This is a genomic window from Shewanella decolorationis (genome assembly GCF_004354305.1).
Taxonomy (GTDB): Bacteria; Pseudomonadota; Gammaproteobacteria; order Enterobacterales; family Shewanellaceae; genus Shewanella; species Shewanella decolorationis.
On sequence record NZ_CP037898.1, the window covers coordinates 4,331,833 to 4,389,503 of the forward strand.

Here is a 57,671-nt window from a genome sequence, read left to right on the forward strand (position 1 = left end):
ATACGACGAGCGAGCAACGGAGCAAGTCACCAAGCGCCACGATGATGCACTTAAACTGCTAGATAAAATCAGCAATGGCTCAGTGACCTTGGGCTTACCTGTGACAGACACGCCAGAAGGTAGCAATACCTCCGAGGTGCAATCGGCAGGCTCTGTTTGGTCACGCCAGTCAAGCAAGGGGTTTGTATGATCTCTATACCTGATTTGATCATCGCCCGCCTTAAGACTCAGTTCGTTGATGTTGAAGGCTTAATCGCGCTCAGTGACTTGCAGGATAAAAACGTACCACGGCAAAAACTGTTTGTGCTCGATTTACAAGAGCGTGTAGGCCCGTTAGTTGAAGGCATGGGGCTTTATCGCCAAAACATCGCCACAACAATTGGTGTGCTGCTGGTCGTGCCTGCCCGCAATAATGCCCAGCCTGATGTGATTGCAGAGCGAAACCAGATCCGCCAGCTGCTCTATGGCTGGGAACCCCATGAAGATTACACGCCGCTGTACTTAAGCGGTGGCCAGTTACAACCATCGCGCCCAGGCACAGTTGCTTGGCTCGATAAATTTACGACTGAATACACGGAGGACGCCATCGGCGTTTAACACTATGGCACGTAAAACACGTAAAAAAGCATTACTGTTTGCCCTTGAAGCCAGCTATGGCGTGGATGCGATAGCCGCAGGCGTCCCCGTGGCTGTGCTCGGGCGAGATGTCAAAATCGTCCCTATGGCTGGGGACAATACCGAGCTGAAGTATGACGACGGCAAACTCGGCAATAGCCCAGAACTGGCAACCGAGGTCTATGCCACGGTTGAATTTAGCGTGGACTTGGCCGGAAGCGGCACCGCGAACTTAGCCCCAGCATGGGCACCACTGGTGCAAGCCTGCTCACGGGATATTACCCCTGGTGCATCCAGTGTGGTGATGGCCATTAATGAAGACAGCACCGCCTCGCTGACAATGTACATGAACTACCACGGCGTACTGCATGCGCTATTAGGTGCCCGTGGCACCTTTAAAATCTCAGCGAAAGCCAAAGAACTGCCGAGCATTATGTTTACCTTTACGGGGTTATTTGTGCCCGTAACGGCCGCTGCTATGCCCGCCACCAACTTTGCCGCATGGAAAAAACCACAGCCAGTGGGCGTTAAACACAGCGCATTTTCGCTAGCGGGAGCTGCGGCCAAACTGATTAGCTTTGAGTATGACCAAGCCAACACGGTTGCTTATACCGAATATGTGGGCTTTGAAGAAGTGCTGATCACCGACTTTAAACCCAGCGGTAAGATCATTATCGAAGCGGCTAGTCTGGCCGAGTTTGACCCCTTTACCTTAGCCGCCAACAACACCGAAGTGGCGATGGAGTTTAGCCACGGTAGCGCCCTTAACCAAGTGGTTTGGAGCAGCTCACGGATTTCGTTAGGCCGTCCAGAGTATGGCGATCAGGATGGCACACTGACCTATGAAATCCCGTTTAAACCCATTTCAACCATCGATCAATTAACCACTAAATAGCACCAGGAGAACTTATGTTTGTCTTTACCAAAAAGCGGATTGTTAAAGAATGGCCCGCCACCCTCAAGGTATCGGGCGATAAAGGCCAAGTGACTGAGCACGAGATTACTGTCGATCTAGAGCTTATCCCTGAAGATGAATGGATTGCGCTGTTTCGTCAAAGCCCTAAAGCCGCATTTGATCGCGTGCTACTCGGGTGGAATGGCATTAGTGATGCGAATGGTGAACCTATGGAAGCCACCTTGGACAATCGCGCCGCGCTTTATCAATGGCAGCCATTTAGTTTGGCCGTCACCAATGCTTACCTTAGAGCCTCAACGGGCGAAGCCGCAAGAAAAAACTAACCGATGGGTTACGGGCGTTATATGCCCGTAACCCATTAACCGATAAAGAACAGCGCGAACTCGATGATGATTTAAAAGCCCTTGGGATTGAGGCTGACATCGAGGATGACGACCCAGAAGTACTCTTTTGGGATGAGCACCAAAGCGCCCTGGTATGGTGGTGTCAAGTCGCGGAGTTAATGCGCTGGCAAGGCCGCGTGTGTGAAGGGCTTGATATTGTGGCAGTGAAAGCCGATGCCGAGATGGCCGAGCGCCAGTACAGCAAGGATGATTATCTAAAACTGCGCCTTATCGCCACCACAGTAACTCACATTTTTAATGAGCAATTAGATGAATGATTTAAAACTTGCACTGACATTAACCGCCGACGGCCGCCAGCTGGTGACCGTGGTGGGTGGTGCGAAAAAAGAACTCATCGGCTTAACGGGTGAGTTACAGGCCACGGGCACAGCGGGTAAAACGGCTGCGGTAGGATTGGATAAAACGGCCACCTCGGCGGATGATGCACGGCAAAGCTTTGGTGGTTTATATCAATCCGCCCTTGCGCTTGCAGGTGGATTAACCGCCATGGATCTTATTGATCGCGCCGATGAGTGGGGGCAAATGGCGTCACGGATGAAGATGGCCACCACCAGTGCGGCAGAGTATGAATATGCTCAATCGCGCATGGTGGCCAGCGCCAACCAAACCTATCGCAGCCTGACNGAAACCCGTGAAAACTTTACTCGTATGTCGCCGATTTTGCGCGACCTTGGTTATAACCTAAACCAGTCCATTGATATTGTGGACAGCTACAGCGCCTTGCTAGTGACTAACGCCGCCAGCGCGGATAAAGCACAGCAGGCACAGGATGCCCTGTCCCAGTCGATTCAGAAAGGCAAGGTTGAGGCCGATGCCTGGCAATCTATCTTTGGGGTAATGCCGAGTATCCTCAATAACCTTACCGCCGCCACAGGTAAAACTGGCGCGGAGATCCGTTTATTGGGTACCTCGGGTAAGTTGTCGATTACCGACCTGACCAATGCATTGTTGCAATCGCACCAACAAAACCTTAAAGCCGTAGAAGATATGCCTACAGCGGTGCGAGATGCGCTGACGGCCCTGAATAATGTCTATAGCGATTGGATTGGTAAAAGCAACGAAACCTATGGTGTTACAGCCCACCTTGCGAGCGGTATTGTGAGCTTAAGTGAAAACTTTGGCACCTTATTAGATGTAGTTGGGACAGGGGCGGCCGTTGCTTTAGGGCGCGGAACAGCCGCACTAGGCACCCATACTTATAGTTTGATTGCCAATGAGGTGGCAAGCGCAAAAAATCGCGCCATGACGTTGGCCGCGGCTAAGGCAGAAGAAACTCGCCCTTAGCACTGAGAGCGTCGTCTATCTCAGCAGGTCAAGCCGTTGTTGCGGAGGCAAGGCTTACCGCAGCCCGTCAAGCAGTGACTGCTGCAACTACTTCAGCGACCTTAGCTGCCAGAACATACAACGCGACGATGGCATTATTTGGTGGTCCCGTTGGTATCGCCGCGATGGCGGGATTAGGGCTTCTTTATTGGGCTAGCGGCGCACGCGATGCAATTAACTCAACCAATGAGCTGAGCGACTCAATGGAAACATTGGTCGGGAAGTATCAGCAATTATCAGAGCTTGAGCGTCAATCCAAAGTGCGTGTACTTGGTACTGAAATGAAGTCATTGCGGGATGAGCTGATTGCAACCTCCGCAGAGATCGATAGGCTCAATCGAGAACCAGCATTTGATGCATGGGGAGGAATGACGGGAAATTATGACCAAATAGAACGGCTAAAAGCTCGGGCAGAAGAATTAAATAAACAGCTAGATCTTGCCAGTAAAAAGCAGCAAGCCTTATTTACTGTAGGTATGCCCGAGATCAATGCATCACCTGGTCCAATTATTGACCCCAATCTCACTAAGACAGCGGCTGAAATGCTGATCAATTTGCAAAAGCAGTTAACGCTTTATGGTCAAACCTCGGAAGCAGCTAAGCTGCGTTATGAACTGGAAATGGGGGCGCTTAAAGGGCTTGATCCACTAATGGCCGACAAGCTTTCAAAAGTTGCAGCTGATTTGGATGCAGCCAAGGCTTCAGAAGAACAAACCAAGAAAAATAAAGACGCTGAGAAGCAGCGCGAAGATCAACTTAAAACCTTACTAGGCGCGATTGACCCCGTTACCGCTGCGGCCAAGGAATATGCAAAGCACGAAGCCTTATTAAAATATCATTTTGAATTGACTAACATGCCAATTGCCGAACGTACTCGCTTGCTGGCCCAACTTAAGAACCAGTATGAAGCGGCTACGCCATATAGTCAGTTACAAAATCAACTTAATCCTAAATATGCCGAGCAACAGACACATAGCAATAACCTAGATGTGCTCAATACCGAGTTGAACAATACCCCTGAATCAGAGGTGGCCAAGCGTGCACAGATTAATGCCCTGATAGAAGCCGAACAGCGGCGACATGCTGAGGCCATGATGAGTATTAATGGCGGGATGACATCACAGTTTGATGCTATGTGGTCAGAAACTTTTGATCGATTTGCCGCAGGAATGGGCACGGCTACTGCCGATGCTTTATTTGAATCAAAGGATTTTAGTGAAGGATTACAGCAGCTCACTAAAGGAGCCATTAAGCAAGTCGTAGCGGGCCTAGTAGAGATTGGCGTAAAAAAGGTTGCGATGGCTGCTTTAGATAAAGGGCTTATGGCAACGTCTGCCGCAACAGCTAAAACGACAGCCTCAACAACAGGGACATCGATAGCAACATCAATGGCACCTGCCGCAGCGACATCCGCAATGGCATCATGGGGTAGTAGTGCAGTTGTTGGTATGGCTGCCATGACGGCTGCATTGGCATTATTGCCAAGCATCATCGGCAAGTTTCATGGCGGAGGTACGATCCCACGTGAAGGCACCTATTTACTTGATGGTGGAGAAACCATATACACCCGCAAACAGCAACAAACCTTGATGAATGCTATGCAGGCGACAGCGAATGGAGGTGGTAATGGCCGAAGTGTGATGGTACAACAAAGTAACACTATAGTTGTGCAAAACGAGGCTCAAGCCAATTCGTTGCAAGAAGTGTTACCCATGTTAGTGAGAATGACCAAAGCCGCCGTGGTTGATGATATTAATATGCGTGGAGATACGTGGACTTCTATTCGTGGGTAAATTGGTCATTTAGATCAAGGGGGGATGATTATCGCGTTATCCCTTCCTTTTTATAGCCTTCCATCATTGATATTAGTTTCAAATTGAGAGTTTTGATTGGCTATATGTGGAACAGTCAGAAATTGAATTATCGTGAAAAATCGCCGCAATTATCGCGCTACAGATCACGGTAGCAACTAATCCGGTTAAGGTCGATATCAGCGATAAGGACATAAAGTTGAGGAAAGAACTGCCTTGTGACAAAGGCAAGTATTGGCTGAACATTTGGCCAAGTGCGTTTCCTAGCCCTGATTGATTGACTAAGGCGCCTAGTCCGAGTGCAGCGGCAACAAAGATAACCGTTGAGAAATCAACCGATTGATTAAAACGCTTCGGCTCAATAATGCCCCATTTGGGCAGCAAGAGGATAATGGCAGTCGTTAGTCCTACCCAAGCCGGATTAATCCCATGCCATGAGTCTGTTACCCAAAATAACAGGGTGATGATGAGTAACACGCTGAGTTTAACCTGCTTGGCCACATCATACGCTTCGATATCCGTCGCTGCTTTAATCTGGCTTTTATCAATCTTGGCCGGAAACAAATACACCACGAGCGCTACTATGATGGCTGATTTGAGTAGACCTAAAATCGGAAAGTGCATAAACAGATATTCAGCATAGCCAAAATGAACGTTAAACAGATTTTCACTCGCACCGGACAAAATCATGTTGGGAATATTAGCTGGCAGCACCGCAAAGCTTGGCATATTACAGGCCAGTGCTAGGGCGGTTGCTATGCCTATCCGGCCATTACTGCCACGGCTAAACCCGATCTGCTCGGCCAAAGCCATGCCGATGGGGAGCATCACTACCGCGCGTCCAACCGAGGATGGCATTACAAATCCCAGTAACATCGCGCTGATGACGAGTCCCGCTACCAAGCGCGGATAACTCATGGTTAACACTGGAGCGATAAGGGCGGCAAGGCGGCGACTCAGTCCCGACTCTGAAATGGCGCTACCAATCACAAAGCCAGAAATAATTAACCACACCGCCGCCGAACTAAATCCCGAAAACAACGCACTGGGGTCGATCAGTTTAAAGATAGTCGCTAGGGCAAAAAAGATCAGTCCCGCCATAAAGGGCGGAATAAAGCCTGTGCTCCAAAATAGCAAAGTAATCAGAACGACCGATGCGCTATAGGAAAAATCTGCAGGGTGTTGCTGTAGTGGAAACATGGCCAACAAGCCTGCGACGAGCATGGCGCTAAAGACTAGCCATTTTTTAATACTTAACTTACCCATAGGGGATCACCTTTATATTGCAGGTATTGATATTGCGACCTAAGATAGCCCAGTTGATATGGCGTTTTAAGGTGGTAATATGCCAGATGTTATTTCTAAAGCGGCAATGTTGGCGCCAAGCCAATTTGCGTTCACGTTAGACGCTAATCGTCCCGTCTTGAGTAATGCGCGCAATCTCGAGGCCGAAATGGGCGTCGAACCCCATTCTCACCCTCGGGGGCAGTTACTTTGGGCGGCAAAAGGGATTTTACGGGTACAGAGCGACAATGCGGTTTGGGTGGTACCTTCGACCCATGCTGTATGGATCCCAAGTGATTGTCGTCATCAAATTAACTGTGAAACCCATGCCCATCTTCGCAACTTGTATATCGACCCCAGTTATCGCGTTAGAGAGCAGGATACGCAGATAGTGATGGTCACCATGACACCGCTAATGCGTGAAATGGTGCTGAAACTATGCCAAGACACCTTGATGGCGTCTGCTAAGTATTTTCGCTTGGGCTTAAGTGCCATAGACGAATTAGATGCACTCGACAGTGTGAATACCTACTTGAATGCGGGCTCGGATCCGCGTCTTGGCCGAGTGATCCAACTGTTGATCAACAAACCGCAGGCGGAGTGTAGCTTGGCCGAATTAGCCCAAAGCGCAGGGGCGAGTATTCGAACCATAGAACGACTCTTTAAAGCCGAAACCGGGCAGACCTATAGACAATGGCGCCAAAGATATCGATTACTCAACTCCCTTGAGCGGTTAACCCAAGGAGAGAGCACGACGGGTGTGGCCCATAGTCTGGGGTATTTAAGTGTCAGTAGCTTTAGCGCAGCATTTAAAGTCTTATTTGGTTGCACGCCTCAGGAATACGCCCAGAAAAGCGTGCAAGCCACGCGGTAGTAAATCAAATAGCTACAAAGAAAGCCGCTTTGGATTGCTGAAAGCTAGTTCTTTAAGATAGTTCCTTTAGATTGCTCTTAAGGTTAGATCGTAGAGATAGACCTTAGAAATAATCCCTTAAGAGCGTTCTTAAACAGAATCCCTTAGCGCTAACCAGCAGCTAAGGGATGCATTTAGATTTTATCGAGTAGGATTTATTTCAACGCCTCTGGGACGATAGGGTAGTTATCCCATACTCGACCGTCGCTCATTGAACGAACCAGCTTGATATATTCAGCGTGGGTCCAGGCGAGCGGGGTGGCGGAGTTAGTGCCTTGGCCGAGTTGATATTGGTAACGAGTGGCGTTACCCACACCGTCCCATGCTTGCTCGGGGAGCATTAGCCCCGCGTTGGCGAAGGTTTCCATTCCTTGTACATAGGTATTGATAAGTTGCTGTTTGGTTTGCTGTGCGTTTGCACCGCTTAGCTCTCCCTTGGCGCTGGCGAGGGCCAGCTCAAAATGCCCACGTTCACCGGTGAAGAAGGGCCATACGCGGCCGCGTTGGTTGTCGCTATTACTGCCCGATTCGGCGTAGTTTGCGCCAGTGAGGGTATCTTCACCGTAGCCGTCGTTACCGTAACGTCTAAAGCCCGGCACACTACTGCCATCTTTTGCAGTAAAGCTGTATTTGAGGCGTAAATTGTCCTCAAGCTCGGTGTTATCCACCAGCGCAAGACTTTGATTAATCAGCTTATCGGTTGCGCCACGTACGCCATAGCGCACCAGCTCTAAAAAGCCGCCATCGAGGATCTGGCGTTGATCTAATCCCACTCGACCATTATTGGCGGCGAGTGTCTCTGCGGTGTTTGGCTCACCATTCGGGCTTAAGCGCAGATAATAAGGCGCCTTAATGCCTTGGCTATCTGTAAGCAAACCTTGGGTCGTCACTAAGTGTTTTTCAAGTTGTTGATTAAGCGTTTTGGCGGTCGCTAAATAACGTTGAGCTGCATCGCTGTCGTTTACTGCCTTGGCAATATCACTCGCAGCCGCTAAGCCTGCGATCACGGCGGCGGTGGTGGAAGGCGAATAACCTGCTTGTTCTTCCCAACGTTCTTGCTGAGTTTTTGGCGGTGTAATTTGGGTGTGATTCCAGTCGAGATTGACCTCACCGCCGCTAACTAAAAAGTCCGCCGCAGCTTTTAACATCTCTTGATACCAGTGGCTCAGTTCAGCTTGACTCAGCACGCCTGCTTGCCAAAGTTTCCAGCCGAGCATGATCGGCATCGCCGTTTGGTCGAGCTGTACGCCCACCCATTCAATTTGGCCGTCCACATGGGTCTTTTGTAAAAACCAACCGGGCGTGCCGCTAAAGCCTGGGGTTTTATCACTCACTTGCACCTTTTTAAGGTACTCAAAGGCGACTTTAGGCGTTTGGGTATCACCCATGGCGAGAAATGCCATGGCGCACTGGTAAAAGTCACGGGGCCAAACGGCCTTGTAACCCGTGCTGGGTGTGACAGCAGGGACGGTATCGCCCCAAGGATTAGAAAGCGATGCGATAAGGGCGCCCGCGTAGGTTTTATCTTCCTGCGCCTTGAGTACCATGGCACTGGTATACAGCAGCTTGCCATTATCTGTGGTGCTTTGCGCCATAGCAAGCATCGCGGGCAGCGATTGTAAATAACTGTGCCAACCGGCGTTGTATTGGCTCAGCACCGCATCATACCCCGCCGTTAAGCTGGCGTTGGCATTGGCTAAACTGCTGGTTTCATCATGGCCAAAACCGATGGCCAAATTCACATTAAGAGGTTGATTCGCTTGGAGTACGGGATAACTGGCGGTAAAGGCAATGTTGCCTTGAGTCGGATTTTCGGCGCTGCTGGTGGCCTGATACAAGGTATCAAGCTTGCCATTATCGGCTAAATCGGCCAGACCGTCGGATACACCGACAAAACCGGTGGTCGCCTGCGCAAAATCGATATCCGATTTAACCGTCATCACGCTGCTGTGTGGGTCAGCGGTGCGAGCGATAAGGGCTTGATGATCGATTCTGCCAATATCATTCGCGCCCGCATTATCGATATGGGGGTTAACGTATAAATGCGGTGTGATGCCCGCTTCAAAGGCGGTAAACGTCACGCGCATCATCAGCGTATCGCGGTCTGGGTCGGTAAAGATATGTTTTTCTATCTGATACTTACCTTCAACGTCGCGGTTGATAATCTTATAAGCCAAGGATTGTGGGCGGCCATTGGCGTCGGTATCTAAGTATTCAATGCTGCTGATAGTGTTGTCTTTCTCGGTATCGACAAAGCCATTGCCAGTGAACACAAATTGCAACTCTTTGAGCTGAGCATTGTGAATAAGGCCGTACATGGTCTCGGTTAAAATCCCCTGCGCGACGGAGAACCACACGCGGCTAATGGGATTTTGAGCACTATCTTGATATTGCCCTTGAGTATAAGGCTCATAGGAGGTGCCAATCCCGGTTTTGCCGGAGAACGCCCAAGTAGGCGCTTTGCCGGGGGCTCCGGGGGCTATTTGTGCATTTGCGTCTGTGGGGTTGGCGACGGTCGGTGTTGATGAGTCAGCATTGGGGGCCGAGGGTGAACAGCCCGTTAAACTGGCAACGCCGATAAGACTTGCGGCGATTGCAAGCGCAATCGGCTTACGGCTTAAGTTGCGGCGGTCTGAAAAGCTGCGAGCTTGCTGCGAAGGTACTGTTGTCGATGCCATATTCATCAAAATCTCCCCAATCAATAGATGGTGCTAATTGCGATTTATTCTTGTTGTAAGCTATGTGGCTATGCGTCTTGGCGTTTAGTTGCCCAAACGCCTAAACGCTAAGTTTGCCGAGTTGTAGGATTTACACTTGAGTGTGCTGAGTATTCGGTTGCTCAACAAAGAGCACGGCAATTCCGGCGCAGAGCATCAGAACGCCGCCGGTGATCAGGGCATAGATGGGTTGACCATCAAATAATCCATTAAGAATTAAGCCTAAAACACTGGCCGCGAGCAGCTGTGGGATCACAATAAAGAAGTTAAAGATCCCCATGTACACGCCCATCTTTTTCGGCGGCAAGGCACCGGATAACATGGCGTAGGGCACGGAGAGAATCGAAGCCCAGGCGATACCCACGCCAATCATCGGCAGCCATAATAGACTGGGATCTTTGATAAAGTAGAAACTGATCAAGCCAAAACCGCCGCAGAACATATTAAAGGTGTGGGTCAGTTTGATGCCGATACGTTTAGCCAGTAGCGGGATAAACAGGGCCGCAATGGCCGAAAATCCATTGTAGGAGGCAAAGAGTACACCCACCCAATCGGCGCCATCGTTATAGGCTTTAGACAACACATCGCTGCTGCCAAAATGGTAGGACGTCACCGCCGAGGTGGTGTATATCCACATCGCAAAAAGCGCGAACCAAGAGAAAAACTGCACTATGGCTAATTGATGCATGGCCTTAGGCATATGGAATAAATCATCGACCACATTAAAGACAATGCCCAGTTGCGAACGTTGTGAGGGCGTTGATTTACCTAAGCGCAGGGCGCAGTAAAGTTGCAATGGGCCAAAGGCAAAAATCCCTAAGGTTAAAATATACAGCTGCTTATCTAAATCCTGTGCCCACACCGCAAGCGTCAGCAGTGCGCCTACCGCCATCCAAACGATAGCGGCAAATTGGTAATTCTTATGGGTACGAGTGCGATGTTGTTGCTCATCTGCGCCTGCGTCAGCATTGCCATGGAAGGCGGCGAGTTCATCGGGGGAATATTCTTTGGTGGAGATAACAGTCCAAGCCACACTGAGAAACAGTACGGCGCCACCAAAATAGAAAGCATAACGCACAGAATCGGCTATTTCACCCGCGGGCGCGGTATTGGCGACATCAAAGTAGTTGCTGAGAACATAGGGCAGAGCCGAGGCCACCACCGCGCCGATGCCGATAAAAAAGCTTTGCATAGCATAGCCTTGAGTGCGCTGCTTGGGAGGCAAATTATCCCCCACAAAGGCACGGAAGGGTTCCATGGCGATATTGATTGAGGCATCCATAATCCACAGCATGCCTGCGGCAATCCATAACGTCGGGGAATGCGGCATCACAAAAATCGCGAGCGTCGTACAAATGGCGCCGATTAAAAAATATGGCCGGCGGCGACCTAAACGCCCCCAAGTGTTATCGCTCAGATAACCAATAATAGGTTGAACCAGCAGTCCCGTTAACGGCGCGGCAATCCACAGGATCGGAATATCATCGATAGAGGCGCCAAGGGTTTGGAAAATGCGGCTGACGTTGGCATTTTGCAGTGCAAAGCCGAATTGGATCCCCAAAAAGCCAAAGCACATATTGAAGATTTGCCAGAAATTCAGCTCGGGTTGCACCTTATGCACGGTGCGCTGCGCCACCTTGGGCGAGAAACTTTCTAATGGGGTAACCGTTTGTTGATCCGCGGACATGCAACTTCCCTTCAGTAGCGGGCAGCGGGGCTGCCTTGAGTCATTTATCGTTATAATGTGTGGCCTATTCAATGGCCTTTGCTCAGTTTTACGCGTTATTGTGCTAGTTCCCTGCGGTCGAGAAACAGACGTCCTGCGAGGCTGAAAAAATGGCGAATACACCTCTCCCTCAGAAGCATATTCGCCAATAAATTCATTTCATACTGTTAAGCTAGAAGCTGATGTAAAAGCTAATGAGTAGAAAAGAACCTAAGTCTGACAGCTATCCTCATAGGCAACTACCAGAAACGACCTCACATTGTTCAACCCCACAAGCAGAGGGTGAAACTAGCGAATTTATAGTAGCCGCAGCGCCGATTGACGCACAACCGCTTACATACGTATTCATCATTCCTTGATAACCCTGTTGAAACAGCTCTGTAACTAATGGTGTGTGGATTTTACGTGAGGCGTGGATGGGTTTAAACCCTAGATATACCCAGTTATCACATCGGTGGGGATAAGTTCAGCGTCTTAGAATGGGGTCACTCGCGCTGCGATAAGGGGAAATGTGTTGATATCTGCTAATTGGTGGGTAAGTACATGGATCATTTTCAATTTAATCAACAGACTCATTTTTATAGGCTATTGATAGCGAAAGCATAATGCATCACTATGTCGCCAGACTTTACTGACAGTTAGCGACTTGCCGCCATTGATGTTTGGCAAGAGCAATTGAGTATTCATTCTGGCTTGTTATTACGCCCTTAAGGAACCCTATGTTTGTTATCACCTTAACCTACAAAAAACCGCTGGCCGATGTAGAACAGCATTTGGCGGCCCATATTGCCTATCTCGATGAATATTATGCCAAGGGTACCTTTATCGCCTCTGGCCGTAAGGTGCCCCGCACTGGCGGAGTGATCCTTGCCAAAGCGGATAATCGCGCCGAGCTTGAAGCTATTGTCAAACTCGACCCCTTCTATATCGAAGAGGTGGCCGAATTTGAGGTGGTGGAGTTTGTACCTACTCGGGCCGCAGCAGGTTTAGAAGCTTTAGTTGAGCAGATTTAAAGGGGAGGGATACGAGCTAAAAACATAATGGAATATACCCAAGATTTAATGCAGCCTGTGGATCTTGAATGGGTGCCTGCGCAACAAGTCCCTATGGCCTTGCTGTTAGAGGCCGATCCTTCCACTGCCAGTATCGAAGCGTATTTGGATAATGCTTGGTGTTTTGCCGCCAAGTATAAGGATGAGATTGTGGCCGTGTGTGTGGCTAAGCTAATTCGCGATAAGGTTGCGGAAATCTTCAATATGGCGGTGTGGCCTGACTATCAGCGGCAGGGAATTGGTTCTGTGTTACTGTCATTTGTTTTAACTGAATTGGCGAGAAAGTCGGTGGTTCGTGTGGAATTGGGTACGGGTAGCTTTGGGTATCAACTTACTTATTATCAGCGACTAGGGTTTAGAGTCGAGGCTGTGATAAAAGATCACTTCTTAACCCATTACGACGAACCTCTGTTTGAACAGGGATTACAACATAAGGATATGCTTCGATTAGCGCTGGAATTATAAACCGTGCTGACGATTATAGACGTAATGACAAATCGAAAGGCTCTCGAATGAAACGTTATTTCACGGCAGTCTTATTTGCACTGTTCTCTCAAGTCGCACTGTTTTCAGAAGTCACAGTTGCTGAGCCACTTAAGTGGCAGACAAATTTTGCTGATCATGAAGCGGTAATTTTTGCCTCAAGCACGGGTGTAAATAGCTTGAAAGATGCGATAGCCGCAGTTCCCAAGTCGGTGTGGATTCGCTCGGTACAAGTGTCACCCCTTGCACAGTTCGATGGTCTTCAGCACGAGTTGCACACTTATCTGCAGCAACATTATCCGCAGATGTTAGCCGATGCCTTGGCTTCGGCGGGCAATATACATAACCCAAAGGTGGTGGCCCTACGGGAGGGATTTAAGGAAGCCACTCTCGCCTCAGGTTTTGTTAAGCAGATGAATAGTGATTTTAGTGGGCGCTGCGAAAGTATCACTTCCGTGGATATCGAGAAGTTTTTTATCACGACACAATCCTCAACGCTCCAATTTGAGGCCATGGTTTGGTTAAAGACCGAACAGTGCCACTAGGCTACAAAAATCCCTTATCTAGCCTGTGTAGCTATCAACATTTCCCTGACCAAACTGCTATCCCTCTTTACTGAGTCAGCCAATCAATGCTGTTAGATATTGGATACTCGCCAAAACATGACTGATGCGAGTACAGGTCTTGAGGGCACCAGAGTAGGTGCCCTTGCTGGTTTTGAAGAACAGGCTTGCGATAATTTTAGTGCCGCTAGATGGGTTGTAAATGGAAGGCGATCGCGATGCGGTTCCAGCCATTTATGGCGATAATTAGGCTGGTCAGATCGACAATCTCCTTCTCTGAATAATGCTCGGCGAGCGCGGCATATTCACTGTCGTGCACTGGCGATAGGGCGACGCGGGTTAAGGTTTCCGTCCAGCGCAGCGCTGCTTGCTCCCGTGCATCAAAGAGTCCATCGACTTCGTGCCAAGCAGCCAGTAAATCTAAACGGCGCTGGTTTTCTCCGTCGTGGCGCGCTTCTTCGGCGTGCATTCGCTGACAAAACGCGCAGCCATTGAGCTGTGATGCCCTAAGTTTGACTAAATGCACCAATAATGGCGAAAACGCCGAGTCAGCGGCCGCTTTATCTAGGCTAATGAGTGCGTTGGCGAGCTCGGGTTGGAGTTGGTAAATCTGTTGGCGTGGAATTCGTTCTGACATAAAGCCTCCTGTAAGTTGAGGCTTGAATCTAAGGTATTAATCGGCCGTTATATTGGAGATTTGCGACATCTTGCGTTTTTTATATTGCCCCGGTGTTTGCAGCATCACCCGTAAAAAGTGCTGATGTAGATGGGCTTGATCGTAAAATCCACAATCGAAGGCGACCTGCGCGAGACTAAGCGACGGCGATTGACTCAATAGGTTGCGGGCAATTTTTACTCGATTCAGCTGCAATAACTGCGCGGGCGATAAACCCGTTTCCTGTTTAAATTTGCGTTCAAATTGCCTTCGACTCATGGGGAGTTGCCCGTAAAAGGTCTCCAAATTGGCTTGGGTTTGGATGAGTCGAGGCAAGGTTGCCGGCACTAGGCTCATGCGCGTCGATAAGCTTAAGTCTAATTGCTGCGCTCGTTGCAATAGCCAGTGTTCCACGAGGGCGATACGCTGGCTTGGCTTGGGCGTATCAACGAGTTGGTATAAGAGCGTTGTTAAACCAACGATGGGCCACTGGGTCACATCGATAACGCTTGCTGTCGTATCGGCCTGCATGGCGGCAAGCTCAACCCCTAGTAAATGGAAGGCGCCACCGGGCTGAAAACGCACCGTAATTTGCTCGGTACCCGGTGCGAAGCTATGGCTATGGCGCTGCTGGCCCGAGTAAAAATACACCGAAGGCGCGTCGCCAATGCCGGGCGATGGCAAATAAAAATGCAGGCTTGTGCCACCATCGGGATAGAAGGTTTGGTCGATTGGCTCGAGTAAATCCGCCGCGATACGCAAATGAAAATAGCGCTGCACCCAAGGGCGCAGTGGGGCAATGGCTTGAAAATGATTAAAGCCTAAGTGGGCAAATAGGGTCTCGAAACGCTTAAAACTGCGCATTTCGAGTTCATCAGCCGTGTATCGCAAGGTCGTCACCATTAAGAATTGGGGAGTTTAGCTTAAGCTAACTTAATACAATTTGCATCCGTGTCGAGTGTGACTCAGTCGTGGAGGGCAGTGGTACTGCTCAAATGAAATCCGCCAACGGTTGCCAAACGCTGTAACTAAAACTAAGCAACTCAATAATAAAAAATAGTCACCAAGAAGGGCTTCTTGGTGACTATTGTAATGGCCACTGTCGCTACGATTGCTGTGGCAATAGTCACTGTCGCAATAGTGAATGTTGCTCGGGGCTTTTAGCGTCGATTTAGCGCTTGTCGTTACAGCGCTTTAAAGCGGATCGCAGTGCCGCCACTGCTGGCAAGTTGTAATGTCAGGCTATCCTTGGCGCTAACCTCTTTAGTTTCAATCACATAATCATAGGGATTGGTTTTCCAATCGGCTTTAGCGCCATCACGGTAGATCTGTGCTTGATAGCGTTTATTTGGGTCGAGGAAATCCAGTTTGACTTTAACCTGACGGGCATTTTCATCGGTCAGCGCGCCTAAGTACCAATCCTGTTGATCCTTGGCCTGACGGGCAAACACCACATAATCACCCACTTCGCCAGCCAGTGCGATACTTTGATACCAGTCTGTTGGCACATCGCGGATAAATTGGAAAGCATCCAAATGTTTCTGATAATTACGCGGTAAGTCGGCAGCCATTTGGATTGGGCTATAGAGCACCACATACAGGGCGAGCTGCTTCATCAAGGTGGTTTGCACGCGGTTTTCAGCATCTAAGCCCTTGGGAGCTAAGTCAAAAATCCCTGGGGTAAAGTCCATTGGCCCTGCCAGCATACGGGTAAAAGGCAACATGGCAGTGTGTTCTGGGCTATTTGGTGGGCTGCCCCAGGCATTGTACTCTTGGCCGCGGGCACCTTCGCGGGCGAGCCAGTTAGGATAAGTGCGGCGCAGCCCAGTATCTTTAATCGGCTCGTGGGTATTAATGCTGATATGGTGCTTGGCTGCTTCGGTAACGCTGTGAAGATATTCGCCCACCATAAACTGACCGTCGTGCCATTCGTGACGGGTGATGCCGTTTTCATCGATGCGTTTGATTTGTCCACCGTCAGCCACATAACCGGTTTTGACTTGGGTCACGCCATGTTTTTCATACAGGGCGAAGGCATCATCCATTTGATTACGGTAATGGGTCACTGAGCCTGCGGTCTCATGGTGACCAATCAGGCGCACGCCTTTTTTGGCGCCGTAGGCGGTAATGGCGGGTAAATCGAAATCATCGTAGGCCTTGGTAAAACTGAATTGATCGCCATTATGGAACCAATCGCCATCCCAACCTTGGTTCCAGCCCTCGACCAAAACGCCATCAAATTGGTACTTGGCGGCAAAATCCATATAGCGCTCAGTTTCGCTAGTGGTTGCGCCGTGTGTTGGACCCGAGCCCCAAGTGTTTTCATTGAGGTGCATCCCCCACCAAATGCCGACATATTTGCCCGGTTTAACCCAAGAGACATCTCCCAGTTTATTGGGTTCGTTCAGGTTGAGGATAAGGTGCGAATTAAGCAGTCCCGTGGCCTTGTCGGCGATTTGAATGGTGCGCCATGGGGTATAAAAGCCCGCTTGGGTTTTAACACGAGTACCATCTGACCAAGGGGTGAGATCGGCCTTGAGCTTGCCATCGCGCTGTTGATCGAGGGTCATCGAGGCAAAATCAACTAACGCCGCCTCGTGAATGCTCAAATGGGTGCCATCGACCAGTTTAAAGGTAAAAGGGGTGTGGGCTCGGTCGACCTGATTGAGTGGGCTGGTGCGATACAGATATTCGTAGCGGTTCCATCCCCGAGAAGGGATCCACCAGGCGGTGGCCTTATCACTCTGACCAATATTAAATTCGGTGAGTTCATCGGTGATGGCAAGCGGTGTATTCGCTGGCAGGGCGTTTTGGGCGGCTAAGTGATAACGAAAGCCAATGCCATCGTCAAAGGCTTTAAACTCGAGGTTTAAGTCGATTTTACCGTCGGTTAATACCACGCTCAGTTGATTGTGTTGATCCCTTATCCACTCTTGCTCACCCCAAGGTTGCTGCCATTTGCCATCGGCGCTGGCGGTGTGGCTCGATTTGATTCGTAGACCTTGGCCTAATTCGCCCAGTGAGGCAAAGACTAACCCTAAGCGGCTCGGTTCGATAATCGATTTGCCATGAAAATGGATTTGGTATTCTGGGCGGCCCGTATCATCACTCAGACTCAAGACGATTTGCTTGTCGGGTGAGCTTAGTTTGAGGGTCTGCGCTGTGGCACTGTTGCAGAGCAGGCTGCCAATGCTGAGTGCTAGCAAGCTGGGCGTAAATAGGCTGGCGGCCCAATGGCGGTGATGTCGTTTTGGCGAGTTGATGTGGCGTGCGTGGGTAAGAGGATTGCTGAACATTCCCTGATCCTTGTTTTTATAGTGAATATGGGTCAATGCATACTAGTGGCGATGACTTTTTGCTCGCAATGCTTTGCATACGTATTCACCATAGTGAGCGGTTAGGCGGCAGGCCGAACGCAAAGTGTAAAGAGATGGGTTTTAACCGCTGACTCGGGTAGAATGCGCGGCTTTATGGCGCTCAAGCATGTATGGGCGCGATTTTTGAGGCGTCAGCGGTGAAAATCAGTCAGCGATTACAGCAGATCAATCGAATGGTGGGCCCTAGTTACGATCATATTTGGGACTGCTGCTGCGATCATGGTTTACTCGGCATGCTGTTACTGCAAAGAAATGCTGCACCTAAGGTGCATTTTGTCGATTGTGTCGCGCCCTTGATGCAGCAACTCAGCCTTGAGTTAGCAAGGTTTTTCCCTCTGCAGCCTATCTCAAACCCTCAAAACGCAATTGAGCAAACCGCCAATCCCCAGAGTGAATGGCAAGTGCATTGTATGGATGTAGCGGCCTTGCCACTGGCGCAATACGGAAAGCAAGCCAAACACTTAGTAATTATTGCGGGTGTGGGCGGTGAGTTATTGGTTGAATTGGTTCGCAGTATTGTGGCGAATCAGCAAAGACAAAGTGATGCCCGGAGTGGAACTGATTCGGGCAACCATGACCTTAGTCAAGACACTTGCCAGCTCGAATTTATTTTGTGTCCCGTGCATCATAATTACCATGTGCGCAGCGCGTTGGCGGAATTGGGCTTAAAACTTAAAGATGAATATTTACTCGAAGAAAACCAACGTTTCTACGAGATCCTGCATTTAACTCAGGCCAATGCCTGCTCAAAAACGAATACCAGTTCAAAAACAACTGAAGCAGTGCCCTTAAGTGCGGCGGGCTCAATCATGTGGCAAGGGTTAGATGCGGATAAAACCAACCAAGCCAAGCGGTATCTTGACCAAACCATAGGCCACTATCAGCGTATTCCTGAGCATCGCATGCCCAACAAGTCGCAAATTGTGGCGGCCTATCAGTACATTTTGCAGCAACTGAATTGTTAACCTCATAGGTCAACATGCGGCCATTGAGCGCTTAGCCGTGGCGTTGAAACGGTTTTACTCTGTAAATCCATCGAGTTGATTTATGCTATTAGGCCGTTAATCTTGAGTTTTATTATGCGTTTATTGAAGTCCACCCAAGCTGCCAATCTCAATCTTAAACAGGCGAAGATTTTTTATCGCCAAGCCGCCCGTGCCATTGTGCTGTCAGGGGAAGATATTTTGCTGCTCTACACCCAAAAATATCGGGATTACGGTTTGCCTGGCGGTGGGGTGGATAAGGGCGAGAGCCTTGAAGTCGGACTTATCCGCGAGTTGCAGGAAGAAACCGGCGCCATTGCCGCCAAAGTGTTAGCGCCCTTTGGTCGTTATGAGGAATATCGTTCTTGGTTTCGTGAGGGCGCAAATGTTGTACACATGGACTCTTACTGTTACCTGTGCGAAATCGATATGAACCTTGGCGAGCGCGGCCTAGGTGAGCCAAGACTCGAAGCCCACGAGATAAAAAATGGGATGCGCCCTGAGTGGATCAATATCCATCAAGCGATTGCCCATAATGAAGAGATCCAACGAACGTTCGCCAATAAAGGGCAATCCATCGACAGGGAAACCTTTCTGCTCAAACGAATCGTTGAAGAGTTGCTGTAGATAAAGTCAGCTTGATGGGGTTAATGCACTGTGGTTTAAAGCGCCGCCATAAAAAAAGCCATCCTGAGGATGGCTTATGAGGATTTCTGTGAAGGCTGCCTTAACCGTTAGATCACGGTTAAATAAATACAAAAGAAATGGCTCATTGCGCCCGCCAATACAAATAAATGCCAAATCGCGTGATTGTATGGGATGCGTTTACCGACATAGAAGATCACCCCTAAGGTGTAAAACAACCCGCCCAATAGTAGAAGCTTAAATCCTAGCGGTGACATCGCCGCCGTTAAATCGCCCATCACAGTCACACACAGCCAACCCATTACTAAATAGAGCACTAGGCTCATTTTTTTAAAGCGATGAATAAACAAAGTCTTAAATAAAATCCCACCAATAGCCAAGGACCAAATCGCCGTCAGGATAATGGTGGATAGTTGTCCTTGCAGGCTGATTAACATCAGCGGGGTATAGGTGCCTGCAATTAAGCAGTAGATAGCACAATGATCGGCAATCTTAAGTTTATGTTTCCAGCCTACATGCGTTACGCTGTGATACAGGGTAGAACTTAAAAACAACAGGATAAGGCTTGCACCATAAATAATAACACCTGTGAGCTGAATATTTGTGAGGTGGTCTGCGCCCTTGAGGATCATAAACACTAAGCCGACCACACCCGCGATCACCCCTAGGCCATGGCTGATGCTATTGGCAATCTCTTCACTAAGGCTATAGCCACTGATATTCAATGGTTTTTCATGACTCATTTGCGGCTCTATCAAACTCTGGCTTGGCATGCTGTTGATCCACTCGATGGCGATAATGACTGAGTCTATCAGTTGATAAATTGGAAAGCCATAATTAGCTTACACGTGTAAGCTAATTTATTTTGAGATTTACATCATCAACTGAGACTGAGGCGAGCTCTTATCTAGTTGTACAACATTATGGTGACTGTTTACGACTGATTAATGTCAACGCCTTGGAACTTTGTGCGTTGCACTTTCTCTAATCTCCCGTAGATGTCATGGATTTGTTAAGTACTTTGTCCATTAAGTACTAAGGGATGGATTTTGCCTGTTCGTTCGAATATTACCCTAGAAGATGATCTTAGTTTTGATGCGTACGGCCGCGTGACAAACGAAGAGACCGTACCATTTTCCGCTATGCCTTTTTGTGCAACGTCTTTCAGTGCTACAGATTTGAATGCTAAGCCTTTTAGCGCTCATGCTGAGCCTTTGAGGAGCGATATAAGCCTTAATTTGCATGAGGCTAACCAAAAAGACATCGATAGCACATTTCAAACATCTTCAAAACTAAGCGGGGGAGAGTGGTCGCAGTATTTCAATCTTAAGCCATTGCTTTGGGTTATCTTGGGTCATGGCTTACTGCTGTTGTTATTGATTTTCCTATGGCGAACCCAGTCGGAACACTTAGGGCTGTCGTTTACCGAATCATCTGCGAATGCACGAACTGCAACCAAGGCGTTAAAGGCATATTTTATTTATGCGCCGCCAACGCAAACCGATCCAGCGGATCCTCCTAAAAATTCCTCTGTGGAAGAACCTACAGTTTCTAGTGAGCCGATCACTTCGCCGCCTAACACTACGCAGCTGACAGTGAATGTTGAACCGGCAGCGAAAGTGATACCAAAACCCGCGGAAAAGCTTGCGCCAAAAACTACAGAGCAGATTGCAAAACCTCCTGAAGTCAGCGCCCAAGCGTCAAATAGAGCAGTTTCAAAGACTCCAACACAGGGCCAAACCCAGCAGAGTGCAAAAGAAGCTATTAAGCCTCAAAAGGCAGAAGTCCAATCAAGCTCGGCTCAAGTGGCAAGTACTCAGCAGTCAGATACTGGTGAGCAAAGCAGCGGTGCGGCTGGTAGCGTGGGGTTATTTACCCAGCGTTATTTTGAACGTCAGCGTGAGCAAGCCTTAGATGATTTAGTGTTAGAGCAGGCAAATCATTACGGCAAACGGTCGACTATGTCTGAAATGAGCCCCGAGATGGAGGTGTTGATTGTTCCCAATGCCGACGATTTTAGCGGCCCCACCAGTTTAGATTTAGAACTGGATCCTAATCGAATTGTCCGTAAAGGGGATACCTGCTATCGGGTCGTTAAAGTCGGCACCCAAATTAATCCCTATGCTGAGAATTTAGGGTTCCCCTTCAATTGCAGTGGCAAGAAAATGAATCAAGAAATTGACGATGCCATTAAGGCGCAGCTGGATAAAATGATGGTAAAGCGGCCAAAAGGTTAAAAAGTAGTTGTGATAAATTTTCACTAAAAATTGTTTTAACTATGATCTCTAAAACCAATTTAGGTTAAAGTCGTTTAAATACATTGCGTTATGCGTTCTTTAATTTTGATTGATAATTTGGTTTTTATCCTAAAATTAGGCTTGTTTGTTCGCTGCGCTTCTGCCTATACTTTTGCCCATCTTGTCGGAGTGCCTCTTGGCTGAGACCGTTTATTCGGGATCCGTTGAACCTGATCAGGTTAAAACCTGCGAAGGAAACAAGCATAATAACATCCATTAAATCGTGACAGCGGCCACCTTTTGCCCTGCATTAACCCATCGATTTAGTCGTTATTGAGTCCGCAAATCCGCTTAGGGTTTGCAGCGCTCAGCTTAAACACTCAAGTCTCCAGACAAGCAACCCCATTTTTATTTGTTAAAGTGAGATTGCTTATGTCCAGTTTAGAATTGTCCTCAGAATCTATTGCCGTGAACACCCAAGGGCAAACGAGCCGCCGTGCAGCGCGCGCCCAGGCCCAAGCCTTTATCGATACCCTTAAACCATTACAACATCCTAATTCGCAAAAGCTCTATTTGCAGGGGAGCCGTGAGGATCTCCGTGTAGGGATGCGGCAAATTCTGCAAACCGATACGCGGATTGGCGGCACTGCGACTGCGCCCATAGTTGAGAAAAATCCTCCCATTCCGGTGTACGACTGCGCAGGGCCTTATTCCGATCCGGCTGCGCAAATTAACGTGCGCCAAGGACTAGCCAAACTCAGATTACCTTGGATTATCGAGCGCCAAGATACCGAAGTGCTCGATTGTGCGACCTCAGATTTCACCCAGCAACGCCTGAAGGATGATGGGCTCGATCATCTGCGCTTCGAGGCCGGCTCAAGTGCGATTGTTCGTCCTCGCCGTGCCTTACCGGGTAAGCGCGTGAGCCAATTACACTATGCCCGCCAAGGGATCATTACCCCCGAAATGGAGTATGTGGCGATTCGGGAAAATATGGCGCTCGCCGAGGTGCAGGATGAAATCTTAAACCGCCGCGGCCAAGGTGAATCCTTTGGCGCCGTAATCGGTAAATCGATTACCCCAGAATTTGTCCGCGACGAAATTGCCCGTGGGCGCGCCATTATTCCGTTAAATATCAATCACCCTGAAGCCGAGCCTATGATTATTGGCCGTAATTTTTTGGTGAAAGTGAATGCCAATATCGGCAACTCGGCGGTTACGTCCTCCATCGAGGAGGAAGTCGAAAAGTTAGTCTGGTCAACCCGTTGGGGCGCGGACACTGTGATGGACTTGTCCACTGGGCGGTATATCCATGAAACCCGCGAATGGATTATCCGTAACTCGCCAGTGCCGATTGGCACAGTGCCGATTTATCAAGCATTGGAAAAAGTAAACGGCGTGGCTGAGCACCTGACCTGGGAAGTGTTTCGCGATACCTTGATTGAGCAAGCGGAGCAGGGCGTCGATTACTTTACCATCCATGCGGGCGTGTTATTGCGCTATGTGCCCATGACCGCCAAACGGGTGACTGGGATTGTGTCCCGCGGCGGCTCGATTATGGCCAAATGGTGCTTGAGCCATCATCAAGAAAACTTCCTCTATACCCATTTCCGCGAGATTTGCGAGCTGTGCGTTGCCTACGATGTGTCGCTGTCATTAGGCGATGGTATGCGTCCAGGCTCGATTGCCGATGCCAATGATGAGGCGCAGTTTGCCGAGCTTGAGACCTTAGGCGAGCTGGTCAAAATCGCCTGGGAATACGATGTGCAGACCATTATCGAAGGGCCTGGACATATCCCGATGCAACTTATCAAAGAGAATATGGATAAGCAGCTTATCCACTGCGTCGAGGCGCCGTTTTATACCCTAGGGCCGCAAATTACCGATATTGCGCCGGGTTACGATCATTTCACCTCCGGAATTGGGGCTGCGATGATCGCATGGTATGGCTGCGCCATGCTTTGCTATGTGACGCCGAAGGAGCACTTAGGTTTACCCAATAAGCAGGATGTCAAACAAGGGCTGATTGCCTACAAGATTGCTGCCCATGCGGCCGATATTGCTAAAGGCCACCCGGGCGCGCAGATCCGCGACAATGCGTTGTCTAAGGCGCGCTTTGAATTCCGTTGGGAAGACCAATATAACTTAGGGCTTGACCCTGATACCGCGCGTGCCTATCACGATGAATCCTTGCCACAGGAGTCGGCCAAGGTTGCGCACTTTTGCTCTATGTGTGGCCCTAAGTTCTGTTCGATGAAGATCACCCAAGATGTACGTGACTATGCGGCAAGTTTAGCGGCGGGTGCGTTAGCAGGGGCTTCGTCAAGCCAAAATGTTGAGAGCGCTGAAGCGCTTGCATCGATAAACTCTGCTCCACAAGGGCAAGCTAGCAAAGAAGCAATCCAGCAGATCAAAGTCAAAACCCAAGATGAATTAGCGGCGGCCATGGCGCAAAAATCGGCCGAGTTTGCGGCTTCGGGCGCCAAGCTGTATCTACCGCTAGGCGATGCAAATACTGCCAATGAATCGGCCAAGCATCAGGATGGGACAGAACTCCAATCCATAGTACAGGTTGCGGAGGTTTGATAATGACCCCTGCTAAACATATTAGCCAAGTGGCGCCTAAACCTATCGTCTGGACCATTGCGGGTTCCGACAGCGGTGGCGGCGCGGGGATCCAAGCCGACTTAGCCACCATCAAAGATTTGGGCGGCCATGGATGCAGCGTGATCACCACGTTAACGGCTCAAAGTTCGGTGGCGGTGGATTTAGTTGAGCCTGTGAGTGAGGTAATGCTACTCACACAGCTCTCGACCCTGTTAGCCGATCTACCGCCTCATGCGATTAAAATTGGCTTACTCGCGAATCAGCAGCAACTGCATTTAGTTGCCGATTGGTTGGCTGGTTTTAAAACCCAATTTCCACTCGTCCCCGTTATTCTCGACCCTGTGATGGTTGCAAGCTGTGGGGATGAACTTGGGGATAAGAGCACGGCGAGCAAACCTCTGGATTTTACTCCCTTTAAGGGCTTGATTAGCCTGATAACGCCGAATGTGCAGGAGCTGGCAAGGCTTACTGTCGCCAAAGACAAACAAGCGTCAGCAATACACACAAAAGCTGAATTCGCCGCTGCGACAATTCAACTCTCTGAACAATTAGACTGCAGCGTATTAGCCAAGGGCGGCGATATTGATTTTGTAGCTCAGGCAAGTGCTGGCATTAATACAAGGGATAGCTTAAGCGAGCAACAAAGCGATATCACAAGTCATCGCAGTGCCAAAGATAATCAGCGTATGGCGGAAGATCTGCTGATTTGTCATCAGGTTACGGGCTGCTCACCTCTTGACGCTAATGGCGGCTTTTGGCTCAGCAGTGCGCGGATAAACACGCGCCATAACCACGGCAGTGGTTGTACTCTGTCTTCAGCCATCGCCTCGGTATTAGCCTTCGGCTTTGTATTGCAGGATGCCGTTGTGGTAGCAAAAGCCTATGTTAATCAAGGTTTAACTCAAGCACAGGGTATTGGCAAAGGTCCTGGGCCACTCGCGCGTACCGCTTGGCCGCATAGCTTAACGGCGTTTCCTCACGTCACGGCTTATTCTCAAAATAGCTTGAGTGAATCCAGTGATTTGCAATGCGGCGCGTTTAAGCGCCTTAATCCTGACTTAGGAATCTATCCCGTTGTCGATAACCTACAGTTACTAGAGCAGTTATTAGCGGCGGGCGTGAAGACGGTACAGCTCAGGATAAAGTCTAATGCGCTAAAGTCTAATGTGCTGGCGTCGGACGAACTTGAGGCACAAATCCAAACCGCGATTGCCTTAGGCAAGCATTATGATGCTCAGCTTTTTATCAATGATCATTGGCAGTTAGCGATAAAACATGGCGCATTTGGGGTGCATCTTGGCCAAGAAGATCTGGCGGTGACGGATCTTAATGCCATTCATGCCGCGGGATTGGCTCTTGGCATCTCGAGCCACGGTTATTTCGAGTTGCTGCGTGCCCATCAATATGCGCCATCTTACATCGCCCTCGGGCATATCTTTCCTACGACCACCAAGCAAATGCCATCGGCGCCGCAGGGGTTATTCAAGTTAGCGCATTATGTTGAACTGTTTAAAGCGCACTATCCCTTAGTGGCAATTGGCGGAATCGGGCCTTCTAATCTTGACCAAGTCAAAGCGACTGGGGTGAGAAATATTGCCGTGGTGCGGGCGATTACCGAGGCGAATGATCCAGTAATGGCCTTTGCCGAATTGACACAGGCTTGGGAGTTAAGCCTATGAGCACGACACAAGAGCAGGCCCAATCCCTTGCCGATAAAGACTTTATTCGTTATTCGCGGCAAATATTTTTACCCGAGGTCGGCGAGGCTGGCCAGTTGCAGCTGAAACATGCTCATGTGCTTATTGTCGGCCTAGGCGGCCTTGGACAACTGGCGGCGCAATATTTAGCCTGCGCTGGTGTTGGGCGCTTAACACTTGTCGACGGCGATAGGGTGGAATTATCCAATCTACCGCGACAATTGCTCTTTAGTGACGACGATATTGGCCATCACAAAGCCCTCATAGCTAAACAGAAATTAGCCGTGTTGGCGCAAGGTTGTGAGATTGATGCCGTTGCTGAGCATCTGACTCTTGAGTCTGCGAACGATGTATTCGCTCGTCTGTTAGCCCATGACGAAGAAACTCGGTTAGTACTTGATTGTACTGATAATCTTGCGGCACGCCATTGTATCAATCAGCTGTGTATTGAGCATGCCTTACCTCTGGTGAGCGCCTCCATTGCCGCTTTCAACGGCCAATTGTTTGCCGTTGATCAGCAGCGTTTCCCTACGGGCGGCTGTTATCACTGTATTTTCCCCTCGAATACTCGCGCGCCACAAAACTGTAGCAGCCAAGGAGTGCTCGGCCCCAGTGTCGGCGTGATGGCATCGATGCAGGCGCTGCTAGTGATGCAATTGTTGCTCTTAGCCACGCCGCCAACCTCTGCAACAGAACAAACAGGTAATCAATCTTTCGAAGAGACAAGCCAACCAATAGCCTCCACTAGAGCGTTACTTGGGCGATTTTGGCGTTTCGATGCCAAGTCACTTCAATGGCATTCGGCTGCCTTAACCCGTGATCCAGAGTGCGAGGTGTGCGGATTAAAGCCGAGTGCATTAATGCAATCAACTACAGCCGTTTCATTCAAATCTGTCCCTAATCGAGGTTTGTTATGATTTTAATTCATCTCAATAATGTGCCCCAGACACTTCAACAACCGCTGAGTTTACAAGCCCTGTTAGAAGCACAAAATATTTGCCAACACTCGGTTGCCTTAGTGCTTAACGAAGCCGTTGTACCCAAACATAGATGGTCATCTATCCTCTGTCACCATGAGGATAAAATTGATGTATTTGCCGTTGTCGCCGGAGGTTAAGATGTTAACGATTGCGGGTGTGGAATTTGAGTCACGATTATTTACTGGCACGGGTAAGTTCAGCTCAAGTCAGCTGATGCTGGAGTCCATTAAGGCGTCTAAGTCGCAATTGGTGACAGTTGCGATGAAAAGAATTGATTTAAAAACCGGGGCCGATGATTTGCTTACGCCACTAAGGCAAGCGGGCGTGCGACTCTTGCCTAATACCTCGGGGGCGCGTAATGCGAAGGAAGCGATATTCGCCGCTGAACTGGCGCGGGAAATGCTGGGAACACAATGGGTTAAACTTGAAATTCATCCCGATCCCAAATACCTAATGCCCGATGCAGTCGAAACATTAGCAGCGGCCAAAACCCTGTGTGAACGCGGGTTTATCGTGATGCCCTACGTGCATGCCGATCCTGTGCTGTGTCGCCGTTTAGAAGAGGTTGGCTGCGCTGCCGTGATGCCATTGGCAAGCCCAATTGGGACGAATCAGGGGCTGGTGACTGAGTCTTTTATCAAGATGATTATTGAGCAGGCAAAAGTGCCCGTTGTGATTGATGCGGGAATTGGCGCGCCATCCCATGCGACCCACGCGATGGAGCTGGGAGCTGATGCCGTACTGGTTAATACCGCCATCGCGAGTAGTGCTTCGCCCATTGAAATGGCGCAGTGCTTTAAGGATGCGGTGGATTGCGGACGACGCGCCTTTGAAGCCGGACTTGGCCGAGTGCAGACTCAGGCTGTACATACCAGTCCACTAACGGGATTCTTGCAGCAATGAGTTTTGTCGACCAATTTGCCCATATTGAACGGGATAAGTTATTGCTGGCGTTATATTCCTGCACGGCAGTAGAGGTTGAGCGCGCTCTGATGCAGCCCGAGGGTAATCTAGAGAGTTTACTTGCCCTGTTGTCTCCTGCAGCAGAGCCCTATATCGAAGAGATGGCTCAACGCTCGGCGGCACTGACTCGGCAACGCTTTGGGGCTAATATCGGACTCTATCTGCCCTTATACCTGTCGAACCTGTGTGCTAACGAGTGTGACTATTGCGGCTTTAGCATGAGCAATAAATTAAAGCGCAAAGTGCTCAATGAGCAGGAACTTGCGGCCGAAATAGCGATTATCAAATCCCGTGGCTTCGACTCCATCTTGCTGGTGTCGGGAGAGCATGAAACTAAAGTGGGGATGGATTACTTTAAGCGCGTGTTACCCATTGTAAAACAGCAGTTTAGTTATTTGGCCATGGAGGTTCAGCCGCTTGAGGAGATTGATTATCGTCAACTTGTCGAACTAGGGCTGGATGCTGTGATGGTGTATCAAGAAACCTATCAAGCGGCGACCTATGCCAAGCATCATACCCGAGGCAATAAACAGGACTTTGCATATAGGCTGGCAACGCCCGATCGCGTAGCTAGTGCGGGTGTCGATAAGGTAGGCCTAGGTGTGTTACTGGGTTTAGATGACTGGCGGCTCGATGCTTTACTGATGGGCCATCATCTGAACTATTTAGAACGGCATTACTGGCGTACTCGTTTTAGTATTTCGTTACCACGTTTAAGGCCTTGTACTGGTGGCATAACACTAAAAGTGCATTTAACCGATCTTGGACTGGTGCAAATGATCTGTGCCTTCAGGCTTTTTAATCAGCAACTTGATATCAGTTTATCGACACGCGAGGCGCCATCGCTTCGGGACAATTTACTGCCACTTGGGATAACACAGATGAGTGCGGGGAGTTCAACGCAACCTGGGGGTTATCAGGCGCCAGAGAGCCAATTAGATCAGTTCGAAATAAGCGATGAACGTACCGTTGAGCAAGTCATGACTCAGATGCGGCTCAAGGGATTTAATCCGGTTTTTAAGGATTGGGAATCGGCTTGGATGGCCAGTTAAAAAGAGCCAAAAATCAGCAAAAAAACCATCAAATAGGAGGGGTAAATCTGTACATTGATATTGGCTTGGTCAATAATTAACCTAGTGTTCACCAGATGCGGGAATCCTTTTATGCAAATCCAATCTGCTTATACTTCCGGTCTGCAAGGCTTGCAATCGGCTCAATCAGGGTTAACACAGGCTACGATTGATGTGGCTAAACCTAGCCCAGCGCAAAGCGCTGCACCTACAGAAACCGCTAGGGCTGTAGATGAACCTGATAAAACCTCAGCATTAGTTGCAGCTAACGCATCATTGCGACAAGGTGAGGCGTCGACAGAGGTACTCGAGAGAGAATCTGAAACCATAGGTTCGATTATTAATATCAAGGTGTAATTATGTCGGTCATGGCGCTGTCATCCCAGGTTGGCGCGCCATCCAATTCGTTTTTGGGTGCTGATAAGCCGATTGAGCCGCTAAAAGGAGCAAGACCTAATAGTGGACTGGTTTATCAAGGTGACAATAGTCAGACGGTTGCTAACCTTAGCGCCTCAATGGCTAGCTTTAATGCACCAAAATCCGAAGTGAGTGGGGCACTTGAACCGTCTTTAAGCAGCCTTAGTGCGGCGTCCAGCCAAACTTTGCCTTTTGCAGGAACTCAGCCTGAGTTATTGGCAAGTGTTAAATCGAGTTATGCTAGCCTTTCTTCTAGCGCTCATGTGGATGCGAGTGCAATTCAGAAAGCTATCGTAGATTTAGACGTAAACGCTCCTGCTCAGTTACATTCAACCCCATCTGTGCGGATAGATTCGACTTCGCAGTTTTCAACTCAAAAAAGTTTTAGTTTACTGACAGGGCCTCGTTCCATAGGTGGAATGAGAGATGGGCAAATTGCCGCTTCTCAGACAGCCGTGTCAGTATTGAGTGCTCCGGATGTGGGGCTTTCAGCCTTGAATGGTGCCGTTAATCCTCTGGTTTCTTTGGCGCCAAGCACAACCGCTTACTCATCTAAAAGCGATATCGGCAGTATTACTTCGTCGAATTCGGATTTCGCCAATATCTTCTCGTCTTCAGATGCCATAACAATAAATGTCGCACCATTGGGACAAGAACAGGCCCGTAGTACAGTAATTAGCCCCTCTGCGCCTGAGTTTGCAGGGGGTGATGTCGTTGGTACTTCGTCGGGGACCCACGATTCGGTGGTGACCAACATGGATGATGCAACCTCGCCTCAGGCAAACAGCTTGGGTGAGCAGTTTAGTTATCTCTTTGGCCAACCTGCCGGGACCAAGGAGCAAGTTGGGACTGAATCGGCAGCAGGTGAACCTTCTCAAATTCAGCAAAATCAAGCTGAACAAATTCGTGATGAGCAAGCTAAGCAAGCAAGGGAAAAAGCTGTGCAAGAGCTGGAGCAAAAACAGCAAGCGTTAGCTGAAGCTTTCGCTAAAGCAGATAACAGTCAACAAGCTCAGCAGACACAGGACGAACAAACTCGCCAGCAAGACTTAGCGAAGGAGCAAGTCAAGCAGGCTGAAGAAAAGGCGATAGAACAGCAAAAAGCCCAAATAGACGCATTAAAAGCGAGGGATACAGAAGTCAAAGCCCATGAGCATGCCCACGCCAGTGTGGGCGGTCAATATGCTCAAAGCCCTAGTTTCAAGTATGAAAAAGGTGCCGATGGTCAGCGCTATGCTACCGATGGTGAGGTGCAAATCGATGTGTCAATTGTACCTGGCGATCCACTGGCGACCATTAATAAGATGAAGCAGGTCTATGCGGCGGCGATGGCGCCAGTTGACCCATCTTCTGCCGATATTCGTGTTGCGGCGCAAGCGCTGCAGAAAATGAATGAGGCCAAGGCTAAACTTGCTGAGGAACGTCAGCAACAGATTATTGATCAACCGACCACGGAAACCCTAATTGGCGCCGAGGCACAGATTGAAGGTTTACCACCGCTTAAGGAGCGCCAAATTCAAGTCATTGGCAAGATTGATGCTAATGGCAATATCACTGCGCCCCAAGATGAGCCATCGGCACCTGTGACAGAAGTGATTGATAAGATTAAGCAAGCCATTGCGGCGCAGATTGCATCGAATAATACCTCAGATGCAGTAAGTACCACTGAAGTTGATACGACAGAGACCATTGAGCCGCCAACGGCGACCTTAGCGATTGGTGCCGTATCAAATAAGGATGACGTGCCAGAGATTGCTATGCAGCGGCTCGCGTCGCGTGACAGTAATGCTGTATCGAGTCACACATTAAACGGCAGTAATGCGGTGCGCTTCTATGGCTCGGTCGCCGTGGCAACGCTGGCGAGTAAGGGAAATACTGAACTTAATCAATCAGATTCGGATGATGCTTCACTCGAGCGGATAGATGATTCGGCACTAACCACTCATTCGCCTAGCTATGAGGGTGAGAGTATTATTTCCAATGGATTAACACTCGAGTCATCAAACCGCCAAGACACACGCGGCCTGTTCAACCCTCAAACCTTAGCACTGCATCGTTCGCATTTCTTAGATGTGAATGTCTAGCCTCAATATTGCAGTATGCCTGCAAATCTTAACTACCTAGCATTTGGCTATTAAGGTAAACATTTAAGCTTGTTCTGTATGGTTAGGAACGCGGCCATTACTGATTAAAACCCACAAAGATTCCCTATGACAAAGTCGCTGGTTTGCGCTGGCGGGAAGAAAGTGAGCGTGGTTACTCGCTTGTACTCACACCATGGTGTTTAAGGATATAAGAGGCTAACAGTTTAGAGGCGGGGCCCTGTTGGTCACGATTTGGGATCACAAGGCTTAGCATAATGCGCCGTTTTTGGCTGCCTTGAAGATGTAAACGCACCAGTTTGCCCGCGGCTAATTCCTCTTGGATTAGGAATGATGGGATCCAACAGAAACCAATTCCTTGGTTTAAAATGACTTTCGCCTCATGGAAGTTCGATACCGTCCAGCGCTGTTCGGCCTTTAGCCAACCAATATCGATATTTGACTGCACGCCAGTATCTTTGATCACCAGTTGCAGGTGCTGCGCCAGTAGCTTGTCATCGTCTAAGGTGCCCATTTCAGCCAAGGGGTGGCTCGGGTGGCAAACCAGATGCAGCTCCTGCTCACACAGGGGCTCGGATAAATAGCCCTTCGGCGGAATGCCGGCGCAAATCGCAATATCGACCTTATTTTGAAGGATTAATTCTTGAGTACCTGTGATGACTGAGTCCAACATAATGATCCGAGTGCCACGGCTGTGGGGCAAAAAGTCGCTTAGCGCGCACACCAGACTTTCCATCGGATAGACGATTTCGCGGGCAATGGTGAGTGTGGGCTCCCAACCTTGCTCGAGGTTACTGGCCAATTGCTCTAATTCATTAACTGCTTGAGTCACATGGCGCGAACGACGCAATAATACTTCGCCCTGTGGTGTCAGGTAAGCTTTGCGGCCTCGAACTTCGAGTAGCTCTATGCCAAGCTGGTGTTGCAACTTTGCCACCGCATGATTGAGTGATGATTGACTCTTATTGAGCTTTTCCGCCGCTTGCGCGTAGCCGCCATAGTCGACGACAGCCTGTAAAATACGCCATTGTTCAAGGGTGGATTTCGCGCGAGTCATGGTTGTCCTCATGTCGAAAACGACAGGTTTCTAAAAAAGCGATAGATTGAGGCTTATAGTGGCGAGCTATGATCTTTTTTTCAATACTATTATCGTGTTAATTGAAAAAGAGGTTATCGCGCTGCAATGCAGCGGCGTGACAACCTCTGATCAGTTAGCTTTATGGATAATGGGTTAATCGATAACCTTAGGTGCCACGCCCATAGGTAAATATTTTTTCGTCGCGTTAAGTTCGTTAAGATAAGGCCCTGGATAGAGGGTTTCTGGCCAATTAAGCAACATTATCGCAAGTACATTGCGATGCTCGCCAAGGGCTAAGTCAGGATTGCCCTTGGGTGAGGGGATAATTTGACTGTTGGTATCAAACGAGTTGGCAATATAAGCCCGAGTTTGAGCCACGATAGGGTGGTCTGTCTTGACTGCTAGCAGAAAACTAATGCCGACTTCGGCAATAATATCGTCGGTCGCATCCTGTAAAATCCGCTCTATGTTGGCGTCAAAGTAATCCAAAATCCATGCAAACTCAGTGGCATCTACCTGATGTTGATAATATTCACTCGCGGCAAAGATAAAATGCGTCATGCCGTAAAGCTTATTGCGAAACTGTGCTTTGCTGAGTGTGGCATCCTGCGCGTCGGGGTAAACCCGAGTAAACGCTGTTTTATAGTCCTCTCGATAATCTCCTACACCTAATTGTTTGGCCCAATACACATAGTTAATTAGCTGCGCTGCCCAGGCTTTTATCATCGCGGGATCGGTCAAACCTTGGCGTAGGTCGGCTTTTTTGAGGGCTTGGATCATTTGACTATGGCAAGGACCTGTAAAGCCTAACTCATCGATTCGACTAGCGAATCGCAGTAGTACATCGGAGTAAAATAAAAACTCAGGAAAGGGCGCGAGGGCTTTTTTACGGGCCTTGGCTCTGGGACCATTGCCCAGTTCTGCGATGGCGTTCTCTGAGGCTTGACGTACAAATTCAGGGTTATCCATTTGGCAGGCATAAAACGCTTGAGCTTCGGTTACCGCATAAAGATCGACTAACGCGGCGTTGGCGTATTGCTCATCGCCTGTCAGGCGATAGAGGCGGATCCCATAATGCCCCTGCACCCGAGGCGGGAGTGTATAGAGATGGGTTTCAAGGTTGTGTTGAATAAGCTGCGCAACGCCGCTTTGGCTTAATTCGGTTTTATCCGTGGTGTTTGACTTGAGAATGTTTTGTGAGTTCGCAAGCCCGGTGTGACTTAGGAGCGTGCTTTGCGAATTGGCGAAAGCACTCTGTGCGGTAAATAAGACTAAACCGCTAAAAAGCGCAATGGGCAGCGAGAGTTTGTGTTTCGGTTGTGGTGTGTGGGTGATTTTCAGATCCTGAGACATGGATAATCCTTTGGATAAGCGCAGCGGCATCCACGGGGTCGCCAAGTATGGCGCGCAGTTGCTCGCTCAAGGTGAGTGCGGTCTCATTGACCACGAGGAGATTAAAAAGCCCAAGTTTATCTTGGCAGTCTTGGGTAGATTGATGGACAAGCGTTGCGAGTTTGGCTTGCCACAGGAATTGATAATAGCGGGGGCCTTCGTTGGCGATAGCATTGAAACTATATGGGTAATCAATCGCTTGTGCCCAGTTCGCACCAAAGCTTTTGCTAAATTCAGCAGGTAAATCCGAATAGCTTTGCTGGTTTAGGGACTGGTAAAAGTTAAGTGCCACCTTAGCGCGAAAGACTTTAAGCTGCGTCGCATAGGCGCTTGCGAGCATTTCCCTCGGTTGAATATATTGGGTATCAAATTGGGGAAATAGCGCTTGGCGTAACACCTTAGCGAGCCAAAGACTCGGTAATTGATTGGTATCGAGCGTCGGGCCTAAGGTGTTGTTTAGGTAAAAATGACTGCCGCGTGCCAGCGAGGTCATCGCATCGGCGAGGGCTTGGGTAAAGCGTTCAATATCTTTGAAATCATTAAGTGTTACGGGCAGCTCAAGCGCCTGTTGACCAAATTGCTGTCCAATCACACTTTGTCTGAGGGTGTGTTGACTGGCATTCCCAGGTTTATTCACTTTATCTTGAGCACCAATGGCCAGATACACTTCTCCCAGTAATCTATCCATATGGTAAACACGGAGGATCTGTTGCTGTGCTTGTGCGAGTGTTGTTTGAGAAAATGCCGTTTGAGAAAGTGTCGTTTGAGTGGCTGTCGAATCGAGATGCTCGCTAATCACCTCAAAACGTAAACCAAACTCGCCTAAGGTCGTTAGGGCCTTGTCGAGTAGTTCACGGGTATTGAGGGCGGTGGTTTGTGCACTGGGTAATTGCGATAAGGTACGGCCAAGATCCCAAGGGGCAACTTGAATCGTTTCGGTTTGGCTGTCGAGAAACGCTTTAACTAACTCAGGGGTATTGAGTAGCTGATCCTTGAGGCTGTAACTGGCGTAATCGCTAAAGCCTGCGTCATTGGCAATGCGTTGACGCAGCTCGGCAATGCGGTGTAAAGCGACTTGATTATGTTCCCTGGCTCGACCTTGATAGGCTTGCCACAGGGTTTGTCGACATTCGGCATCGGGTTGCTTTAACAGATAACTGGCAATAGTCCCTGAGAAAGTGCCTGAATTTGCCGTTTCTTCCTCGTTATTGGCAGTATTCACTTCGGCTACTTCATCTGTAAGCTGGCATTTATCTGCTTGAATATCCAGTTGAAATTGTTGGTTGCCTAAGCCTTGGCGAATGCTGGCCTGCGCCGTGTGCAGCTTAGCTTTATCCATAATGGATAAATGCTGGCGCAACAAAGCCGTTAATTGCTCACCGAGTAAGGTCTGTTCCTGACTTGCTGCATCATGATTTGCTGCATCATCATTTTCTGAAGCTGTTTGCATCAGCTCAAACGCCAATTGGCTAAATTCTGCTTGGTTTAGTAAGTCGCTCAGGGTGTCGGCTAAGCGCAACTGACACTGCAGTATACCTTGGCGCTCATCCCCCGACAGCGGCAAACCTCGGTAGTAGGTGAGTCTGTCGTTGACATTATTCAGTCCAATGGTTTGCTGCTCTAACACTAGGGCCTTATCCGCCAGTGTTAAGGCAGATAGCTGGCGGGTGCTGGCGTAACTGTCGAAGGCACCAGCCAAATCGATATTAGGTTGGCGCAGACACTGCTCTACCAGCAGCGGCACGGGGCTTGGCACAGCATAGGCTGCACCGAGAGTGGATAAACACCAGCCAAACAGGCTAGCCGTTAAAATGGATTTTTGCATAGGCTACACGTTCTGCAACTGTCATTGAATGGGATGACATGGCTTCGACATGCTTAAGTCTAGGCAAAATGCCTTTTCCATTTGCAATCTGGATCGCCAGTCCCGGGCGTGCATTGAGTTCCAATAACAGCGGGCCTTTAGTCTGATCAAGCACCATATCCGTGCCTAAATAACCCATCTCACACATTTCAAAGGCGCTCGATGCGGTATGCAGCAAGCTGTCCCAGTGGGGTACGACGATATCGGTGAGCTTTTTGCCTGTGTCTGGATGAAACTCAATTGGAGCATCAAATTGCACAGCATGTAACCCTTTTCCTGTGGCAATGTCAACGCCCACACCCACGGCGCCTTGGTGCAAATTGGCCTTGCCATCGGAGGCGGCGGTGGAGAGCCTGAGCATCCCCATCACTGGAAATCCTTTAAAGACAATCAAGCGGATATCGGGCACGCCTTCATGGCTGTAACCGTCAAACACGGGATCGAACTCAATCAATCCCTCGACAATCGCCACATCGGGTTTGCCGCCAAGGGAGAATAAACCGCTGAGAATATTGGACACGTGTCTATCCAATTCCGATGGGCTGACTTCGTGTCCGCTGGGTTTATAGTAACGGCCCTGTTCAATATGGGTGATTACTAAAATGCCTTTACCACCAGAGCCCTTGGCGGGTTTAATCACAAACCCCGTACGGCCTTTCACGCGCTCGGGAATGTGCACGATTTCGTGCTGCTCGCGCACAACGGCGATTAAATCGGGCACGGCAATATCATTGGCCAGTGCTAACTGTTTCGTCAGCAGCTTATCGTCCACTCGCTTATAAAATTTACGCGGATTATAGCGACCTATGTAATCGATATTACGCTTATTCATATTGAGCACGCCGCGCGCGCGCAGCTCCCATGGCCAAGCAATATTCATTAGGCATCTCCCGCAAGTGGTTTAAAGCGTTTGAGTTCCAGTAGGCGATAACCTGTGTATTGGCCCATTAATAGCACTAAGGCCAAGATCACTAAGTGGATCCCAAGGAAGTTAAATACCCAGTGTTGTACCCAACTGGCGCTCATGGCTAAGTAGGCGAGGGTAGCGACCATTAGGCTACCACCGCCTTGCACTATCACTTCTTTCGGGCCTTCTTCCTCCCACAGGATAGACATACGTTCGATGGTCCAGGCCAAAATAATCATCGGGAAGAAGGTAATTGTCAGTCCTTCGCTTAAACCGAATTTATAAGACAGCAAGGTAAAGACGCCAATAATGCCGATCACGACGATGATCACCGCCGATATTCGCGAAATTAGTAACAGATTTAATTGGGATAAATAGGAGCGGATCATTAGGCCGCAGGCCACGATTAACAAGAAGCCAACTAAGCCCGTGACTAAACTGGTCTGAATAAAGGCGAGGGCGATAAGGACTGGCATAAAGGTGCCCGAGGTCTTGACCCCAATGATCACCCGTAAAAACACAACCATCAGTACCCCGATAGGGATCAATAAAATGCCCTTGAATAGACTCTGCTCCTCTATCGGTAATTGGTAGAGTGAGAAATCCAAGGCATTGTTATTCATCATCATATCGATGGAGGTCGCCAATGCCGAGCGGGTATCCTGCAACATAGAGAAATGCACCTGCGAGTTCACTCCGCCCATCACATCGAGCACGGAATGGCCCGAGCGTTCCCACAGCAGTAAGTTCTCTGGACGACCTTGCTTGCCCTTAACCAAATCGAATAAGACCCACTCGCCGTTATGGAACACTTCCACAAAGGGTGACAGGGATTGACGGCGGCGTTGGTCTTCAAGGTAGAGCCCGCTGACTTCACGGGCTGGAATGCCCTTAGTTTGCAGCATATGCAAAAACACTTGCGTCGCGGTTTGGCTTGATAACAACAGCTCCATATTCTGGCTGCGCTTAGTTGCGGTAATCGCATTCATCAATTGCTGGGCGAAGGATAAGTTCGATGCGCTGCGCGCCCAGGTTTCGTTAATCACTTGCTCTGCGGCGCTCTTCTCGGTCGCGGGCCAGAGGTAAGGCTCTGGTTGACTGGGAATATCGTCGCTGTGGATTTGGGTCACGCCCGTCGGCACTAGGGTCACTTTATAATAGAGATCTTGGCTGCCATAGGCCTCACGAATCGACCAAATTGCACGGCGCGCATCCTTATCATCACTCATCGATAACCCAAACCCCGGGGAGCTGGCGTTCTCGACCAAGACTTCATAGGCGGGATCCTGTGGTAAGGAGAAGGACACTTCGGCCGCATCGCCAGTGCCATCGAAACTGATTTTGGCGTCTACCGCCCAGCTTTGAACTTGCTCACCGGGGAGAAAAGGCACCTGATGCTTAACGCCGCGGTAGATGCTGGCGCTTAGACCGACAATAAAAAGTAATGCCACCAAAATGTAAAAAGGTTTACGTGAATGCATACGTGTTTCCCATGTTGCGCCAATGGCCGAAAAGCGTGGGATTACCCCAGGGCATTGGCGGTTCGAACTCGGCGTCACGCGTTAGATTGTCGCGTGGCGGATATTAGCTATGTCAGGCTGCGTCAGATTAAGCGGCGATGTCACAAGCTGACAAACCAATGAGCGCAAGCGGCTCCTATGCTTAAGCTTGTAAACAGCTTTGGATCAAGCGGTTATTTTTTGCCGCTGGAGACGATGGCAGACTCTGTTTTTGGTTGCTCAGGATTGGGTTGCTTAGGTTTGGGCGGTTTGGCTTTACCGTGCACATAGCGCTGGCCGACATCGACAACGGCGATATCTTTGATAAATTTACGGCCGAGCAATAAGGGATAGTCGAGGTGACTACGGTCGGTGAGGTTAAGATCTGTCTCTGCGGAATATTGGCCAATCTTAAGGTGCGCGTGGATCACGGGACGGCGATCGTCCTTCTCATTGGCGTCCTGCTTGATGCGTACAAAACGCACGACCTTAGATTCGAAATTTGTCGCAGGCTGTTTTTCCCCTTGAGTAAACACATCGAAGCGTACCCATTGGGCGCCATCGCGCTCAAACAGGGTGATATTACGGGCATCGATGGAGGAAGATTCTGCGCCGGTATCAATGCGAGTGGCAAAACTGGCATTGAGTTCATCGATAAACACATTTTCGATTTCACCGAGTAAAAACTTATCCCCAAGAGCGGATTTGGGGCATTGGCTCGGCGCAGGCGTCACCACCGCGGCTTGCTTTTGTGCGCTGAGGTTTTTCGCCGTTTGATTTAACTGATTGATTTGCTGACTTAACTGCTCGACTTGGCTGCTCAGGGTCGCAAGCGAGGTTAAATCCACAGGCTGGCATTGCTGATTAATCGCAGCGACTAATTGATCTTGCTGCTGATTAAGACGGGTATTAAAGGTATCAGTATCGAGTGGTTTGGGGGCGTGGGCGGTCGGTTCTGTCGCTGCGCATCCCATTAAGCTGCTGGCAACGGCGATAGCGATCAACTGCTTTAGCATAGTACTTCCTATTGGCGTTAAAACGGGTTTTATGCCTAGGTTTACCTAGGCATAAGCGTATTAGGCCACTGGAGTTAACTCGTTAGGTCAAATCTTGATTGGGTTGATTTTTCACCGCAATAATCGTTGCGCGTTTCGGCGCGGGGTAACCCTCGATAGTCTTAGTGATATCGTTAGGGTCAAGATATTCAACCAGTGACTCATTCGGCATCCAATCAGTTCGGCGCTGTTCGGCTAATGCGGTGACATCGGTGTCGACACAACGTATGTCTGTGAAATCACACTTCTTTAGCCAGAGCATCAGGGCCGCGACGGATGGAATAAACCATACATTATTCATTTTCCCATATCTATCTTGAGGGACGAGTACGGCGTTTTCATCACCATCTATCACCAAAGTCTCTAACACTAATTCCCCACCCATACGTAGCTGATCACGTAATTGTAACAAGTGATCAATAGGCGAACGTCTGTGATACAAGACGCCCATGGAGAAAACCGTATCGAATGCATCCAGCGGTGGTAGCTCTTCAATGCCTAGCGGCAATAAGTGCACGGGGTGATTTTCACCGCTTAGGCGCTTAACCGCTTCAAATTGGCATAAAAACAATGGTGAAGGGTCGATGCCCACTACGCGTTTGGCGCCCGCGCCAAGCATACGCCACATGTGATAGCCGCTGCCACAGCCGACGTCGAGCACAGTGCGGTTTTGCAAAGGAGAAATATGTGGGCTCACGCGGTCCCACTTCCAATCGCTGCGCCATTCGGTATCGATATGAATGCCGTGGATATGGAAAGGGCCTTTGCGCCAAGGCATAAACAGGCGCAGTAGGTTCTCAAGTTTTTCCTTTTCCCCGGGCGTGAGTTGTTCGCCTGTGCCGACAGTAACGCTGCTGACAAAGTCCACTTGGTCTGGGGCGGGATAGTGCAGCTTATTGAGCACTTTTTCCCACTTGGGTAAGTTGCCGTGTTTATGTTCTCTCTGCCATTTACCGAGAATGGCTGGCAAAGTTTCGAGCCAATGCTGCAAATTGGAATCGGCAATTTGCTGGTAAAACGAGCTGAAACTGATCACTTGATGGCCACCATGGAAGAGAAGTTAAAACATTGGAACCACAAGCTAAAGTGGCTAAACCCTTGGCGAGTCAAACGTTGCTGGTGGAGAGTTAAGGTATCGGGCTTCATCACGTTTTCAAGCGCGCTGCGCTTTTGACTGATTTCAAGCTCGCTATAGCCATTGGCGCGTTTAAAGTCTAAGTGCAGCTCTTCGAGCACACTTTGAATCGGCGCATCATCGAAGCGAATTTTTTCCGATAGCACTAAAAGACCGCCGGGATTTAACCCCTGATAAATCTTTGCGATCAGCGCTTCTCTGTCCTCTGGCGGTAAAAATTGCAGGGTAAAGTTAAGCACGACTAAAGAGGCGTTTTCGATGTGAATATCGCGAATATCGCCGCATATCAGCTCAACCTCAGTATCACTCACATAGGCATTGAGGTTTTCTTGGCAGCGGGTCACCATGGATTCGCTATTGTCCACGGCGATGATGCGGCAATCGCGGCCTTGGATTTGACGGCGAATGCTTAAGGTGGCGGCGCCTAAAGAGCAACCTAAATCATATACTTGGGTATTAGGCTTGACGAAACGATCCGCAAAATCGCCAATAGTATTGATAATTTGCGTATAGCCAGGCACCGAGCGGCGGATCATGTCACTGAAGACACCCGCGACACGGTTATCAAACTGGAAATCGCTAATGTGTTCGCTCGCTTGAGCGTAGATAGTATCTTGGGAAGCGTTCATCTGGGAATATCTCGAAAATTCAGCTGTGCATTTTAACGAATCCGGTTGACTAGCAGCAAGTCTCGGCTAGTAATTTGCCCGAAATTTCTGTCTAATATGCATCAATAACAAAGTATTTACATTGTACATCAAGTACTAGGGACCCCAGTTGAAGTTAGTGCTCCAGCTTATCGTGATCCTGTGTTGCAGCATCTTGAGTAACGCAGTAAACGCCAGTCAAGGACAGACTGAATCGCTTATTGTGGTGATGGGGGAAGACAGTTTCCCGTATCAGTTTGTCGATAACGACGGCGAAGCCACGGGTTTATTAGTCGATCTCTGGAAGGAATGGGGCAAGCGCACTAATACGCCATTAGTGTTTGTGGCGCGGCACTGGAATGAGTCGCTGCAGCAATTACGGCAGGGCAAAGCCCAAGTGCATATTGGCATGGGGCAGACGCCTGAGCGTGAACAGCTATTTGATTTCGCAGAGCCTATCGCTGATGTGAGTACCTACCTTTACCTGCATAAATCCCTGCAGGGCAAAAAATCCATTAAGGAACTTATTCCTTACCAAATCGGGATCGTCGGTGGCTCGTCCCATGAGGCGGTGCTTCGCGGCATCGAGCCGAATTTAGTCTTCAAATATTATGAAAGTCGTGAAAAACTGCTGGCGGGGGTTGCGGCGGGCGAGACAGTTGTATTTGCCGGGCTCGATGGCTATCTGCGCGATCCCGCGTCCAGCCAAGCAATTGCGAGCAGTTTTCCCATCAGTGCGCGTATTCCAATTAAGGCTATGCAGTTTGTACCCGCCGTGATGAAAGGTAATCAGGCTTTAATTGAGAAGATTAATAAGGGGTTTCATTCACTCGATGCTCGTTTTGTGCAACAAACTGAACGGCGTTGGTTAGGCTATCACGGGCAAAAGGCGGGGCTTGTGGTGGCGATGCAGTTAGGTGTTGAGCCCTTTGTCGATTTAGGCGTCGATGGCTTACCCCATGGATTTTATGTGGATCTCTGGCAATTGTGGTCGGCCAAGACGGGCATCAATGTGGATTTTATCTCGGGCGACATGAATGCCAGTGTTAACGATGTGCGCCAAGGTTTAGCCGATGCGCATATTGGTTACCCTGAAAGTAATGATCTAAAAACAGGTTTAACCCGCGCTTGGCAACTCTATACGGTGAAGAGTCGACTGTTTTTATATCAACAGCAACTGACCAATTTGCAAAGTCTAAAGGGCAAACGCATCGGCGTTGTGCCGACCGCGCCTTATTTAGTGGCGCTGCGTAAAGCGCTGCCCGATGTTACGCTGCGCTATTACGAAAATATGGACAGCATGGTGGCAGGTGCGCGATCGGGTGAGATTGCAGGCTTTGTTGCCGCAGGAGCATGGACTTCCCACTATTTACTGCAAAACAAGGCTTGGTCCGAATTTTATCAATATCCTGAGCTTGAGTTTCCCACCGATATTTATGTGCTCACCCGCAGTGATGATCCTGGATTAACCCAGCGCATCGCCAATGGTTTTCGCAGCATTAGCATGCAGGAATTTGCCGATGTTGAGCAAAAATGGATGCTTAACCCTAAGGATCGCATTTTTAACCAGAAGGGATTACACGGCATTCAACTTTCAAACAATGAGCAAGATTACCTCTCACAACTCGGTGAAGTTAAACTCGGCTACTTAAAACAGTGGCCGCCGATGGAGTTTAGCGATGAGCAAGGTCAGTTTGCGGGGATCAACAGCGACATTGCCCACATTTTGGCAGAGCAATTACGGATCAAGATAGAACCTGTTGGCTTTGATGATTGGCAATCACTGATAGGTGCATTGCGTTCTGGCGACATTGCTCTTGCTGGCAGCGTAGCCCAAACTGCCGAGCGCCAGCAATTTTTAACCTTTAGTGATCCCTACTGGCCATCACCCTGGGGAATGGTGTCGCAACTTGAGCAGGTGTCGGTGTTTAATCTGGCGCAATTGACGGGACAGAGGGTCGCTGTGGTGGAAGGCTATCATCTGGTGGCACAACTGATGGCACTGCAGCCCTCGCTCAAACTGGTGTTAGTGCCCGACACCCATTCGGGGCTTGCAGCAGTTAACGATGGTCATGCCGATGTGTTTATCGATAAGGTGGTGACGCTGGCCTCTGAGTTAAAAACAGGCCAATATCCATTATTGAAAATGTCGCTACTCAGTGATTTAGCCGATCAGCACAGCCACTTTGGGCTTAATCCGCAGTATGCTCAGTTAGTCCCGTTAATCAATCGCGTGTTGGCACAAATTGATCAACATACCCAGCAGCAAATCTATTCCCATTGGGTCAGTTTTTCCCTTGATGCAGATAACAGTCAGTATCTGCAATGGATCCGCTATTTATTAAGCGGCGCATTAGCCTTATCTGTCGTAATGGTGGCGGTGTTAGTGGTCAATCGTCGCTTAAACGTGGAGATCACTCGCCGAATCGCCGCCGAAAAACGTTTGCAACATGTTGCCAGTCATGATGCCTTAACTCAGTTGCCCAATAGAGCACTGTTGGATGATAGGCTGTCGCAGGCCCTACTTGCCCATCGGCGGGATCATAGCCATTTTGCCTTGTTGTTTATTGATTTAGATGGATTTAAACAAATTAACGATCAATATGGTCATCCTGTGGGGGATGCCTTGCTGTTAAAAGTGGCGGGATTGTTGAGCAAAGCCATTCGCGATTCTGATACAGTGGCAAGATTCGGCGGCGATGAATTTGTGATCCTGCTAAATCGTGTGCAAGATCTCGACGCTGCGACCCTAGTTGCTGATAATATTCTGCACTCGCTTGCATCGCCCTTCAGTATAGAAGGGGTGATGGTAGAGGTTGCAGTCAGCATTGGTGTGGTCATTTATCCCCGCGATGGCGATACGGCCATTGAGTTAATGAAGCAAGCCGACCAACTGATGTATCAAGCCAAAACGGCGGGTGGCCGTTGCTACCGCGTGGCTTGATGATTTTTTGAACGCTTATACGCAGATAGTGCGTTCGCCTCTAGTCAAGGGCGTAAAACTGTTTGATACTTCACCGCCTAAAAGTGAAGTACTTTGGTAATCGGCATTATTTGACTATAATGCCGCTTTTATCTCGTTTTGATTATTTCCAAAGCACCGGTTTCCGGATAAAGGATAGAGTTAGATGCGCAGTCATTATTGTGGAGACGTCAATAAGTCTCACGTTGGACAAGAAGTTACCTTGGTAGGTTGGGTTAATCGTAGCCGTGATTTGGGTGGCGTAGTCTTTTTAGATTTAAGAGACAGAGAAGGTCTGGTCCAAGTGGTTTACGATCCAGATTTACCTGAGGTGTTCAATGTGGCCAGTACGCTGCGCGCCGAGTTTTGTGTGCAGGTAAAAGGCGTGGTTCGTGCCCGTCCTGATAGCCAAGTTAACGCGCAAATGAAGACCGGCGAAATTGAAGTATTAGGTAAAGAACTGACCATTATCAACAGTTCTGAGCCGCTGCCGCTGAGCTTAGATAACTATCAAAACAACAGTGAAGAGCAGCGTCTAAAATACCGTTATTTAGATTTACGTCGCCCAGAAATGGCGCAGCGCTTAATGTTCCGTGCGAAAGTGACCAGTGCTGTGCGTCGTTTCCTCGACTCAAATGGCTTCTTAGATATCGAGACGCCTATTCTGACCAAGGCGACGCCAGAAGGTGCCCGTGACTATTTAGTGCCAAGCCGCACTTACAAAGGTCAATTCTTCGCGCTGCCACAATCACCACAGCTGTTTAAACAGTTACTGATGATGTCAGGCTTTGATCGTTACTATCAAATCGTAAAATGCTTCCGTGACGAAGACTTACGTGCTGACCGTCAGCCAGAATTTACTCAAATCGATATTGAAACCTCATTTATGACGTCTGAGCAAGTGATGGCAAAGACTGAAGAGATGATGCGTGGTCTGTTCCTTGAGATGCTGAACGTCGATTTAGGCGAATTCCCACGTATGACCTATAACGAAGCCATGCGTCGTTTCGGTTCAGATAAGCCAGATTTACGTAACCCATTAGAACTGGTTGACGTGGCTGACTTACTCAAAGAAGTGGAGTTTGCGGTATTCTCAGGCCCTGCTAATGATGAAGAAGGCCGTGTTGCGGCGCTGCGTATTCCAGGTGGCGCAAGCTTATCCCGTAAGCAAATCGATGATTACACTAAGTTTGTCGGTATCTATGGTGCTAAAGGTTTAGCGTGGATGAAGCTAAACGACCTGACTCAAGGGTTAGATGGCATTCAATCACCTGTGCTGAAGTTCTTAAACGAAGGCATTGTGAACGAAATCATCAGCCGCACTGGCGCACAAACGGGCGATATCATCCTGTTTGGGGCTGATAACGTAACTGTGGTTGCCGAATCTATGGGCGCACTGCGTCTTAAAGCTGGTGAAGACTTTAACTTGCTCGAAGGTCAATGGCGTCCACTGTGGGTGGTTGACTTCCCAATGTTTGAGAAGGTAAACGGCAGCTTCCACGCGGTTCACCATCCGTTTACTGCGCCACGCGGCGTGACACCACAAGAGCTGGAAGCCAATCCGGCTAACCGTGTGTCTGATGCCTACGACATGGTATTAAACGGCTGTGAATTAGGTGGTGGTTCGGTGCGTATCCACAACCAAGAGATGCAGTCTGCGGTATTCCGTATTCTCGGCATTACTGATGAAGAAGCGAAAGAGAAATTCGGCTTCCTACTCGAAGCGCTGCGCTACGGTACGCCACCACATGCGGGGCTGGCATTCGGTTTAGACCGTATTATCATGCTGATGACGGGCGCAAGCTCCATCCGTGATGTGATGGCTTTCCCGAAAACCACCACAGCGGCGTGTCCGTTAACCAATGCGCCAGGTTTTGCTAACCCACAACAATTAGCAGAATTAGGCATTTCCGTGGTGAAAGCCGCGAAGACTGAAGACTAATCTTTAGTGATTATCGAGTACCGAGGCGCAAGCCTCGGTCTATTTTTACCCCGTCATTTCATTTCTTATCAATATCTGCGTTATCGACGTCACTGAATTTGCCGTCAATCTTTTGGTCAAGGAACATTGGCTATAGGAACCTCATAAGAGGCGCCGTCAAGGTTACCTTAGGCTATTGATAAGATGTGCAATGGCTATGTGTAGAGGAGAACTCCCATGGCAGGTCATAGTAAGTGGGCCAACATTAAACACCGCAAAGCAGCGCAAGATGCCAAACGCGGTAAACTCTTTACTAAATTTATCCGTGAGTTAACGGTTTCTGCCCGTGAAGGTGGCTCGGATCCCGATTCAAACCCGCGTCTGCGTATCGCCATCGATAAAGCACTTGGCGGCAACATGACCCGCGACACCATTGAGCGCGCAATCAAACGTGGCGCCGGTGAACTTGAAGGGCAACAACTCGAGACCATTATTTACGAAGGTTACGGCCCGGGCGGTACCGCTGTGATGGTTGAAACCATGACAGATAACCGTAACCGCACCGTGAGTGGCGTACGTAATGCCTTTAGTAAATCCGGCGGTAACTTAGGGACCGATGGCTCGGTTGCTTATTTGTTCACTAAGCGCGGTGTGTTGTCCTATGCACCTGGCACAGATGAAGACGCCCTGATGGACGCGGCCCTGGAAGCGGGCGCCGAAGATGTGGTGAGTTACGATGATGGTGCAATTGACGTATTTACTGAACCGACCGAGTTTTACGGGGTGAAAGATGCCCTCGATGCCGCAGGATTTGTCAGTGATAACGCTGAAATTGCTATGATCGCCTCGACCAAAGCCGAGTTAGATGCCGAGACGGCGGAGAAGTTTATGCGTCTTATCGATACCCTAGAAGAGCACGATGATGTGCAAGAGGTGTATCATAATGCCGAAATCTCCGATGAGCTTATGGAAAGCTTAGGTTAGGTCTTAGCATTAACCTGAGTTAGGTGGCCTAAAGTCAGCTGACAAACTTCGCTCCAGAGCTTGAGACAGTGATTGAACTTAGCGTCTGCGTTTTGCTTTAGGCCACCTTAGTGAGATTTATGATTTTTTGCACTGTTGCTAGTGCTTAAGTTATCCGTTGAATGGGTTGTCTTAAGTCGGGAACAGGCATTAGGGATAGCATGGCGATTATTTTAGGGGTTGACCCAGGTTCTCGGATCACAGGTTATGGCGTTATTCAATGCCTAGGGCGGCAGCAACTTTATTTGGGCAGCGGCTGCATTCGCACCTCGGGTGAGGATTTACCATTAAGACTCAAGCAAATCTTTGATGGGATAAGTGAAATTATTCGCCAATACCAACCCGATGAATTTGCGATTGAGCGGGTGTTTCTCGCCAAAAATGCCGACTCGGCCTTGAAATTGGGCCAAGCCCGTGGCGCAGCCATCGTGGCCGCGACAGTGGCCAACTTACCCGTTGCCGAATACAGTGCCACCCAAATTAAGAATGCGGTGGTCGGGACAGGGCGCGCCAAGAAAGAACAGGTTCAACATATGATCCAGCAATTGCTTAAGCTGCCCGCGGCGCCACAGGCCGACGCTGCGGATGCGCTCGGCGTTGCGGTATGTCATTATCACACCAATCAAAGTTTGGTCGCCTTAAGCGGCCGAGCGACAACAAGAACATATGGACGGTACAGATGATAGGTCGTTTACGTGGCGTGTTAATTGAAAAACAAGCGCCAGAGGTGTTGATTGATGTCAATGGCGTGGGGTACGAGTTACAGATGCCCCTCACCAGCTTTTATGAACTCCCCGAGGTCAACCAACCGACCACAGTGTATACCCATTTTGTGGTGCGTGAAGATGCCCAGCTGCTTTACGGCTTTATCACTAAGCAAGAGCGCTCACTGTTTCGTTTACTTATCAAGGCTAACGGCGTGGGTCCTAAACTGGCGTTAACCATTCTTTCAGGCATGACCGCCAGCGAGTTTGTCGGCTGCGTCGAGCGTGATGATATAGTGACGTTGGTGAAATTACCCGGTGTCGGTAAAAAGACCGCCGAACGTTTATTGGTTGAGATGCGCGATAAACTGAAAAGCTTGATGGAGGCATCCGTGGGCTCTGAGCGTGAGTTTGTGTTGCAATCCAACTACTCACCTGCACCGACGGTAAACAGTGCCGAAGAGGATGCGATTTCAGCCTTGATCTCCCTCGGCTATAAACCTCCACAGGCGAGTAAAGCTGTATCTGCCGCCTATAAAGAAGGCATGGACAGTGAGACCTTGATTAAGGCTGCGTTAAAATCGATGCTCTAATGGCATGGTTTTTATTGAGGCGAGTGTTATATTGCGGTACGCGATTTTTGCAACCAGTTAGGTTGCAACAGTGCTCAAATTGCAAGTGCCGTATGCCGATGCGGTAACAGGAATAGGTAAATGATTGAAGCAGATAGACTGATCCAGCCGCAGCTGCAAGGTCAAGATGATGTTATCGACAGGGCCATGCGCCCTAAATTGCTCGATGAATATACTGGGCAGGATGATACACGTGCCCAATTAAAAGTGTTTATTCAAGCGGCAAAGAATCGTGAAGAGGCTTTAGATCATATGTTGATCTACGGCCCGCCAGGGTTAGGTAAAACCACCTTAGCCATGATCGTGGCTAATGAAATGGGCGTAAATATTAAATCGACGTCGGGGCCTGTGCTTGAGAAAGCTGGGGATTTGGCGGCACTACTCACCAATCTTGAGGCGGGGGACGTGCTTTTTATCGATGAAATCCACCGCTTAAGTCCTGTCGTCGAAGAAATTCTGTATCCTGCGATGGAAGACTATCAGCTGGATATTATGATCGGTGAAGGGCCTGCTGCACGCTCAATAAAGTTGGACCTACCACCGTTCACCTTAGTGGGCGCGACCACGCGGGCAGGGGCGTTAACCTCTCCGCTAAGGGCGCGTTTTGGCATTCCACTGCGGCTAGAGTTTTATAATGTCAAAGATTTAAGTACTATTGTGACCCGCTCGGCGCAGGTGATGGGATTGGCAATTGATGCTGAAGGAGCCACCGAAATTGCCAAACGTTCGCGGGGAACACCGAGGATCGCCAACCGTTTACTGCGCCGAGTGCGTGACTATGCGGAAGTGAAACACGACGGCGCTGTGACGCAAAAAGTTGCGGAGCAGGCACTCGATTTGCTCGATGTCGATGGTGAAGGTTTCGATTATATGGACAGAAAACTGCTGCTTGCCATTATCGATAAGTTTATGGGTGGCCCTGTGGGGCTTGATAACCTTGCCGCGGCTATTGGTGAGGAGCGTGAAACCATCGAAGATGTATTGGAGCCATTCCTTATCCAACAAGGCTTTATCCAACGTACTCCACGTGGTCGTATTGCCACAACCAGAGCCTATTTGCATTTCGGCATGATAAAACCAGAGTAACATCCAAGAAGGATGACCTTGTTACCAAAAAAGCGGCCTTGGCCGCTTTTCTGTTTTTACCGACTTTGTTATTGCTACTTTTTGTCACCAGATGACTTGCCGCTAGGGTTATCCACATCTATATCGTTAGATGAATATTATTTAATGAATAACAGCTTAATTAAATGGACTGTGGAGCAGGTTCGTCACTGGAATACTGTTTTTATTTAAGTTTGTTCGGCTAAATAATAATCTTATTTTTGTTTGTAAATAATATTTAATTTAATAAATTAACAACAATAAAACAAATGTATTTATATGTTGATTATAAATAAGCCTAGAATGCGTTTGTGTTGTCTATAAAACAGCATTTACAGTGATGTTGCTCAACGTTTTCTTATTCCATTGATGCTGTGTATTTCTCCTTTTTAGCCCTTACCTCATCCTAAATCATCCCATATTTATGCTTGTTCTAAATTGGCGATGAATTGTTGCATTTGTGTTTGTTGCACACTTGCAGTGCATAAAAATTACAACTTATTCATTTTGTATCGGTGCGCAAAGTAAAATCCCTGATATTTACAGGGTTCTTTATGTTGCAATGATTACCGATATGCATATTTCTTCATAATTAATCGATACATTATTCTGTGCGACAGATAGTTTTCCCCCGATAAAGTGTGATTCATGTCACATTTTTGAGCTTGCTGTATGTTTGTTAAATGTTATTTTTTTAACAGGTTTAATCACTGCTTATTATCGAAATATACGGTTTTTAATCCTGTAAATAGGAGTTGGTTAGCATTCAAGGTTGAGGTAAAACAATTAATTTACAATTGGAGTCAAAATAATAAACAAAAAAGTTTTCAAGGTTAAAAAAATGAAGATTGACTGAATGAAAGTGAATCCTCAGTATCAAGCGCAACAGTCGTACAGCAAATTGTTGTACAAGCTGTAAGCATAAAAATAATAGCAAGATCTAGGGAGCATTCATTCATGATCAAAAGAACCAAAATTGCGTCAGCTATTAATTTAGCTGTCGTTAGTTCAATTGCGGCTGGCACCTTTGTTGCGTCAAGCGCATTTGCAGCTGAAGAGACCGCAAAAGTTGAACGTATTGAAGTCACGGGTTCACGTATTCAACGCCAAGATATGGAAACAGCTTCTCCTGTTACCGTTATTGATGCTGCTGCAATCAAAGCCGAAGGCTTTACCTCTGTAGACCAAATGTTACAAGTTCAAACCTCAATGGCGGGTGCTGCAGTTGGTTCAACCACTAACAACGGTGCGGACGGTGTTGCTCAAGTTGACCTACGTGGTATGGGCTCGCAACGTACTCTCGTACTATTAAACGGCCGCCGCATGGTGAACTCAGGTTCGGGCGCTGACAGTTCTGTGGATTTAAACTCTATCCCAGTTGCTATGATTGCTCGAGTTGAAATCCTGAAAGATGGCGCTTCAGCGGTATACGGTTCTGATGCGATTGCCGGTGTAGTAAACATCATCACCAAAAAAGATTTTGAAGGTTTCCAATTAGACTTCAATGGTAGTGGTACCGACAAAGGTGACGGTGAAAATGGTGATGTGAGCGCACTGTATGGCTTCAACACCGATGGTGGTAACTACACTTTTGGTGCGGCTTATTCAGATCGTCGTGGTGTGATTCAAGGTGACCGTGATTGGTATGATCCATTGGATAATACCAGTTCAATTATTCCAACAGGTGCATTGAACCAAAAAGTTATCGATGCCAATGGTAATTGGGTTAATCGAACAACAGGTTATAACTACTCTGATGACGTTTATTTCCAAACACCAAGTGAGCGTCGTAGCTTATTTGCCAATATGGCACAAGAGTTAGGCAATGATGTTGTACTGACTGCCGATGCTATCTATACCAACCGTCGTTCTAACCAACAATTAGCCGCGCAGCCTGCCCAAATTAAATTGAATGTGTGTGGCGATCCAAGAGTAACAGATCCAACTGCAGGATGTCTGACCCTTGACCAAGGTATGATTGATGCGGGGATCAAGGCTGATGCTCGTGGGCAAGTGCAATACAACAGACGTATGAACGATGTCGGTCCTCGTGTTTACAGTCAAGATACTGATACTTGGCGTTTATCAGCAGGTTTAGCGGGTTCGTTAGACGTGCATACTGGTATGAACTGGAATGTGGATTACACATTTGGTAAAAACGAGGCTAAAACAGGTGTTGCTAACTCTATTAACGCAACATTAATGGCTAATTCAATCTATGCTGACCCATATGCTTGGTTTGAAGGTACCCCTCTGACTGATGCTATGAAGGATGTTTCTTATGACCAGCAAGAGTCGGGTGGTAACGAGCAACAAACGCTGTCTGCAGGTCTTAACGGTGAATTGTTTGATCTTAGTGCCGGAGCCGTAGGTTTCGCTATCGGTGCTGAATACCGTCGTGAAAGTGGTTTCTACAATCCAGATCCAATTGTGGTTGCAGGTGACAGTACTGCCGCTCAACAAGATCCTACAAGTGGCAATTACAACGTTATTTCTATCTTCCAAGAAGTGAGCGTACCATTTACTGAAAAACTGACGGGTGAATTTGCACTGCGTTTAGACGATTACTCAACTTTCGGTAAAGCAACCACTTGGAAAATTGGTTTAACTTACACTGCTACTGATGAGCTGATGGTTCGTACTGTAGCAGCGACCGGTTTCCGTGCTCCTAGCGTTGCAGAGCTATATGGCGGTAACTCAGGTTCATTTGATTATTTAACGAATCCTTGGTTACCTCTGAGTGAGCAAACTGGTCAGATTTTAGTGAATCGTACATCTGATCCTGATTTGAAACCTGAAGAATCAGAGTCTTATACTGCTGGCCTGGTGTATTCGCCAAGCTATATTGATGGCATGTCAATCACCCTTGACTACTGGCGTTTCAAAGTCACTGATGCAATTGCTCGTGCAGACGTGCAAGTTGGTTTAGACGCGTGTCATGGTGGTGATGCAGAAGCTTGTAGCACATTCAATATTACTGCGGATGGTGACTTATTTAACTTAACAAGTGCACTGACTAACGTAGGTACACAAGACACTAGCGGTGTAGACTTCAACTTAGCTTATAACTTTGAACTACTTGGTTTAGATTGGAAAGTAAGTAACGATACTACTTACTTGATTAAGTTCGAACAGGATGGTGAAAACTATACTGGTACAATCGATGGTAATATGGGAGCTTATGCTCGCGTACGTAACAACTTCAGCATCTCTGCAGGTCAAGATGATTGGAGCGTAATGTACTTCAACCGTTATATTAGATCGATGACAGACGTTTACACTGATTATGATGCCAATGACAACCCATTCGTTGCAGTAAGAGGTGTAGATTCAATTCTGTATCACAACATTTCTGGTACTTATCATGTAAATGACAGCACAACCGTTAGTTTAGGTGTGAAGAACTTTACTGATGAGAAACCTCTTTACGTAACTAACGGCAGTGATGCTGGTACAGTACCAGAGGTTTACGACACTATTGGTCGTACGATTTACGGTGGTGTAACCGTTAAGTTCTAATGTTAAATAGAATTTATCTAGTTCTGGAATAAGTTGACGCTTATTTCTACCTAAAACGCCCGATGAACCTCATCGGGCGTTTTGTTTTTTAAGGCCAAATTGGCCCCTCGTTGATTATAGATGGCGAGCGCTTCTGTCACTATCTGTCGTGCCTGCGGGCATATGTGTTAAAAACTCTTGCTTCAATATTCTGTTTACTCGCTCTGCCAAGGCATTTTGTTAGCAGTGACTCGCTTTAAATAGCGTTGATACTTTTCAAACTTGAATTGCCACTATTTCACTAGACAACTTTTAGCTATAGACAAGTTATTTTATTGTGAGAGCAATCAATGGATGGGTAGCCTGAACCTTTGCAAAGAAAATTGGCAAATTGTATATTCTATCGGCACATTTTATCTCTGTGGCTGAATATTGGGCAAACAGTGCCCCTAAGCGCAATATTTCAAATTTGTTGATTGACTCTGAAGGTTAAATCGGTAGAATGCCAATCCGCAGTCAGGGGAAAGCGTAGCAACGTAACCCCTAAGCTTAATAAATCATTAAGCTATGACATCGATGCGACATTAGCTCAGTTGGTAGAGCGATACCTTGCCAAGGTATAGGTCATCGGTTCGAACCCGATATGTCGCTCCAACTCTTAACGAGTTTGGAAAAAATGGCGCGATGGCAGAATGGCTATGCTGCGGATTGCAAATCCGTCGATCTCGGTTCGACTCCGGGTCGCGCCTCCATAGATTAAGGTATTAATGACACGATTCTCGTCGTTAATACAAAGAGTTTGCCCGAGTGGTGGAATCGGTAGACACAAGGGATTTAAAATCCCTCGCTGGTAACAGCGTGCCAGTTCAAGTCTGGCCTCGGGTACCATAACATAAAAAGGCCTAACATCTGTTAGGCCTTTTTTTATTACCGCAAATCCAGTTCAACCCCCTACAAATTAATCCTAAAACGAATAGTGATCTGCCTCTTAAAAATCACAATTATCAAAAATTTCAGCTTCAAGACAATTGATCTCTCATTTAGTTGTTATTTATTTTAATCAATCCATAATACGCAAACTATTTCCTTAAGATGCGGCAATAGGCGCTATTCCCCCTCTTAAGACAGTGGTATAAATAAGCCGAATTTCCCCTACACGTGAACATTTAGGATAAGTAGTCATGATTTTCTCTCAGGTAGTACTCGCACCCGCTGATCCCATCCTTGGTTTAACCGATACCTTCAAGGCCGATCCACGCCAAGATAAAGTGAACCTCGGTGTTGGCATTTATAAGGATGAAGCAGGGCAGACTCCAGTATTACAGTCAGTGAAGAAAGCAGAAGCCCTATTGCTTGAGCAAGAGAAAACCAAGAACTATTTAGGTATTGAAGGGGTTCAAACCTATAACCGCGTAGTGCAAGAGCTATTATTTGGTGAGGGCAGTACGCTTGTGACGTCAGGCCGCGCAGCGACCGCTCAGGCGCCAGGTGGTACTGGTGCACTGCGTATTGCCGCCGAGTTTTTACTGCGCAACACGCCATCGCGTACTGTGTGGGTAAGTAACCCTACTTGGGCGAACCATCAGAATATTTTCGAAACTGCGGGTTTAACGGTTAAAGAATACGGTTACTACAATGCTAATGCTCACGATATCGATTTCGATGGCATGATGACAGATCTCGCCAACGCACAGGCGGGTGACATTGTTCTACTGCACGGTTGCTGCCATAACCCAACGGGCATTGATTTGACCTTAGCCCAATGGGAATTGGTGGCTAATCTTTGTGCAGACAAGCAGTTAGTGCCATTGTTTGACTTTGCTTACCAAGGTTTTGGCGCAGGTATTGAAGAAGATGCCGCAGGCCTGCGTTTAGTGGCTGCAAAAGTACCTGAGTTGTTAGTGGCTAACTCATTTTCTAAAAACTTTGGTCTTTATAACGAGCGTATCGGCGCTGTGACTGTGGTTGCACAAAATGCCGATGAAGCGGTACGTGCCTTTAGCCAAGTGAAGCGTACCATTCGCGCCAATTACTCAAACCCACCCGCACACGGTGCGTTAATCGTTAGCACCATTTTAAGCGATGCGACATTAAAAGCACTTTGGGTACAAGAGTTGACCGAAATGCGTGAACGTATCGCCGAGATGCGTACTCTGTTCGTCCAAAGCTTAAAGGATGAAGGAGTGACTCAAGACTTCAGCTTTATTTCTCGCCAAAACGGTATGTTTAGCTTTTCTGGCTTAAATAAAGCGCAGGTTGCACGCTTGAAAGACAAGTTTGGTATTTATATCGTTGGTTCGGGCCGCATTAGTGTGGCGGGTATGACCAAAACCAATATGCCTGTGATCTGTAAAGCGATTGCTCAAGTTCTTTAATTTAGCCCTTTAAATTAGTCCTCTAATATAAGAAGAGGGCTTACGAAAAAGGACAGCTTAGCTGTCCTTTTTGTATTTTGTACATTTTGAATCTCTGGGATGCGCTGAATGGATGCGATTAATCCCGTCGTTATGACGCCAAGGTTTCTAGCGGTAAATCCGACTTTATTCTCAACACTGCGCTTAGCGCATCACGCAGACCTGCCTGATCGTGTAATTGCGGATTGTGGCGATTCCTTAACGGAAAGTAATTCATCAAAGTCCCAAGGCGCACTTGTTCAGAGTGGCGTAGCACCTTAGTGATCACAGGCTTACCAATCACTTGATGGCACCAAGCAATCCGTTGTTCGATACTAAACTGGCCTGCTGGCGAAGTTTCTTCATTCAAATTGTCGATAAAAACCACGGGCGCAGTGGTCATCGCTAAGGCTTTGGCAAAGCAGGGCAGTAACAGCGGGGGCATAATACTCGTCAGGAAACTCCCTGGACCGAGAATGATTAGATCCGCGCGGCTGATGGCATCACAGGCTTCGGCGGTCGCATCAACCTGTGGCTCAAGGCATAAGGCAATGGGCGCCTCATTCATCTTATCGACATTAACCTCACCAAAGACCTTACAGCCAGAGGCTTGCAATGCCACTAAATGGGTTGGTTGCTCTGACATAGGGATGATATTGGTTTCAATCTTAAGCATATGCCGAATAAGATTGACGGCTTCAAGGGGTCTAACGCAAAGCTTATCGAGGGCAAGCAACATCAAATTACCCAGATTGTGTCCGCGAAGTTCAGTTTCGCCCTGAAAGCGATACTCAAATAATTGCGAGCTCACCGATGGGCGATGGGCAAGTTGAGACAGGCAATTACGCAGATCGCCCCACGCAATACAATCCTGCTCGGCCCGTAATCTGCCAGTAGAGCCACCATTATCCGTGGTTGCAACAATGCCGGTGAGGCGATTGCCTAGAAAATCCAGCGATGAGAGCACGCGACCTAAGCCGTGACCACCGCCAATGGCGACCACGTCTCTGTATTGATTTAAGATTTGATGTTGCATGAGGGTTCCTTCCTGAATACCCATAAAATCCTGTCCTGTTGTTAAGCGGTGCTACTCAGTCATGTTTTGGCTCGTTTGCCAACACCTGCGTTAACGGAACCTTAGTATAAAAGCTCAGTCAAAAGCATGCACTAAATATTCACGCTGCAAATGTACCAAAGTGTATGAGTTAAGCGCAGGATCGCATTTTGGCGTAACAAACTCATACCAGCGCTTGGTATGGGCAGTTTTGCTGCCACATTTCGTGAATTTCAAGATATGACATATAATCTGGCGCTTATTTTGCCACTCGTGACTCAATATCAAAGGTGACTTATTGAAAATAGGTAGAATTGGTTCGTTTACACTCGCGTTAGCTCTGGTTATTTTAGCGATTTTTTCGCTGAGAGTCTGGCTCATTCCTACTATCGATGAGCCTGAATCTATCGTTAACCAACTTGAAAACTCCGTTGAACCCGTTACACAAGTGCCTGACTTTTCTGCCATCAGTGATGTGGGAGAAAAAAAGCGTGCCTTTTTTGATTTTCTTAGGCCGATTATTCAACAACAAAACGCTATCATTACCACCGAGCGTGAGTTTATCACCGAGATGCTGGCCTTAGTGGAGAACGACAGCACTCTGTCGGATACACAGCTAGCGCAGCTCAATCAGTTATTTGATAAATATCAATATGCTGCCCGTAATGTGGATGCAAAATCACTCAACAGTTTACTTAAACGGGTCGATATCATTCCCGAATCTATGGTGCTAATTCAGGCGGCCAATGAATCGGGTTGGGGCAGTTCGCGTTTTGCCCGTGAAGGCTTTAACTTTTTCGGCGAATGGTGTTTTAGCAATGGCTGCGGCATAGTGCCATCCTCTCGTGGTTCAGGCAAAACCCATGAAGTGAAAGTGTTTCCGTCGGTAGACGCTTCAGTGTCTTCCTACATGCGCAATTTGAACTCGAATACGGCATATACGCTGTTTCGCTCAATACGGGCCGATTTACGTGCTCAGGAAGCCGAGTTAAGTGCCGATCAGCTGATTTATGGATTAGTGAATTATTCTGAAAGGCAAGAAGCTTATATCGACGAATTACTCGATATGTTACGTCATAATGAAAAGTATTTGGTGAAGGCGGATGTATAAAAAATGGTGGTTAGTGGGGCTTTGTTTATGTGCAACAAACCTGCATGCAGAAACGATTTCCTTAGAATATAAAGGCTTTTATGACAGATTAAAGCAAGTCAATAAGGGCAATTATCAGTTAGTCGAAATTGCCTTTAGTGTGCCTATGCTGC

Annotated in this window: 48 protein-coding genes, 3 tRNA genes, 1 pseudogene and 1 riboswitch (2 of these 53 only partly in view); of the genes and pseudogenes, 35 read left to right on the plus strand and 17 right to left on the minus strand. The window is 48.3% G+C overall.

Annotation, left to right across the window (positions count from 1 at the left end; all coding sequences use genetic code 11):
* The 7 genes from EYR25_RS19385 to EYR25_RS21450 form a co-directional block, all read left to right on the plus strand.
* A protein-coding gene (locus EYR25_RS19385) for a gp436 family protein (protein ID WP_133182333.1) crosses the window boundary here: on the plus strand, positions 1 to 190 show its final stretch. Its footprint begins 242 nt before the window's first position; 190 of the gene's 432 nt are visible here — the last part of the coding sequence; its start codon lies beyond the left edge, outside the window; its stop codon occupies positions 188 to 190.
* Complete coding sequence (locus EYR25_RS19390; RefSeq protein ID WP_133182335.1) at positions 187 to 597, plus strand: phage tail terminator protein; 411 nt, start codon at positions 187 to 189, stop codon at positions 595 to 597. The genes EYR25_RS19385 and EYR25_RS19390 overlap by 4 nt, the downstream gene beginning before the upstream one ends.
* Positions 598 to 601: 4 nt before the next feature.
* A complete protein-coding gene (locus EYR25_RS19395; RefSeq protein ID WP_133182337.1) occupies positions 602 to 1,510 on the plus strand; it encodes a phage tail tube protein in 909 nt (302 codons plus the stop codon).
* A gap of 14 nt (positions 1,511 to 1,524) precedes the next feature.
* Positions 1,525 to 1,854: a hypothetical protein gene (locus EYR25_RS19400; protein ID WP_133182339.1), complete on the plus strand. Its 330-nt coding sequence runs from the start codon at positions 1,525 to 1,527 to the stop codon at positions 1,852 to 1,854.
* A gap of 179 nt (positions 1,855 to 2,033) precedes the next feature.
* Entirely contained in the window at positions 2,034 to 2,192 is a 159-nt protein-coding gene (locus EYR25_RS21235; RefSeq protein WP_165953528.1) for a hypothetical protein, read from the plus strand.
* Positions 2,193 to 2,475: 283 nt separating this feature from the next.
* A complete protein-coding gene (locus EYR25_RS21445; RefSeq protein ID WP_425057232.1) occupies positions 2,476 to 3,219 on the plus strand; it encodes a tape measure protein in 744 nt (247 codons plus the stop codon).
* A gap of 128 nt (positions 3,220 to 3,347) precedes the next feature.
* Positions 3,348 to 5,051: a coiled-coil domain-containing protein gene (locus EYR25_RS21450; protein WP_243729918.1), complete on the plus strand. Its 1,704-nt coding sequence runs from the start codon at positions 3,348 to 3,350 to the stop codon at positions 5,049 to 5,051.
* 78 nt (positions 5,052 to 5,129) lie between these two features.
* On the opposite strand, the gene EYR25_RS19410 is transcribed toward EYR25_RS21450, so the two are convergent.
* Entirely contained in the window at positions 5,130 to 6,335 is a 1,206-nt protein-coding gene (locus tag EYR25_RS19410; protein WP_243729919.1) for an SLC13 family permease, read from the minus strand.
* A 79-nt stretch (positions 6,336 to 6,414) separates the two neighbouring features.
* Between EYR25_RS19410 and EYR25_RS19415 the strand changes: the two genes are divergently transcribed.
* A complete protein-coding gene (locus EYR25_RS19415) occupies positions 6,415 to 7,227 on the plus strand; it encodes an AraC family transcriptional regulator (RefSeq protein ID WP_133182341.1) in 813 nt (270 codons plus the stop codon).
* Between the two features lie 194 nt (positions 7,228 to 7,421).
* On the opposite strand, the gene EYR25_RS19420 is transcribed toward EYR25_RS19415, so the two are convergent.
* Positions 7,422 to 9,944: a glucan 1,4-alpha-glucosidase gene (locus EYR25_RS19420; protein WP_133182968.1), complete on the minus strand. Its 2,523-nt coding sequence runs from the start codon at positions 9,942 to 9,944 to the stop codon at positions 7,422 to 7,424.
* A 130-nt stretch (positions 9,945 to 10,074) separates the two neighbouring features.
* Positions 10,075 to 11,670, minus strand: coding sequence for an MFS transporter (locus EYR25_RS19425; protein WP_133182343.1), 1,596 nt, complete (start codon positions 11,668 to 11,670; stop codon positions 10,075 to 10,077).
* A 758-nt stretch (positions 11,671 to 12,428) separates the two neighbouring features.
* Between EYR25_RS19425 and EYR25_RS19430 the strand changes: the two genes are divergently transcribed.
* From EYR25_RS19430 to EYR25_RS19440, 3 genes are read left to right on the plus strand one after another with little or no spacing between them, the layout of a single operon-like run.
* Positions 12,429 to 12,722, plus strand: a complete 294-nt coding sequence (locus EYR25_RS19430) for a YciI family protein (protein ID WP_023267012.1) — start codon at positions 12,429 to 12,431, stop codon at positions 12,720 to 12,722.
* 27 nt (positions 12,723 to 12,749) lie between these two features.
* Positions 12,750 to 13,226: a GNAT family N-acetyltransferase gene (locus EYR25_RS19435; protein WP_133182345.1), complete on the plus strand. Its 477-nt coding sequence runs from the start codon at positions 12,750 to 12,752 to the stop codon at positions 13,224 to 13,226.
* 47 nt (positions 13,227 to 13,273) lie between these two features.
* A complete protein-coding gene (locus EYR25_RS19440; RefSeq protein WP_133182347.1) occupies positions 13,274 to 13,789 on the plus strand; it encodes a hypothetical protein in 516 nt (171 codons plus the stop codon).
* 205 nt (positions 13,790 to 13,994) lie between these two features.
* On the opposite strand, the gene EYR25_RS19445 is transcribed toward EYR25_RS19440, so the two are convergent.
* From EYR25_RS19445 to EYR25_RS19455, 3 genes are all read right to left on the minus strand, one after another.
* Positions 13,995 to 14,444 (minus strand): carboxymuconolactone decarboxylase family protein, encoded by a 450-nt coding sequence (locus EYR25_RS19445; protein WP_133182350.1) that lies wholly within the window; start codon positions 14,442 to 14,444, stop codon positions 13,995 to 13,997.
* A gap of 36 nt (positions 14,445 to 14,480) precedes the next feature.
* Positions 14,481 to 15,365, minus strand: coding sequence for a helix-turn-helix domain-containing protein (locus tag EYR25_RS19450; RefSeq protein ID WP_133182352.1), 885 nt, complete (start codon positions 15,363 to 15,365; stop codon positions 14,481 to 14,483).
* Between the two features lie 281 nt (positions 15,366 to 15,646).
* Positions 15,647 to 17,758 carry a glycoside hydrolase family 97 protein gene (locus EYR25_RS19455; RefSeq protein ID WP_133182354.1) on the minus strand — a complete coding sequence of 704 codons (2,112 nt, stop codon included), beginning with the start codon at positions 17,756 to 17,758 and terminating at the stop codon, positions 15,647 to 15,649.
* Positions 17,759 to 17,976: 218 nt separating this feature from the next.
* On the opposite strand from EYR25_RS19455, the gene EYR25_RS19460 reads away from it, so the two are divergent.
* Both EYR25_RS19460 and EYR25_RS19465 read left to right on the plus strand, forming a co-directional pair.
* On the plus strand, positions 17,977 to 18,804 hold the full coding sequence (locus tag EYR25_RS19460; protein ID WP_133182970.1) for a tRNA (adenine(22)-N(1))-methyltransferase: 828 nt from the start codon (positions 17,977 to 17,979) through the stop codon (positions 18,802 to 18,804).
* A gap of 114 nt (positions 18,805 to 18,918) precedes the next feature.
* Positions 18,919 to 19,449: an NUDIX hydrolase gene (locus tag EYR25_RS19465; protein ID WP_133182356.1), complete on the plus strand. Its 531-nt coding sequence runs from the start codon at positions 18,919 to 18,921 to the stop codon at positions 19,447 to 19,449.
* Positions 19,450 to 19,556: 107 nt separating this feature from the next.
* Here the strand turns inward: EYR25_RS19465 and trhA are convergent, their stop codons facing one another.
* Positions 19,557 to 20,240: a PAQR family membrane homeostasis protein TrhA gene (gene trhA / locus EYR25_RS19470; protein ID WP_133182358.1), complete on the minus strand. Its 684-nt coding sequence runs from the start codon at positions 20,238 to 20,240 to the stop codon at positions 19,557 to 19,559.
* Between the two features lie 276 nt (positions 20,241 to 20,516).
* Between trhA and EYR25_RS19475 the strand changes: the two genes are divergently transcribed.
* The 9 genes from EYR25_RS19475 (at position 20,517) to EYR25_RS19515 (ending at position 31,522) form a co-directional block, all read left to right on the plus strand.
* Positions 20,517 to 21,704 carry a hypothetical protein gene (locus tag EYR25_RS19475; protein WP_133182360.1) on the plus strand — a complete coding sequence of 396 codons (1,188 nt, stop codon included), beginning with the start codon at positions 20,517 to 20,519 and terminating at the stop codon, positions 21,702 to 21,704.
* 175 nt (positions 21,705 to 21,879) lie between these two features.
* Positions 21,880 to 21,978, plus strand: a riboswitch (TPP riboswitch).
* Between the two features lie 158 nt (positions 21,979 to 22,136).
* Positions 22,137 to 24,290 carry a phosphomethylpyrimidine synthase ThiC gene (thiC, locus tag EYR25_RS19480; RefSeq protein WP_133182362.1) on the plus strand — a complete coding sequence of 718 codons (2,154 nt, stop codon included), beginning with the start codon at positions 22,137 to 22,139 and terminating at the stop codon, positions 24,288 to 24,290.
* Between the two features lie 2 nt (positions 24,291 to 24,292).
* On the plus strand, positions 24,293 to 25,990 hold the full coding sequence (gene thiE, locus EYR25_RS19485; protein WP_133182364.1) for a thiamine phosphate synthase: 1,698 nt from the start codon (positions 24,293 to 24,295) through the stop codon (positions 25,988 to 25,990).
* Positions 25,987 to 26,925 (plus strand): HesA/MoeB/ThiF family protein, encoded by a 939-nt coding sequence (locus tag EYR25_RS19490; protein WP_133182366.1) that lies wholly within the window; start codon positions 25,987 to 25,989, stop codon positions 26,923 to 26,925. Before thiE ends, EYR25_RS19490 begins: the two co-directional genes overlap by 4 nt.
* Positions 26,922 to 27,125 carry a sulfur carrier protein ThiS gene (gene thiS / locus EYR25_RS19495; protein WP_037430926.1) on the plus strand — a complete coding sequence of 68 codons (204 nt, stop codon included), beginning with the start codon at positions 26,922 to 26,924 and terminating at the stop codon, positions 27,123 to 27,125. Before EYR25_RS19490 ends, thiS begins: the two co-directional genes overlap by 4 nt.
* Before the next feature lies 1 nt (position 27,126).
* Positions 27,127 to 27,891: a thiazole synthase gene (locus EYR25_RS19500; protein ID WP_133182369.1), complete on the plus strand. Its 765-nt coding sequence runs from the start codon at positions 27,127 to 27,129 to the stop codon at positions 27,889 to 27,891.
* Positions 27,888 to 29,003 (plus strand): 2-iminoacetate synthase ThiH, encoded by a 1,116-nt coding sequence (gene thiH, locus EYR25_RS19505; RefSeq protein WP_133182371.1) that lies wholly within the window; start codon positions 27,888 to 27,890, stop codon positions 29,001 to 29,003. The genes EYR25_RS19500 and thiH overlap by 4 nt, the downstream gene beginning before the upstream one ends.
* A 111-nt stretch (positions 29,004 to 29,114) precedes the next feature.
* A complete protein-coding gene (locus EYR25_RS19510; protein ID WP_133182373.1) occupies positions 29,115 to 29,378 on the plus strand; it encodes a chemotaxis protein in 264 nt (87 codons plus the stop codon).
* A 2-nt stretch (positions 29,379 to 29,380) separates the two neighbouring features.
* Positions 29,381 to 31,522 carry a putative metalloprotease CJM1_0395 family protein gene (locus EYR25_RS19515; RefSeq protein ID WP_133182375.1) on the plus strand — a complete coding sequence of 714 codons (2,142 nt, stop codon included), beginning with the start codon at positions 29,381 to 29,383 and terminating at the stop codon, positions 31,520 to 31,522.
* 172 nt (positions 31,523 to 31,694) lie between these two features.
* On the opposite strand, the gene EYR25_RS19520 is transcribed toward EYR25_RS19515, so the two are convergent.
* From EYR25_RS19520 to cmoA, 8 genes are all read right to left on the minus strand, one after another.
* Positions 31,695 to 32,597: a LysR family transcriptional regulator gene (locus tag EYR25_RS19520; protein ID WP_023266995.1), complete on the minus strand. Its 903-nt coding sequence runs from the start codon at positions 32,595 to 32,597 to the stop codon at positions 31,695 to 31,697.
* 174 nt (positions 32,598 to 32,771) lie between these two features.
* Entirely contained in the window at positions 32,772 to 33,971 is a 1,200-nt protein-coding gene (locus EYR25_RS19525; protein WP_133182377.1) for a DUF3541 domain-containing protein, read from the minus strand.
* Entirely contained in the window at positions 33,898 to 35,835 is a 1,938-nt protein-coding gene (locus EYR25_RS19530; protein ID WP_133182380.1) for a M3 family metallopeptidase, read from the minus strand. The genes EYR25_RS19525 and EYR25_RS19530 overlap by 74 nt, the downstream gene beginning before the upstream one ends.
* Positions 35,810 to 36,754, minus strand: a complete 945-nt coding sequence (locus tag EYR25_RS19535) for an alpha-L-glutamate ligase-like protein (protein WP_133182382.1) — start codon at positions 36,752 to 36,754, stop codon at positions 35,810 to 35,812. Before EYR25_RS19535 ends, EYR25_RS19530 begins: the two co-directional genes overlap by 26 nt.
* Positions 36,754 to 38,262, minus strand: a complete 1,509-nt coding sequence (locus tag EYR25_RS19540) for a UUP1 family membrane protein (RefSeq protein WP_133182384.1) — start codon at positions 38,260 to 38,262, stop codon at positions 36,754 to 36,756. The genes EYR25_RS19535 and EYR25_RS19540 overlap by 1 nt, the downstream gene beginning before the upstream one ends.
* Before the next feature lie 212 nt (positions 38,263 to 38,474).
* Complete coding sequence (locus EYR25_RS19545) at positions 38,475 to 39,296, minus strand: ATP-dependent zinc protease family protein (protein WP_133182386.1); 822 nt, start codon at positions 39,294 to 39,296, stop codon at positions 38,475 to 38,477.
* A gap of 82 nt (positions 39,297 to 39,378) precedes the next feature.
* Positions 39,379 to 40,371, minus strand: a complete 993-nt coding sequence (gene cmoB / locus EYR25_RS19550; RefSeq protein WP_088211180.1) for a tRNA 5-methoxyuridine(34)/uridine 5-oxyacetic acid(34) synthase CmoB — start codon at positions 40,369 to 40,371, stop codon at positions 39,379 to 39,381.
* The gene (cmoA, locus tag EYR25_RS19555) at positions 40,368 to 41,099 is read right to left on the minus strand and encodes a carboxy-S-adenosyl-L-methionine synthase CmoA (protein WP_023266988.1); all 732 of its coding nucleotides are present in this window, start codon (positions 41,097 to 41,099) and stop codon (positions 40,368 to 40,370) included. The genes cmoB and cmoA overlap by 4 nt, the downstream gene beginning before the upstream one ends.
* 148 nt (positions 41,100 to 41,247) lie before the next feature.
* On the opposite strand from cmoA, the gene EYR25_RS19560 reads away from it, so the two are divergent.
* The 7 genes from EYR25_RS19560 to EYR25_RS19590 all read left to right on the plus strand — a co-directional run bounded on the left by EYR25_RS19560 (position 41,248) and on the right by EYR25_RS19590 (position 52,982).
* Entirely contained in the window at positions 41,248 to 44,061 is a 2,814-nt protein-coding gene (locus EYR25_RS19560; RefSeq protein WP_133182388.1) for a transporter substrate-binding domain-containing protein, read from the plus strand.
* A 184-nt stretch (positions 44,062 to 44,245) separates the two neighbouring features.
* Positions 44,246 to 46,021 carry an aspartate--tRNA ligase gene (aspS, locus tag EYR25_RS19565; protein WP_133182390.1) on the plus strand — a complete coding sequence of 592 codons (1,776 nt, stop codon included), beginning with the start codon at positions 44,246 to 44,248 and terminating at the stop codon, positions 46,019 to 46,021.
* Between the two features lie 216 nt (positions 46,022 to 46,237).
* Positions 46,238 to 46,984: a YebC/PmpR family DNA-binding transcriptional regulator gene (locus tag EYR25_RS19570; RefSeq protein WP_133182392.1), complete on the plus strand. Its 747-nt coding sequence runs from the start codon at positions 46,238 to 46,240 to the stop codon at positions 46,982 to 46,984.
* A 200-nt stretch (positions 46,985 to 47,184) separates the two neighbouring features.
* The gene (gene ruvC / locus EYR25_RS19575; protein WP_011716951.1) at positions 47,185 to 47,706 is read left to right on the plus strand and encodes a crossover junction endodeoxyribonuclease RuvC; all 522 of its coding nucleotides are present in this window, start codon (positions 47,185 to 47,187) and stop codon (positions 47,704 to 47,706) included.
* On the plus strand, positions 47,703 to 48,320 hold the full coding sequence (gene ruvA / locus EYR25_RS19580; RefSeq protein ID WP_011626232.1) for a Holliday junction branch migration protein RuvA: 618 nt from the start codon (positions 47,703 to 47,705) through the stop codon (positions 48,318 to 48,320). Before ruvC ends, ruvA begins: the two co-directional genes overlap by 4 nt.
* A gap of 120 nt (positions 48,321 to 48,440) precedes the next feature.
* A complete protein-coding gene (gene ruvB, locus EYR25_RS19585; RefSeq protein WP_088211177.1) occupies positions 48,441 to 49,445 on the plus strand; it encodes a Holliday junction branch migration DNA helicase RuvB in 1,005 nt (334 codons plus the stop codon).
* Positions 49,446 to 50,420: 975 nt separating this feature from the next.
* On the plus strand, positions 50,421 to 52,982 hold the full coding sequence (locus EYR25_RS19590) for a TonB-dependent receptor plug domain-containing protein (protein ID WP_133182394.1): 2,562 nt from the start codon (positions 50,421 to 50,423) through the stop codon (positions 52,980 to 52,982).
* A 50-nt stretch (positions 52,983 to 53,032) separates the two neighbouring features.
* Here the strand turns inward: EYR25_RS19590 and EYR25_RS19595 are convergent.
* Positions 53,033 to 53,201: pseudogene (locus tag EYR25_RS19595) on the minus strand (integrase core domain-containing protein); the annotation flags it as partial.
* A 338-nt stretch (positions 53,202 to 53,539) separates the two neighbouring features.
* Between EYR25_RS19595 and EYR25_RS19600 the strand changes: the two are divergent.
* The 4 genes from EYR25_RS19600 to EYR25_RS19615 all read left to right on the plus strand — a co-directional run bounded on the left by EYR25_RS19600 (position 53,540) and on the right by EYR25_RS19615 (position 55,336).
* Positions 53,540 to 53,615: transfer RNA gene (locus EYR25_RS19600), tRNA-Gly, on the plus strand.
* Between the two features lie 24 nt (positions 53,616 to 53,639).
* Positions 53,640 to 53,713: transfer RNA gene (locus tag EYR25_RS19605), tRNA-Cys, on the plus strand.
* Between the two features lie 49 nt (positions 53,714 to 53,762).
* Positions 53,763 to 53,849, plus strand: a tRNA-Leu gene (locus EYR25_RS19610).
* A 293-nt stretch (positions 53,850 to 54,142) separates the two neighbouring features.
* A complete protein-coding gene (locus EYR25_RS19615; protein ID WP_133182396.1) occupies positions 54,143 to 55,336 on the plus strand; it encodes an amino acid aminotransferase in 1,194 nt (397 codons plus the stop codon).
* A 130-nt stretch (positions 55,337 to 55,466) separates the two neighbouring features.
* Here the strand turns inward: EYR25_RS19615 and EYR25_RS19620 are convergent, their stop codons facing one another.
* Positions 55,467 to 56,390: a YvcK family protein gene (locus tag EYR25_RS19620; protein ID WP_133182398.1), complete on the minus strand. Its 924-nt coding sequence runs from the start codon at positions 56,388 to 56,390 to the stop codon at positions 55,467 to 55,469.
* A gap of 316 nt (positions 56,391 to 56,706) precedes the next feature.
* Here EYR25_RS19620 and EYR25_RS19625 point away from each other — a divergent pair, with 316 nt between their 5' ends.
* Together EYR25_RS19625 and EYR25_RS19630 are read left to right on the plus strand one after the other, a co-directional pair.
* Complete coding sequence (locus tag EYR25_RS19625) at positions 56,707 to 57,519, plus strand: glucosaminidase domain-containing protein (RefSeq protein WP_133182401.1); 813 nt, start codon at positions 56,707 to 56,709, stop codon at positions 57,517 to 57,519.
* Positions 57,512 to 57,671, plus strand: the 5' end (the start) of a protein-coding gene (locus EYR25_RS19630) for a DUF2987 domain-containing protein (protein WP_133182403.1). 464 nt of this gene lie beyond the right edge of the window; the window shows 160 of its 624 coding nt (coding positions 1–160); it begins with the start codon at positions 57,512 to 57,514; its stop codon lies off the right edge, out of view. Before EYR25_RS19625 ends, EYR25_RS19630 begins: the two co-directional genes overlap by 8 nt.

What these genes read in the sequence shown, in the direction of transcription:
- EYR25_RS19390 (WP_133182335.1), top strand. Translation starts at nt 187, where the DNA reads ATGATCTCTATACCTGATTTGATCATCGCCCGCCTTAAGACTCAGTTC.
- EYR25_RS19395 (WP_133182337.1), top strand. Translation starts at nt 602, where the DNA reads ATGGCACGTAAAACACGTAAAAAAGCATTACTGTTTGCCCTTGAAGCC.
- EYR25_RS19400 (WP_133182339.1), top strand. Translation starts at nt 1,525, where the DNA reads ATGTTTGTCTTTACCAAAAAGCGGATTGTTAAAGAATGGCCCGCCACC.
- EYR25_RS21235 (WP_165953528.1), top strand. Translation starts at nt 2,034, where the DNA reads ATGCGCTGGCAAGGCCGCGTGTGTGAAGGGCTTGATATTGTGGCAGTG.
- EYR25_RS21450 (WP_243729918.1), top strand. Translation starts at nt 3,348, where the DNA reads ATGGCATTATTTGGTGGTCCCGTTGGTATCGCCGCGATGGCGGGATTA.
- EYR25_RS19410 (WP_243729919.1), bottom strand. Translation starts at nt 6,335, where the DNA reads ATGGGTAAGTTAAGTATTAAAAAATGGCTAGTCTTTAGCGCCATGCTC.
- EYR25_RS19415 (WP_133182341.1), top strand. Translation starts at nt 6,415, where the DNA reads ATGCCAGATGTTATTTCTAAAGCGGCAATGTTGGCGCCAAGCCAATTT.
- EYR25_RS19420 (WP_133182968.1), bottom strand. Translation starts at nt 9,944, where the DNA reads ATGGCATCGACAACAGTACCTTCGCAGCAAGCTCGCAGCTTTTCAGAC.
- EYR25_RS19425 (WP_133182343.1), bottom strand. Translation starts at nt 11,670, where the DNA reads ATGTCCGCGGATCAACAAACGGTTACCCCATTAGAAAGTTTCTCGCCC.
- EYR25_RS19430 (WP_023267012.1), top strand. Translation starts at nt 12,429, where the DNA reads ATGTTTGTTATCACCTTAACCTACAAAAAACCGCTGGCCGATGTAGAA.
- EYR25_RS19435 (WP_133182345.1), top strand. Translation starts at nt 12,750, where the DNA reads ATGGAATATACCCAAGATTTAATGCAGCCTGTGGATCTTGAATGGGTG.
- EYR25_RS19440 (WP_133182347.1), top strand. Translation starts at nt 13,274, where the DNA reads ATGAAACGTTATTTCACGGCAGTCTTATTTGCACTGTTCTCTCAAGTC.
- EYR25_RS19445 (WP_133182350.1), bottom strand. Translation starts at nt 14,444, where the DNA reads ATGTCAGAACGAATTCCACGCCAACAGATTTACCAACTCCAACCCGAG.
- EYR25_RS19450 (WP_133182352.1), bottom strand. Translation starts at nt 15,365, where the DNA reads ATGGTGACGACCTTGCGATACACGGCTGATGAACTCGAAATGCGCAGT.
- EYR25_RS19455 (WP_133182354.1), bottom strand. Translation starts at nt 17,758, where the DNA reads ATGTTCAGCAATCCTCTTACCCACGCACGCCACATCAACTCGCCAAAA.
- EYR25_RS19465 (WP_133182356.1), top strand. Translation starts at nt 18,919, where the DNA reads ATGCGTTTATTGAAGTCCACCCAAGCTGCCAATCTCAATCTTAAACAG.
- trhA (WP_133182358.1), bottom strand. Translation starts at nt 20,240, where the DNA reads ATGCCAAGCCAGAGTTTGATAGAGCCGCAAATGAGTCATGAAAAACCA.
- thiC (WP_133182362.1), top strand. Translation starts at nt 22,137, where the DNA reads ATGTCCAGTTTAGAATTGTCCTCAGAATCTATTGCCGTGAACACCCAA.
- thiE (WP_133182364.1), top strand. Translation starts at nt 24,293, where the DNA reads ATGACCCCTGCTAAACATATTAGCCAAGTGGCGCCTAAACCTATCGTC.
- EYR25_RS19490 (WP_133182366.1), top strand. Translation starts at nt 25,987, where the DNA reads ATGAGCACGACACAAGAGCAGGCCCAATCCCTTGCCGATAAAGACTTT.
- thiS (WP_037430926.1), top strand. Translation starts at nt 26,922, where the DNA reads ATGATTTTAATTCATCTCAATAATGTGCCCCAGACACTTCAACAACCG.
- EYR25_RS19500 (WP_133182369.1), top strand. Translation starts at nt 27,127, where the DNA reads ATGTTAACGATTGCGGGTGTGGAATTTGAGTCACGATTATTTACTGGC.
- thiH (WP_133182371.1), top strand. Translation starts at nt 27,888, where the DNA reads ATGAGTTTTGTCGACCAATTTGCCCATATTGAACGGGATAAGTTATTG.
- EYR25_RS19510 (WP_133182373.1), top strand. Translation starts at nt 29,115, where the DNA reads ATGCAAATCCAATCTGCTTATACTTCCGGTCTGCAAGGCTTGCAATCG.
- EYR25_RS19515 (WP_133182375.1), top strand. Translation starts at nt 29,381, where the DNA reads ATGTCGGTCATGGCGCTGTCATCCCAGGTTGGCGCGCCATCCAATTCG.
- EYR25_RS19520 (WP_023266995.1), bottom strand. Translation starts at nt 32,597, where the DNA reads ATGACTCGCGCGAAATCCACCCTTGAACAATGGCGTATTTTACAGGCT.
- EYR25_RS19525 (WP_133182377.1), bottom strand. Translation starts at nt 33,971, where the DNA reads ATGTCTCAGGATCTGAAAATCACCCACACACCACAACCGAAACACAAA.
- EYR25_RS19530 (WP_133182380.1), bottom strand. Translation starts at nt 35,835, where the DNA reads ATGCAAAAATCCATTTTAACGGCTAGCCTGTTTGGCTGGTGTTTATCC.
- EYR25_RS19535 (WP_133182382.1), bottom strand. Translation starts at nt 36,754, where the DNA reads ATGAATATTGCTTGGCCATGGGAGCTGCGCGCGCGCGGCGTGCTCAAT.
- EYR25_RS19540 (WP_133182384.1), bottom strand. Translation starts at nt 38,262, where the DNA reads ATGCATTCACGTAAACCTTTTTACATTTTGGTGGCATTACTTTTTATT.
- EYR25_RS19545 (WP_133182386.1), bottom strand. Translation starts at nt 39,296, where the DNA reads ATGCTAAAGCAGTTGATCGCTATCGCCGTTGCCAGCAGCTTAATGGGA.
- cmoA (WP_023266988.1), bottom strand. Translation starts at nt 41,099, where the DNA reads ATGAACGCTTCCCAAGATACTATCTACGCTCAAGCGAGCGAACACATT.
- aspS (WP_133182390.1), top strand. Translation starts at nt 44,246, where the DNA reads ATGCGCAGTCATTATTGTGGAGACGTCAATAAGTCTCACGTTGGACAA.
- EYR25_RS19570 (WP_133182392.1), top strand. Translation starts at nt 46,238, where the DNA reads ATGGCAGGTCATAGTAAGTGGGCCAACATTAAACACCGCAAAGCAGCG.
- ruvC (WP_011716951.1), top strand. Translation starts at nt 47,185, where the DNA reads ATGGCGATTATTTTAGGGGTTGACCCAGGTTCTCGGATCACAGGTTAT.
- ruvA (WP_011626232.1), top strand. Translation starts at nt 47,703, where the DNA reads ATGATAGGTCGTTTACGTGGCGTGTTAATTGAAAAACAAGCGCCAGAG.
- ruvB (WP_088211177.1), top strand. Translation starts at nt 48,441, where the DNA reads ATGATTGAAGCAGATAGACTGATCCAGCCGCAGCTGCAAGGTCAAGAT.
- EYR25_RS19590 (WP_133182394.1), top strand. Translation starts at nt 50,421, where the DNA reads ATGATCAAAAGAACCAAAATTGCGTCAGCTATTAATTTAGCTGTCGTT.
- EYR25_RS19615 (WP_133182396.1), top strand. Translation starts at nt 54,143, where the DNA reads ATGATTTTCTCTCAGGTAGTACTCGCACCCGCTGATCCCATCCTTGGT.
- EYR25_RS19620 (WP_133182398.1), bottom strand. Translation starts at nt 56,390, where the DNA reads ATGCAACATCAAATCTTAAATCAATACAGAGACGTGGTCGCCATTGGC.